This is a genomic window from Streptomyces sp. NPDC031064, from assembly GCF_055570965.1.
On the sequence record NZ_JBVIGF010000011.1, the window covers coordinates 114689 to 172359 of the forward strand.

35 protein-coding genes and 1 pseudogene (2 of these 36 running past the window's edge) are annotated in these 57671 nt (G+C 74.1%); 17 read left to right on the plus strand and 19 right to left on the minus strand.

All coding sequences use genetic code 11. From position 1 onward, the window contains the following. The 4 genes and pseudogenes from ACZ46W_RS32450 to ACZ46W_RS32465 form a co-directional block, all read right to left on the minus strand. Positions 1–1733, minus strand: the beginning of a protein-coding gene (locus ACZ46W_RS32450) for an SDR family NAD(P)-dependent oxidoreductase (protein WP_468345442.1). 9427 nt of this gene lie to the left of the window's left edge; only the first 1733 of its 11160 coding nucleotides appear in the window; it begins with the start codon at positions 1731–1733; its stop codon lies beyond the left edge, outside the window. Between the two features lie 37 nt (positions 1734–1770). Then, positions 1771–7167 (minus strand): annotated as a pseudogene (locus ACZ46W_RS32455) (type I polyketide synthase); the annotation flags it as partial. Between the two features lie 17 nt (positions 7168–7184). Beyond that, positions 7185–19949, minus strand: coding sequence for an SDR family NAD(P)-dependent oxidoreductase (locus ACZ46W_RS32460; RefSeq protein ID WP_468345444.1), 12765 nt, complete (start codon positions 19947–19949; stop codon positions 7185–7187). Positions 19950–20018: 69 nt separating this feature from the next. Then, on the minus strand, positions 20019–21224 hold the full coding sequence (locus ACZ46W_RS32465) for a cytochrome P450 (protein ID WP_468345446.1): 1206 nt from the start codon (positions 21222–21224) through the stop codon (positions 20019–20021). A gap of 220 nt (positions 21225–21444) precedes the next feature. Between ACZ46W_RS32465 and ACZ46W_RS32470 the strand changes: the two genes are divergently transcribed. The 10 genes from ACZ46W_RS32470 to ACZ46W_RS32515 all read left to right on the plus strand — a co-directional run bounded on the left by ACZ46W_RS32470 (position 21445) and on the right by ACZ46W_RS32515 (position 31549). Then, positions 21445–22665, plus strand: a complete 1221-nt coding sequence (locus ACZ46W_RS32470; protein WP_468345448.1) for a macrolide family glycosyltransferase — start codon at positions 21445–21447, stop codon at positions 22663–22665. Between the two features lie 253 nt (positions 22666–22918). Next, positions 22919–24178 carry a cytochrome P450 gene (locus tag ACZ46W_RS32475; protein WP_468345450.1) on the plus strand — a complete coding sequence of 420 codons (1260 nt, stop codon included), beginning with the start codon at positions 22919–22921 and terminating at the stop codon, positions 24176–24178. A gap of 9 nt (positions 24179–24187) precedes the next feature. Then, the gene (locus tag ACZ46W_RS32480; RefSeq protein ID WP_468345452.1) at positions 24188–24643 is read left to right on the plus strand and encodes a sugar 3,4-ketoisomerase; all 456 of its coding nucleotides are present in this window, start codon (positions 24188–24190) and stop codon (positions 24641–24643) included. Then, entirely contained in the window at positions 24640–25791 is a 1152-nt protein-coding gene (locus ACZ46W_RS32485) for a DegT/DnrJ/EryC1/StrS family aminotransferase (RefSeq protein ID WP_468345454.1), read from the plus strand. Before ACZ46W_RS32480 ends, ACZ46W_RS32485 begins: the two co-directional genes overlap by 4 nt. A gap of 44 nt (positions 25792–25835) precedes the next feature. Next, positions 25836–26729, plus strand: a complete 894-nt coding sequence (gene rfbA, locus ACZ46W_RS32490; protein WP_468345611.1) for a glucose-1-phosphate thymidylyltransferase RfbA — start codon at positions 25836–25838, stop codon at positions 26727–26729. Between the two features lie 33 nt (positions 26730–26762). Next, entirely contained in the window at positions 26763–27755 is a 993-nt protein-coding gene (gene rfbB, locus ACZ46W_RS32495; RefSeq protein WP_468345456.1) for a dTDP-glucose 4,6-dehydratase, read from the plus strand. Beyond that, the gene (locus ACZ46W_RS32500) at positions 27742–28341 is read left to right on the plus strand and encodes a dTDP-4-dehydrorhamnose 3,5-epimerase family protein (protein WP_468345458.1); all 600 of its coding nucleotides are present in this window, start codon (positions 27742–27744) and stop codon (positions 28339–28341) included. Before rfbB ends, ACZ46W_RS32500 begins: the two co-directional genes overlap by 14 nt. 7 nt (positions 28342–28348) lie before the next feature. Next, a complete protein-coding gene (locus ACZ46W_RS32505) occupies positions 28349–29134 on the plus strand; it encodes a thioesterase II family protein (protein ID WP_468345460.1) in 786 nt (261 codons plus the stop codon). After that, positions 29124–30578, plus strand: a complete 1455-nt coding sequence (locus tag ACZ46W_RS32510; protein ID WP_468345462.1) for an NDP-hexose 2,3-dehydratase family protein — start codon at positions 29124–29126, stop codon at positions 30576–30578. The genes ACZ46W_RS32505 and ACZ46W_RS32510 overlap by 11 nt, the downstream gene beginning before the upstream one ends. Beyond that, positions 30578–31549 (plus strand): Gfo/Idh/MocA family protein, encoded by a 972-nt coding sequence (locus tag ACZ46W_RS32515; RefSeq protein ID WP_468345464.1) that lies wholly within the window; start codon positions 30578–30580, stop codon positions 31547–31549. Before ACZ46W_RS32510 ends, ACZ46W_RS32515 begins: the two co-directional genes overlap by 1 nt. On the opposite strand, the gene abc-f is transcribed toward ACZ46W_RS32515, so the two are convergent. From abc-f to ACZ46W_RS32530, 3 genes are all read right to left on the minus strand, one after another. After that, positions 31539–33173: a ribosomal protection-like ABC-F family protein gene (gene abc-f, locus ACZ46W_RS32520; protein ID WP_468345466.1), complete on the minus strand. Its 1635-nt coding sequence runs from the start codon at positions 33171–33173 to the stop codon at positions 31539–31541. The genes ACZ46W_RS32515 and abc-f overlap by 11 nt on opposite strands. A 145-nt stretch (positions 33174–33318) precedes the next feature. Beyond that, complete coding sequence (locus tag ACZ46W_RS32525) at positions 33319–33573, minus strand: acyl carrier protein (RefSeq protein WP_468345468.1); 255 nt, start codon at positions 33571–33573, stop codon at positions 33319–33321. Further along, complete coding sequence (locus ACZ46W_RS32530) at positions 33570–34742, minus strand: acyltransferase domain-containing protein (RefSeq protein WP_468345470.1); 1173 nt, start codon at positions 34740–34742, stop codon at positions 33570–33572. The genes ACZ46W_RS32525 and ACZ46W_RS32530 overlap by 4 nt, the downstream gene beginning before the upstream one ends. Before the next feature lie 193 nt (positions 34743–34935). Here ACZ46W_RS32530 and ACZ46W_RS32535 point away from each other — a divergent pair, with 193 nt between their 5' ends. Continuing rightward, the gene (locus ACZ46W_RS32535) at positions 34936–36135 is read left to right on the plus strand and encodes an NAD(P)/FAD-dependent oxidoreductase (protein ID WP_468345472.1); all 1200 of its coding nucleotides are present in this window, start codon (positions 34936–34938) and stop codon (positions 36133–36135) included. 18 nt (positions 36136–36153) lie between these two features. Then, positions 36154–37110 carry a sigma-70 family RNA polymerase sigma factor gene (locus ACZ46W_RS32540; RefSeq protein WP_468345474.1) on the plus strand — a complete coding sequence of 319 codons (957 nt, stop codon included), beginning with the start codon at positions 36154–36156 and terminating at the stop codon, positions 37108–37110. A 10-nt stretch (positions 37111–37120) separates the two neighbouring features. On the opposite strand, the gene ACZ46W_RS32545 is transcribed toward ACZ46W_RS32540, so the two are convergent. The 7 genes from ACZ46W_RS32545 to ACZ46W_RS32575 all read right to left on the minus strand — a co-directional run bounded on the left by ACZ46W_RS32545 (position 37121) and on the right by ACZ46W_RS32575 (position 44916). Then, positions 37121–38077, minus strand: coding sequence for an aromatase/cyclase (locus ACZ46W_RS32545; protein ID WP_468345476.1), 957 nt, complete (start codon positions 38075–38077; stop codon positions 37121–37123). 96 nt (positions 38078–38173) lie between these two features. Then, on the minus strand, positions 38174–39922 hold the full coding sequence (locus tag ACZ46W_RS32550) for an FAD-dependent oxidoreductase (RefSeq protein ID WP_468345478.1): 1749 nt from the start codon (positions 39920–39922) through the stop codon (positions 38174–38176). Then, on the minus strand, positions 39919–40206 hold the full coding sequence (locus ACZ46W_RS32555; RefSeq protein ID WP_366132369.1) for an antibiotic biosynthesis monooxygenase family protein: 288 nt from the start codon (positions 40204–40206) through the stop codon (positions 39919–39921). The genes ACZ46W_RS32550 and ACZ46W_RS32555 overlap by 4 nt, the downstream gene beginning before the upstream one ends. A 35-nt stretch (positions 40207–40241) precedes the next feature. Next, on the minus strand, positions 40242–41855 hold the full coding sequence (locus ACZ46W_RS32560) for a class I adenylate-forming enzyme family protein (RefSeq protein ID WP_468345481.1): 1614 nt from the start codon (positions 41853–41855) through the stop codon (positions 40242–40244). Positions 41856–41975: 120 nt separating this feature from the next. After that, positions 41976–43280 carry an FAD-dependent monooxygenase gene (locus ACZ46W_RS32565; protein WP_468345483.1) on the minus strand — a complete coding sequence of 435 codons (1305 nt, stop codon included), beginning with the start codon at positions 43278–43280 and terminating at the stop codon, positions 41976–41978. Then, positions 43277–44062, minus strand: a complete 786-nt coding sequence (locus ACZ46W_RS32570; protein WP_468345485.1) for a thioesterase II family protein — start codon at positions 44060–44062, stop codon at positions 43277–43279. Before ACZ46W_RS32570 ends, ACZ46W_RS32565 begins: the two co-directional genes overlap by 4 nt. Before the next feature lie 32 nt (positions 44063–44094). Then, a complete protein-coding gene (locus tag ACZ46W_RS32575) occupies positions 44095–44916 on the minus strand; it encodes an AfsR/SARP family transcriptional regulator (RefSeq protein WP_366132373.1) in 822 nt (273 codons plus the stop codon). A 312-nt stretch (positions 44917–45228) separates the two neighbouring features. Between ACZ46W_RS32575 and ACZ46W_RS32580 the strand changes: the two genes are divergently transcribed. The 3 genes from ACZ46W_RS32580 to ACZ46W_RS32590 all read left to right on the plus strand — a co-directional run bounded on the left by ACZ46W_RS32580 (position 45229) and on the right by ACZ46W_RS32590 (position 47507). Further along, positions 45229–45639, plus strand: coding sequence for a VOC family protein (locus ACZ46W_RS32580; RefSeq protein WP_468345488.1), 411 nt, complete (start codon positions 45229–45231; stop codon positions 45637–45639). Between the two features lie 108 nt (positions 45640–45747). Next, positions 45748–46515, plus strand: a complete 768-nt coding sequence (locus ACZ46W_RS32585; RefSeq protein ID WP_468345490.1) for a thioesterase II family protein — start codon at positions 45748–45750, stop codon at positions 46513–46515. Continuing rightward, positions 46512–47507 (plus strand): AfsR/SARP family transcriptional regulator, encoded by a 996-nt coding sequence (locus ACZ46W_RS32590; protein WP_468345492.1) that lies wholly within the window; start codon positions 46512–46514, stop codon positions 47505–47507. The genes ACZ46W_RS32585 and ACZ46W_RS32590 overlap by 4 nt, the downstream gene beginning before the upstream one ends. A gap of 27 nt (positions 47508–47534) precedes the next feature. Here ACZ46W_RS32590 and ACZ46W_RS32595 read toward each other — a convergent pair whose 3' ends face one another. Further along, the gene (locus ACZ46W_RS32595; RefSeq protein WP_468345494.1) at positions 47535–48554 is read right to left on the minus strand and encodes a 3-oxoacyl-ACP synthase III family protein; all 1020 of its coding nucleotides are present in this window, start codon (positions 48552–48554) and stop codon (positions 47535–47537) included. Positions 48555–48935: 381 nt separating this feature from the next. Here ACZ46W_RS32595 and ccrA point away from each other — a divergent pair, with 381 nt between their 5' ends. Beyond that, positions 48936–50288: a crotonyl-CoA carboxylase/reductase gene (gene ccrA / locus ACZ46W_RS32600; RefSeq protein ID WP_468345496.1), complete on the plus strand. Its 1353-nt coding sequence runs from the start codon at positions 48936–48938 to the stop codon at positions 50286–50288. Next, positions 50285–52042, plus strand: coding sequence for a 3-hydroxyacyl-CoA dehydrogenase family protein (locus ACZ46W_RS32605; RefSeq protein ID WP_468345498.1), 1758 nt, complete (start codon positions 50285–50287; stop codon positions 52040–52042). The genes ccrA and ACZ46W_RS32605 overlap by 4 nt, the downstream gene beginning before the upstream one ends. Positions 52043–52095: 53 nt before the next feature. Here the strand turns inward: ACZ46W_RS32605 and ACZ46W_RS32610 are convergent, their stop codons facing one another. From ACZ46W_RS32610 to ACZ46W_RS32625, 4 genes are all read right to left on the minus strand, one after another. Further along, positions 52096–54426, minus strand: a complete 2331-nt coding sequence (locus tag ACZ46W_RS32610; protein ID WP_468345500.1) for a helix-turn-helix transcriptional regulator — start codon at positions 54424–54426, stop codon at positions 52096–52098. A gap of 111 nt (positions 54427–54537) precedes the next feature. After that, positions 54538–55407 carry a 4'-phosphopantetheinyl transferase family protein gene (locus ACZ46W_RS32615; protein WP_468345502.1) on the minus strand — a complete coding sequence of 290 codons (870 nt, stop codon included), beginning with the start codon at positions 55405–55407 and terminating at the stop codon, positions 54538–54540. Next, on the minus strand, positions 55404–57266 hold the full coding sequence (locus ACZ46W_RS32620; RefSeq protein WP_468345504.1) for a beta-ketoacyl synthase N-terminal-like domain-containing protein: 1863 nt from the start codon (positions 57264–57266) through the stop codon (positions 55404–55406). The genes ACZ46W_RS32615 and ACZ46W_RS32620 overlap by 4 nt, the downstream gene beginning before the upstream one ends. Before the next feature lie 14 nt (positions 57267–57280). Next, positions 57281–57671, minus strand: the 3' portion of a protein-coding gene (locus ACZ46W_RS32625; RefSeq protein WP_468345506.1) for a phosphopantetheine-binding protein. The gene runs 341 nt beyond the window's last position; only the last 391 of its 732 coding nucleotides appear in the window; the start codon falls outside the window, past its right edge; its stop codon occupies positions 57281–57283.

The following is a 57671-nucleotide window of genomic DNA, read 5'->3' on the forward strand; positions in this document are numbered from 1 at the left end:
CACTGCGTCCCCTGGCCCGGGAACACCAGCACCGTCCGGCCCGTGTCGTCGGAGGCGACGCCCTCGACGACTCCGGCCACGGCCTCGCCGCCGAGCCGGTGCAGCAGTTCATCACGCCCGCCGGCCAGGACGACGGACCGGTGCTCGTGCGCCGAGCGCCCCGTCGCGAGCGTCCACGCCACATCGTGGGTGTCCAGCTCGGGAGCCGCCTCCAGCCGGGCCCGCAGCCGGGCCGTCTGGGCGCGCAGAGCCTCGTCGGAACGCGCGGAGACCACCACCGGCACCACCGGGAGCACCGCGTCACCGGCCGGGGCGTCCTCCACCGCCGGTGCCTGCTCCAGGACCACGTGCGCGTTGGTACCGCTCACGCCGAACGCGGACACCGCCGCCCGCCTCGGCCGACCCACCTCGGGCCAGTCCCGGCGCTCGCTCAGCAGCGAGACCTTGCCCGACTCCCAGTCGACCTCGCTCGACGGGGCGTCGACGTGCAGGGTTTGCGGGAGCACCCCGTGCTCCATGGCCTTGACCATCTTGATGACACCGCCGACACCGGCCGCCGCCTGCGCGTGCCCGATGTTCGACTTCAGCGAGCCCAGCCACAGAGGTTCCGCCGCACCCGTGCGCTGCCCGTAGGTGGCGAGCAGCGCCTGCGCCTCGATGGGGTCGCCGAGCCGGGTGCCGGTGCCGTGGCCCTCGACCGCGTCGACGTCGGTGACGCCCAGGCCCGCGGCGGCGAGCGCGTCGCGGATGACCCGCTGCTGGGAAGGGCCGTTGGGGGCGGTCAGGCCGTTGCTCGCGCCGTCCTGGTTGACGGCCGAGCCGCGCAGAACGGCGAGGACGCGGTGTCCGTTGCGTACGGCGTCCGAGAGCCGCTCCACCAGGAGCATGCCCGCGCCCTCGGCCCAGCCCGTGCCGTCGGCACCGTCCGCGTAGGCCTTGCAACGGCCGTCGGTGGCGAGGCCGCGCTGGCGGGAGAACTCCACGAAGGCCGTCGGGTTCGCCATGACGGTGACACCGCCGGCGAGCGCGAGGTCGCACTCGCCCGCGCGCAGCGACTGGGCGGCCAGGTGCAGGGCGACCAGCGACGAAGAGCAGGCCGTGTCGATGGTGACCGCCGGGCCCTCCAGGCCGAGGGCGAAGGAGACGCGGCCGGAGACGACGCTGCCGGAGGTGCCGGTGCCGAGGTAGCCGCCGGCCTCGTCGTCGCCGCCGGAGCGGCCGGTGCCGTAGTCGTGGTACATGACGCCCGCGAAGACGCCGGTGCGGCTGCCGCGCAGGGCGGACGGCGCTATGCCGGCCCGCTCCAGGGCCTCCCAGCCGGTCTCCAGCAGCAGCCGCTGCTGCGGGTCCATGGCGACGGCCTCGCGCGGCGAGATGCCGAAGAACCCGGCGTCGAACTCGGCCGCGTCGTGCAGGAAGCCGCCCTCGCGGACGTACGAGTGGCCGACCGCGTCCGGGTCGGGGTCGTACAGCCGCTCCAGGTCCCAGCCCCGGTCGGTGGGGAACGGGGACACCGCGTCCGTGCCGGAGGACACCAGCTCCCACAGCGCCTCCGGCGAGTCGACCCCGCCGGGGAAGCGGCACGCCATGCCGACGATCGCCACGGGCTCGTGCGCCCGCGACGTGGCCGCGCTGAGCTGTTCGCGGGTCTCCTGGAGCTCCGCCATCGCGCGGCGGAGGTAGTCGCGGAGTTTCTCCTCGTTGCTGGTGACGGTGGCGTCGTTGGCGGGCACGGCTTTTCCCCCTGGCGGTGTCGGTACTGAAGGTGCCTCAGGCGGTGCGGAACCCGCTGTCGAGCAGCTCGAAGAGCTCCTCGTCGGAGGCTGACTGAAGGCGGTCGTTGACGGTGCCGCCGGCGTTCTGTGTCTCTGTCTGTGTCTCTGTCTCTGTGTCCCGGCCGGTGAGTTCGGCGAGCAGCTCGCGGATCGTGTCGACGACGGTGTCGCGCAGCTCGTCCGCCCCGGCCGCCTCGCGCAGCCGGTCCACCAGGTCGTGCACGGCCTCCTCGGCTCCTGGCAGTTCGCGCTCCAGGTGCTCGGCGAGGGCGATCGGGGTCGGGTGGTCGAAGACGAGGGTGGCGGTCAGGCGCAGTCCCGTCTCGGCGGTGAGGCGGTTGCGCAGTTCGACGGCGGTGAGGGAGTCGAAGCCGGCTTCCTTGAAGCTGCGGCCCGGGGCGACGGCGGAGGGTGCGCCGTGGCCGAGGACGGCTGCCACTTCGGTGCGTACGGCTTCGAGGACCGCGGCGAACCGTTCGGTGCGGGGCAGGTCCCGCACCCGCTCGGCGAGTGTGGGGCGCGGCTCGGCGGACGCGTCGGCCATGGTGGTCACCGTCGCCCGAGGGGCATGGGTGGTGACCAGGGGACGCAGCACGCCGGGCACGGTGCCGGGTTCGGTGGCGGGCACCGTGCGCATCAGGGCGACGGCGGGGCGGTCGCCGGCCACTGCCCTGTCGAGGAGGTCGAGGGCCTCCTCGGGGCGCAGGGCGGCGATGCCGGTGCGGCTGAGCCGGGCGGCGTCGGCCCCGTCGAGGTGGGCGGCCATGCCGCCGCCGGCCCAGGGGCCGAAGGCGAGCGCGTGGGCGGGCAGGCCCTGGGCGCGGCGCCAGGCGGCGAACGCGTCGAGGTGGGCGTTGGCAGCCGCGTAGGCGGACTGTCCGGCGCTGCCGAGGATCCCGGCGGCGGAGGAGAACAGCACGAACGCGTCGAGTGCGAGGTGGCGGGTGGCCTCGTGCAGTACGAGCGCGGCGTCCGTCTTGGGGCGCAGCACGGCGTCGAGGCGGGCGGGGTCCTGGGCGGTGAGGACACCGTCGTCGACGATCCCGGCGGTGTGCACGACGGCGTCGACGGGGTGTTCGGCGACGAGGGCGGTGATCGCGGCCCGGTCGGCGGCGTCGCAGGCGGCGACGACCACCTCGGTGCCCGCGCCTTGCAGTTCGGCGACGAGCCCGGCGGCCTCGGGGGCCTGGTTGCCCCGCCTGCTGACCAGGACGAGTTTGCGCACCTGGTGGTGGTGGGCGAGGTGACGGGCGACGGCGGCGCCCAGGCTTCCGGTGCCGCCGGTGACGAGCACGCGGGAGGCGGGCGTCCACGGGGTGGTGGCGCCCTGTCCGGTCTCCGGTGCCGTCCGGGTGAGGGCGGGCGCGAGGATACGCCCGTCGCGGAGGGCCAACTGGCCGCCCATGCGCACCGCGGTGGCGAGGGCGGCGGCCGATGCGTGCGTGTCGTCGGTGTCGATGAGGGCGAAGCGGCCGGGGTGCTCGGTGGCCGCGCTGCGCAGCAGGCCCCAGGCGACGGCGGCGGCCGGGTCGGTGACGCCGGTTCCGGTGTCCTGTGCGCCGTGGGTGACGACCGTCAGGCGCCGGTCGCCGCCGGTGCCGCCGGTGCCGCCGGACAGCAGGTCCTGGGCGAGGCCGAGGACTCGGTGGCCGACCGCGTGCGGATCGTCCTCGCCCCGTACGTCGATGACGATGGCGTCGTCGTCCGGCCCGCCCTGGTGGCCGGTGACCGGCGCCCAGGCCAGGTGGAGCAGCGGGAGCGCGGCCGTGCCGACGGGTGCGGCGGCGGGCCGCAGGGCGAGCGCGCCGGCGGTGAGGACGGGGTGTCCTTCGGTGTCCGTGACGGTGACGGTGACGGCGTCGCCGTCGGTGCGGCCGATCCGCACCCGCAGGGTGCCGGCCGCGCGCCGCCCGTGCGGCACGGTGTCGGTCCACGAGAAGGGCAGCAGGCCGTGGGAGCCGTCGCGGCCGACGGCGATGACGTGCAGGGCGGCGTCCAGCAGCGCGGGGTGCGCGGCGAAGCCGTGGGCGGTGAGGCCCTCGGGCAGTGCCACCTCGGCGTACAGGTCGTCGCCGTGGCGCCAGGCGGCCCGCAGGCCGCGGAAGGCGGGCCCGTACCCGACACCGGCCGCCGCGAACCGCTCGTACTGGCCGTCCAGGGAGAGGGGTTCGGCGCCCGCCGGGGGCCAGACCTCCATGGGCAGCCCGGTGTCACGGCCGTCGGTGGGGGCGACGCTGCCGGTGGCGTGCGTGGTCCAGCGTCCCCCGGCACCGGAGTCGGTGCCCGAGTCGGACAGGATCTCCAGGCCGCGGGTGCCGTCCGTGGCGTCGGCGGCACCGAGCCGTACGCACAGCCGGACCGGCCGGTCGCCGTCGAGCACCAGGGGGGCGGAGAAGGTCAGTTCGGCGATCCGGTCGCCACCGGCGGCGGCGAGCGCGGCGTCGAGCAGCACGGTGCCGGGCACCACCACGGCGCCGCCGATGGTGTGGTCGGCGAGCCAGGGGGCGGTGGCGGTGGACAGGGTGACCGTGTGGACGGTGCCGTCGCCGGCGGAGCCGGGGAGGTCGTCGCCCGGGTGTCCGGGACCGGGTGCGTCGAGCCAGTAGCGGGAGCGCTGGAAGGGGTAGGTCGGCAGGTCGGCGGCGAGGGCCGTGTCGTCGGCGCGCGGCGCGGCCGGTGCGACCGCCGCGCCGCCCGCGTGGAGCGTGGCCATGGCGTGGGTGAGTGCCGTCACCTCGCTCCTGCCCCGGCGCAGCACGGGCACGGTGAGGACGTCGCGTTCCCGTACGTCCGGCCGCTCCTCGGCGTCCAGGCAGGTGCGCGTCATGGCGGTGAGGACGCCGTCGGGGCCGACCTCCAGGAAGGTGTCGAAACCCTCGGCGCGCAGGGCGCCTATCCCGTCGGCGAACCGCACCGTGCCGCGCGCGTGCCCGACCCAGTGCTCTGGGGTGCACAGGACGCCGCCCGTGGCGAACTCTCCGGTCAGGTTCGACATGACAGGAATCCTGGGCTCGCGGACGTCCAGGCCGCGAGCAACCTGCGCGAACTGTGTCAACATGCCGTCCATGCGGTGCGAGTGGAAGGCGTGGCTCACCTTCAGCCGCTTGGTGACCCGGCCCTCCTTCCGCAGCGCGGCCACCAGGTCCATGACGGCGTCCTCGTCGCCCGCCACGACGACGGACTGCGGCCCGTTGACGGCGGCGATGGCCACCTCGTGCTCGCAGCCCGCGAGCCGCACGCGCACCTCTTCCTCGCTCGCCTGGACGGCCGCCATCGCACCGCCCTCGGGGAGCAGCGCCATGAGGCGGCCGCGTTCGGCGACCAGGCGTGCCGCGTCGTCGAGGCGGAGGGCTCCGGAGACGTGCGCGGCGACGAGTTCGCCCACGGAGTGCCCCATGAGGGCCTCGGGTTCGACGCCCCAGCCGGTCACCAGCCGGTACAGCGCCGTCTCCAGGGCGAACAGGGCGGGCTGGGTCCAGCGGGTGTCGTCCAGCAGGGCGGCGTCGTCGGTGCCCGCGTCGGCGAACATGACGCTCTTCAGCGGCTTGGGCAGGTACGGCCCGAAGGCGTCGCACACCTCGTCGAGGGCGGCGGCGAACGCGGGGTAGGACGCGTACAGTTCCCTGCCCGTGCCGGGGCGCTGGCTGCCCTGGCCGGTGAAGAGGACCGCGACGCGGCGGTCGGCGGAGGCACGGCCGGTGACCGGGCCGGGCTCGCCCGCGGCCAGGGCGCGCAGCCCGGCCAGCAGCGTGTCGGTGTCGGTGCCGGTGACGACGGCACGCTCGGCGAAGGCGGTACGCCGGTGGGCGAGGGCGGCGGCGACGGCGGCGGGGTCCGTGCCGGGCCGGGCGGCCAGGTGGTCGTGCAACTGCCGGGCCCGGTCGGCGAGCGCGCCCCGGTCGCGGGCGGTCACGCTCCACAGGACGGGTCCGCCGGCCCGGACGTCGCGGGCGGGGGCGGTCGTGTCGTCGTGCTCGACGTCGGCGTCGTACGCCTTCGGGCCGTACGCCTCCGGGTCGTACACCTCCGGGTCGTACTCCAGCACGACGTGGGCGTTGGTGCCGCTCGCGCCGAACGCGGAGACGCCGGCGCGGCGCGGCTCGCCGTCCCGCTCGGGCCACGGTGTCGCCTCGGTGAGCAGGCGGACCGCGCCCGCCGACCAGTCGATCCGGCTGGAGGGGGCGTCCACGTGCAGCGTCCTGGGCAGCAGGCCGTTGCGCATGGCCTGGACGGTCTTGATGACGCCGGCGACCCCGGCGGCGGCCTGGGCGTGGCCGATGTTCGACTTCAGCGAACCCAGCCACAGGGGCCGGTCGGCTGGCCGGTCCTTGCCGTAGACGGCGAGGAGGGCCTCCGCCTCGATGGGGTCGCCGAGCCGGGTGCCGGTGCCGTGCGCCTCGACGGCGTCGACCTGGCCCGGGGTGAGCCCCGCGGCGGTGAGGGCCGCCCGGATGACGCGCTGCTGGGCGGGCCCGTTGGGCGCGGTGAGCCCCGCTCCGGTGCCGTCCTGGTTGACGGCCGAGCCGCGGATGACCGCCAGGACGCGGCGGCCGTCGCGCTTGGCGTCGGACAGCCGCTGGAGCAGCAGCATTCCGACGCCCTCGCCGAAGCCGGTGCCGTCGGCGCCGTCCGCGAACGCCTTGCAGCGGCCGTCGGGTGCGAGGCCGCGCTGGCGGGAGAAGTCGATGAACATGGTGGGCGTCGCGAGGACGGTGGCGCCCCCGGCGACGGCCAGGTCGCACTCACCGGCGCGCAGCGCCTGGACCGCGAGGTGGACGGCCACGAGCGAGGAGGAGCACGCGGTGTCGACGGTGATGGCGGGTCCGCGCAGGCCGAAGGTGTACGAGATGCGGCCGGAGGCGACGCTGCCCGCGCTGCCGTTGACGAGGTAGCCCTCCAGGCCCTCGGGCACCGGATGGCCGGGGGTGTGCGGGACACGGGCGCCGTAGTCCCCGTACATGACGCCGGTGTAGACGCCGGTGCGGCTGTCGCGGAGTTCCGACGGGTCCAGTCCGGCCCGCTCGAACGCCTCCCACGTGGTCTCCAGCAGCAGCCGCTGCTGCGGGTCCATGGCGAGCGCCTCGCGCGGCGAGATGCCGAAGAACTCGGGGTCGAAGTCGGCGGCGTCGTAGAGGAACCCGCCTTCGCGGGCGTAGCTGGTGCCCGGCGCGTCGGGGTCCGGGTCGTAGAGGGCGTCCAGGTCCCATCCCCGGTCCTCGGGCAGGGCCGAGACGGCGTCGGTGCCGGACGCCACCAGGTCCCACAGGGCCTCGGGGCCGGTGACGCCGCCGGGCAGCCGGCAGCTCATGGCGACGATGGCGATGGGTTCGTTCAGCCTGCCGCGCAGGGCGACGAGCTCGGCGGTGACCCGCTTGAGGTAGTCCCGGAGCTTCCCGGTGTCCGCGTCCGTCACAACTGCTCCTCGATGAAGGCGAAAAGGTCGTCGTCGTCTGCCGAGTCGAACCGCTCGTCGAACCGCTCGTCGAGCCCGGCCGGGATGCGTTCCGCCGGGCCCACGGCGGCGAGCAGCGCCGTCAGCCTGCGGTGCACGGCGTCGCGGCGGGCGTCGTCGGCCAGCGCGGCGAGCGCGTCCTCCAGGGCGTCGATGCCGTCGAGCACGGCCTGTACGGCGGCCTCGGGGTCCGCCGTCCCGGCGCCCAGTTCGGCGCCCACGTGGTCGGCGAGGGCCTGCGGCGTGGGGTGGTCGAAGACGACGGCGGCGGACAGGCGCAGTCCGGTGGCCGCGTTGAGCCGGTTGCGCAGCTCGACCGCGGTGAGCGAGTCGAAGCCGGCCTCCCGGAAGGGGCGGGTGGCCTCGACCGCGTCGGGTCCGCTGTGGCCGAGGACGTGGGCGACCTCGGTCCGTACGAGCGTGAGCAGTTCACGGCCACGGGCCGGGCCCTCCAGCGCGGCCAGCCGGTCGCGCAGGCCCGTGCCCGTGTCCTGGGGCGGCGTGGTCTCGGCGGCGGCGCGCGGGGCCGCGGCCGGTGCGGCCGGCGCCAGCGGGCGGAGCAGGGCGGGTACCGCCTCGACGCCGCGTGCGGAGCGCTCACGGCCGAGCGCGGCCGTGTCGAGCCGCAGCGGTACGAGCAGAGGGTCGGTGCCCTGTCCGGCGACGGCCCGGTCGAACAGCGCCAGGCCCTGCTCGTTGCTCATGGGGGCGATGCCGGAGCGCCGCATCCGGCGCAGGTCCGTCTCGGAGAGGTGGCCGGTCATGCCGGTCGCCTCGCCCCACAGGCCCCAGGCCAGCGACAGCGCGGGCAGGCCGAGGGCGCGGCGGTGCGCGGCGAGCGCGTCCACGTAGGTGTTGGCGGCGGCGTAGTTGGCCTGGCCGGGGCGGCCGAGCAGCCCGGCGGCGCCGGAGAACAGCACGAACGCGGACAGGTCCGCCTCGCGGGTCAGCTCGTGCAGGTTCCAGGCCGCGTCGGCCTTGGGCCGCAGCACGGCGGCCAGGCGCTCGGCGTCCAGGGCGGTCAGCGCCCCGTCGTCGAGTACGCCGGCCGCGTGGACGACGGCCGACAGCCGGTGCCCGGCGAGCAGTTCGGCGAGCGCGTCGCGGTCGGCGGTGTCGCAGGCGGCCAGCACCACGTGGGCGCCCGCCTCCTCCAGGTCGCGTACGAGTGTGCCGGCGCCGGGCGCGGCGGGGCCGCTGCGGCTGACGAGCAGCAGGTCGCGGACCCCGTGCGCGGCGACCAGGTGGCGGGCGACCAGCCCGCCGAGGGTGCCGGTGGCCCCGGTGACCAGGACGGTGCCGTCGCCGAAGTGGCCGCCGCGGTCGGTGCGGGCGCCGTCGGTGCGGGCGCCACCGTCGGTGCGGGCGCCACCGTCGGTGCGGGCGCCACCGTCGGTGCGGCGGGCGAGCGCGGGGGTGCGCAGTTCGCCGTGGCGCACCGCCAACTGCGGCTCGCCCGTGTCGAGGGCGGCGGGCAGGGCGGCGAAGGAGACCGCGTCGGCGTCGGCGTCGACCAGGACGAAGCGGCCGGGGTGCTCGCTCTGGGCGGACCGCACCAGGCCCCACACGGCGGCGCCGTCGAGACCCTCGACGCCCTCGCCCGGCCCGGCGTCGACGGCGGCCTCGGTCACCAGCGCCAGCCGCGCACCGGCGAACCGCTCGTCGGCAAGCCACTCTCGCATCAGGGTCAGCACCCGTGCGGTGGTCCGGCGGACCCGCTCGGGCGCCGGTGCGGTGGACGGCGCCCGCGCCGGTTCCCCCGTTCCCGGCGCCGGTTCCTGGACGAGGGCGATGACGACGTCCGGTACGGGAGCACCGGCGTCGACGGCGTCGCCCAGGGCGGCGAGGTCGGGGTGACGGTCCCAGTCGGTGCCGGGTACGGGACGGCCGATGACGGCGATGCGCTCGGTCGGGGCGCAGTCCTCGGAGTCGTGGCGCGTCCACTCGACCCGGTACAGCGGCAGGGCGGTGTTCGGCGCGCCGAGCAGGGTGTCGAGCCCGGTGCGGGACAGGGGCCGCATGAGGAGGGCGTCGAGGCTCAGCACCTCGTTGCCGGCCGGGTCGGCGGCCCGGAGGGAGAACGCGTCGTCGCCCGTGCGGGCGAGCCGGACGCGCAGTGTCGTCGCGCCGGAGGCGTGGAGCGTGATGCCCTGCCAGGCGAACGGCAGCAGCACCGACTCGTCGGGCACGTCGAGCAGGCCACCGGCCAGCCACGGCTGGAGTGCCGCGTCCAGGAGCGCCGGGTGGATGCCGTAGGAGGCGGCACCGGGCCGGGCCGCCGCGGGCAGCCGTACGTCGGCGAACACCTCGCCGTCGCGCCGCCACACCGCCTCGACGCCGGCGAACGTGTGCCCGTACTCGTAGCCGAGTTCGGCGAACCTCGCGTACACCTCGTCCGCCGCGACGCGCTCCGCCTCGGCGGGCGGCCAGGCCGCGCCCGTGGCCCAGGGCGCCGGGGCGGCCGGGCGGCCCGAGCCGGCGGGTGCCAGCACGGCCGTGCAGTGGCGGACCCACTCGGCGGTCCCGGCGCGGTCCTCCCGGGCGTACAGGTCCAGGGTGCGCCGCCCGTCGGCGTCCGGTTCCCCTACGCGGACCTGGATCTGCACCCAGCCGCGCTCGGGCAGGGTGAGGGGCGCTTCGATGCCGAGTTCGTCGATTCCGGCGCACCCGGTGATCGATGCCGCGTGCAGGGCGAGTTCGACGAACGCGGTGCCGGGCAGCAGCGTACGGCCGGACAGGGCGTGGTCGGCGATCCACGGATGGGCGGAGAGCGAGACGCGCCCGGCCAGCACCGTCTCACCCGACGCGGCGAGCGGCAGCGCCCCGCCGAGCAGCGGGTGGTCCTCCCACACCATGCCGAAGCGGGCCGCCGCGGCGTCGCCGATCCCGGCGGGTGAGGTGGGCGCCCAGTAGTGGGAGCGCTGGAAGGCGTACGTGGGCAGATCGACGTGCCGGGCACCGGTACCGGTGAACAGCGCGGCCCAGTCGACGTCCACCCCGGCCACGAACAGCTCGGCCGCAGACGTCAGGAACCGCTCCAAGCTGCCGTCGTCGCGCTTGAGCGAGCCCACGGCAACGACATCGGCGGTCTCCTGGATGCCGATGGTGAGCACCGGGTGGGCGCTGGACTCCACGAAGGTGGTGAAGCCCTGGTCGAGAAGGGCACGGACGGTGTCCTCGAAACGGACGGTCTGACGGAGATTGCGGTACCAGTACGAGGCGCCGACAGCGGACGTGTCGATCAGGCCGCCGTCAACCGTCGAGAAGAACGGAATGGCGGCGCTTCGAGGCGTGATCGGGTCAAGGACGTCCAGCAGCTCCGCCTCGATCCGCTCCACATGCGCCGAGTGCGAGGCGTAGTCGACCGGCACCTGACGCGCCCGGATGTCCTCCGCCTGGCACAACGTGACGAACTCGACGATGGCGTCCGCGTCACCGGAAATGACCGTGGAGTTGGGGCCATTGACCGCCGCGATGTCCAGGCGGCCGGCCCACTCCGTGAGCCGGGACGCCACCTCGACGAGAGGAAGCGGGATCGACGCCATGCCCCCGAGCCCGGCCAGCTCACGCCCGATGACCTGCGCCCGCAGGGCCACGACCCTCGCCGCGTCCTCCAGCGAAAGGGCACCCGCCACAGCCGCCGCGGCGATCTCACCCTGCGAATGACCGATCACCGCATCGGGAACGACCCCCAACGACCGCCACAGTTCGGCAAGGGACACCATCACGGCCCAGGTCACCGGCTGGATCACATCCACCCGGTCCAGGGCGCCACCCTCACGGACCAGCTCCACCAGGTCGAAGTCCACGAACGGCGCCAACGCCCGCCCGCACTCCTCCAGCTTCGCCGCGAACACCGGGGACTCCACCAGCAACCGGGCACCCATACCCACCCACTGCGTCCCCTGGCCCGGGAACACCAGCACCGTCCGGCCCGCATCACCGGACGCGACACCGTGCACGGCGGACCGCTCCAGCCTGGCGAGCATCTCCTCCGTCCCGGAGGCCAGGACGACGGCACGGTGGTCGAACACCGAGCGCGACGCGGCGAGGGTGAAGCCGATGTCGAGCAGGTCGAGCCCGGGGGTGTGCTCGACGTGGGCGCTGAGCCTTTCGGCCTGCTTGTGCAGGGCGGCTCCGGACTTGCCGGACACGATGACCGGCACCACGGGCAGCCGCCGTTCGGGGGCGTCCGGTGCGGGCGTCGCCGGGGGCTCCTCCAGGATCACGTGCGCGTTGGTGCCGCTCACGCCGAAGGCCGAGACACCCGCGCGGCGCACACGGCCCACCTCGGGCCAGTCGCGGCGCTCGGTGAGCAGTTCCACCGAACCCGTCGACCAGTCGACACGGGACGACGGGGCATCGACGTGCAGTGTCTTGGGGAGCACCCCGTGCTCCATGGCCTTGACCATCTTGATGACACCGCCGACACCGGCCGCCGCCTGCGGGTGGCCGATGTTCGACTTCAGCGAGCCCAGCCACAACGGCTCCCCGGCCGTGCGCTGCCCGTAGGTGGCGAGCAGCGCCTGCGCCTCGATCGGATCGCCGAGCGTGGTGCCGGTGCCGTGCGCCTCGACCACGTCCACGTCGTCGACGCCGAGCCCGGCGTTGGCGAGGGCCTGGGCGATGACGCGTTCCTGCGAGGGCCCGTTCGGCGCCGTCAGGCCGTTGCTCGCACCGTCCTGGTTGACCGCGTCGCCACGGATGACGGCGAGGACCTTGTGGCCCCGGCGCCGTGCGTCGGAGAGCCGCTCCACCAGCACCATGCCCGCGCCCTCGGCCCAGCTCGTGCCGTCGGCGGAGTCGGCGAAGGCCTTGCTGCGGCCGTCGGCCGCCAGCCCGCGCTGCCGGGAGAACTCCACGAACAGCCCGGGCGCCGCCATGACCGTGACCCCGCCGGCGAGCGCCAGGTCGCACTCCCCCGCACGTACCGCCTGTGCGGCCAGGTGCAGGGCGACCAGCGACGACGAACACGCCGTGTCGACGGAGACGGAGGGGCCTTCCAGGCCCAGTACGTAGGAGATACGGCCGGAGACGACGCTCGCGGACTTGCCGGTGAGCAGGTAACCCTCGTGCTCCTCGGGGGCCTCGTGCAGCCGGGAGGCGTACTCCTGGTGGGTCAGCCCGGCGTAGACGCCGGTGCGGCTGCCCCGCAGGGTGAGGGGGTCGATGCCCGCCCGTTCCAGCGCCTCCCAGCTCGTCTCCAGCAGCAGCCGCTGCTGCGGGTCCATGACGACGGCCTCGCGCGGCGAGATCCCGAAGAACTCCGCGTCGAACTCGGCCGCCTCGTGCAGGAAGCCGCCCTGCCGTACGTAGGTGGTGCCGCGCCGGCCGGACTCGGGGTCGTCGTCGTAGATCTCGTCGAAGTCCCAGCCCCGGTCGGTGGGCGGTTCGCCGATGACGTCGCGCTCGGCGACCAGCAGGTCCCACAGCGCCTCGGGGGTGTCGGCACCGCCGGGGAAGCGGCACGCCATGCCGACGATCACGACCGGGTCGTCGGCGTCGGCGGAGCCCGCCTCGGCCACGGCCCGGACGGTGGCGGGTGCGGCGCCGGTGAGGCCGTCGCGGAGGAGGCCGTCGCGGACGAAGGCGGCGAGCGCGGCGGGGTTCGGGTGGTCGAAGACGACGGTCGCGGGGAGCTTGAGCCCCGTCGCGGCGTTGAGGCGGTTGCGCAGTTCGAGCGAGGTCAGCGAGTCGAAGCCGGCGTCCTTGAAGGCACGTTCGGGCCGCAGGGCGTCGGTGGTGGGGTGCCGCAGGACGGCGGCCGCCTCCGAGCGGACCAGCTCCAGGAGCACCCGGGTGCGCTCGGCCTCGGGCAGCGACTCGACGCGGTCGCGCAGCTCGCTGCTCCCGGACGTCGACACCGCCCGCTGCCCGGCCTCCAGCGCCCGCCTGGCCTCCGGAACCGTGTCGAAGAGCGAGACGGTGCGCAGGGCGGCCGTGCGCGGCGCGAACTGCGCCCAGTCGACGTCCACCACCGTGACGCACGTGTCGTCCCGGTCCAGGGCCCGGCGTAGCGCCTCGATGCCGTCGTCGGGCTCCATCGCGCCGATGCCGCGCCGGCCGAGGCTCTCCTCGCCCGCGCCCTCGGCCATGCCGCCGCCGCCCCACAGCCCCCAGGCCACGGAGGTGGCGGGCAGGCCCTCGGCACGGCGCTGTTCCGCGAGGACGTCCAGCGAGGCGTTCGCGGCCGCGTAGGCGGCCTGGCCGCCGTTGCCCCAGGTGCCGGTGACGGACGAGAAGAGCACGAACGCGTCCAGGTCCAGGCCACGGGTCAGCTCGTCGAGGTGCCGTGCGGCGTCGGCCTTGGGGGCGCGTACGGTGGCGAAGGAGCCGGCGTCCAGGGTGCCGAGGAGGCCGTCGGCGAGAACGCCGGCGGTGTGGAACACGGCGGTCGGCGGATGTGCCTCGACGAGGGCGGCCAGCGCGTCCCGGTCGGAGACGTCACAGGCCACGAGGGTGACCTCGGCGCCGGACCGGCGCAGTTCGTCGGCGAGTTCCCGCGCGCCGGGCGCCTGGGTACCTCGGCGGCTCGTCAGCACGACGTGCTCGGCCCCGTTGTCCACGAGCCAGCGGGCGACGTGGGCGCCGAGGGCGCCGGTGCCGCCGGTGACCAGGACGGTGCCGCGCGGGGTGTAGGTGCGCCGGGCCCGGCCGCCGTCGGCGCGCACGACCCTCCGGCCGTACGTCCCCGACGCCCGCACCGCGACCTGGTCCTCGGTACCCGCGAGGGTCGCCACGAGCCGGTCGAGGGCGGCGGCGTCGGCCTCGGCGGGCAGGTCGACCGACCCGCCCCACAGGGAGGGCAGTTCCAGCGCGGCGACCCGGCCGAACGCCCAGAGCTGGGCGCCGGTGTCCTCGGGCACCTCCCCCGGCGCGACGGCCACGGCACCTCGGGTGACGGACCACAGCCGCGCCTCGCCCCCGGCGTCGGCCACCGCCTGCACCAGGGCGAGCGAGGACGTGAGCGCCTGGGGCCCGGACGCCAGGCCGAGGAGCGACAGGATGCCCTCCCACGTCCCGCCCGTGAGGTGCGCGGCGAACTCCTCGCGCCGTACGGAGGCGGGGTCGACGGTCAGGACGTCCGCCCCGGCGCCGTGGCGGTCGAGGGCTGCCTCCACGTCGTGCGTGGCCACCCCCTCGGGGGCGACGACCAGCCAGCGGCCGGTGAGCACGAGCCCGTCGGCCCGGCCCAGGTTCTTCCACGTGACGCGGTAACGCCAGGAGTCGACGGACGCGGCGTCACCGGGAGCGGAGGCGGGTGCGGGGGCGGAGGGCTCCAGCCAGTAGTGGGAGCGCTGGAAGGCGTACGTGGGCAGATCGACGTGCCGGGCACCGGTACCGGTGAACAGCGCGGCCCAGTCGACGTCCACCCCGGCCACGAACAGCTCGGCCGCAGACGTCAGGAACCGCTCCAGGCCCCCGTCGTCGCGCTTGAGCGAGCCCACGGCAACCACATCGGCGGTCTCCTGGATGCCGATGGTCAGCACCGGATGGGCGCTGGACTCCACGAACGTGGTGAAGCCCTGGTCGAGAAGGGCACGGACGGTGTCCTCGAAACGGACGGTCTGACGGAGGTTGCGGTACCAGTACGAGGCGCCGACAGTCGACGTGTCGATCAGGCAACCGTCGACCGTCGAGTAGAACGGAATGGCGGCACTTCGGGGAGCGATGGGAGCCAGGACCTCAAGCAGCTCCGCCTCGATCCGCTCCACATGCGCGGAGTGGGAGGCGTAGTCGACGGGCACCTGACGGGCCCGGATGTCCTCCGCCTGGCACGCGGCGACGAACTCCACGATCGCCTCCGCGTCACCGGAGATGACCGTGGACTTCGGGCCGTTGACGGCAGCGATGTCCAAGCGGCCGGCCCACTGCGTGAGACGCGCTTCCACCTCCGTACGCGGCAGGGGGATCGACGCCATACCGCCCAGCCCGGCCAGCTCACGCCCGATGACCTGAGCACGCAGGGCGACGACCCGGGCCGCGTCCTCCAGCGAAAGGGCACCCGCCACAGCCGCCGCGGCGATCTCACCCTGCGAGTGACCGATCACCGCATCGGGAACGACACCCAACGACCGCCACAACTCCGCGAGCGACACCATCACCGCCCACGTCACCGGCTGGATCACGTCCACCCGGTCCAGCGCCCCGCCCTCGCGCACGAGCTCGACCAGGTCGAAGTCGACGAACGGCGCCAAAGCCCGCCCGCACTCCTCCAACCGAGCCGCGAACACCGGAGACTCCCCCAGCAACCGGGCACCCATGCCCACCCACTGCGTCCCCTGACCCGGGAACACCAGCACCGTCCGACCAGCACCACCGGACGCGACGCCATCCACCTCGACGTCCCCCACGAACACCTTCCGGTGCTCGAACACCGAACGCCCGGCCACCAGGCTGAACCCCACGTCCAGCGTCCGCAGACCCGGAGCCGCCTCCATGTGCGTCCGCAGCCGGGCCGTCTGTGCCCGCAGAGCGGCATCGGAACGACCGGAAACGACCAACGGAACGACCGGAAGCACCAGATCCCCGGCCGGGGCGTCCTCGACCGCCGGCGCCTGTTCCAGGATCACGTGCGCGTTGGTGCCGCTCACGCCGAACGACGACACCGCCGCCCGCCTGGGCCGGCCCGTTTCGGGCCAGTCCCGGCGCTCCGTGAGCAGCGACACGGCACCCGCGTCCCAGTCGACACGGGACGACGGGGCGTCGACGTGCAGGGTCTGCGGGAGCACGCCGTGCTCCATGGCCTTGACCATCTTGATGACACCGCCGACACCGGCCGCCGCCTGCGCGTGCCCGATGTTCGACTTCAGGGAACCCAGCCACAGCGGCCGCTCGGCGTCGCGCCCCTTGCCGTACGTGGCGAGCAGCGCCTGCGCCTCGATCGGGTCACCGAGCCGGGTGCCGGTGCCGTGCGCCTCGACCGCGTCCACGTCTGCCGGGGCGAGCCCGGCGCTGCTGAGCGCGGATCGGATGACCCGCTGCTGGGAGGGGCCGTTGGGGGCGGTCAGGCCGTTGCTCGCGCCGTCCTGGTTGACGGCCGAGCCGCGCAGCACGGCGAGGACCTTGTGGCCCCGGCGACGTGCGTCGGACAGCCGCTCCACCAGGAGCACGCCGACGCCCTCCGCCCAACTGGTGCCGTCGGCACCGTCCGCGAACGCCTTGCTGCGGCCGTCGGTCGCCAGTCCGCGCTGCCGCGAGAACTCCACGAACATGCCGGGGCTCGCCATCACGGCCGCCCCGCCGGCGAGCGCGAGGTCGCACTCGCCCGCGCGCAGCGACTGGGCGGCCAGGTGCAGGGCGACCAGCGACGAAGAGCAGGCCGTGTCGATCGTGACCGCCGGGCCCTCGATGCCCAGGGTGTAGGCGATGCGCCCGGACATGACGCTGGCGGTCTGGCCGGTGAGCAGGTAGCCCTCGGAACCCTGGGCGTGCTCGTACAGGCGCGGGCCGTACTCCTGGGTCATCGCGCCGACGAAGACACCGGCCTGTGCGCCGTGCAGGGTACGCGGGTCGATGCCGGCCCGCTCCAGCGCCTCCCAACTGGTCTCCAGCAGCAGCCGCTGCTGCGGGTCCATGGCGAGCGCCTCGCGCGGCGAGATGCCGAAGAACTCGGCGTCGAACTCGGCCGCGTCGTGCAGGAAGCCGCCTTCGCGGACGTAGGTGCGGCCCGGGGCGTCCGGGTCCTCGTCGTACAGCCCGTCGATGTCCCAGCCCCGGTCTGCCGGGAACGGCGAGACCGCGTCCGTGCCGGACGACACCAGCTCCCACAGCGCCTCGGGCGAGTCCACCCCGCCGGGGAAGCGGCACGCCATGCCGACGATCGCCACGGCGTCGTCCTCGTCGGCCGCCGAGGCGACGGGAGCGGCGGCCGGAGCGGCGGCAGGCTGCGCCAGGGCGCCCGTGTCCTCCTGGGCGAGGTCGAGGACGAGGCGCACGACGGCGCGCGGCGTCGGGCAGTCGTAGATGAGCGTGGTCGGCACCGGGAGCCCGGTGGCCGCCCGCAGCCGGTTGCGCAGCTCGACGCCCGTGACCGACTCGTATCCCAGGGACTTGAAGGTGGCGTCCACGTCCACGCTGGCGGCCGTCAGGCCCACGAGCGCGGCGGTGTGCTGCCGTACGAGATCGAGGACGTGGCCCTCGTCGCGCAGCTCGGCGCTCACGGTCGGCGCCGTGGCCGCGCTCGGCGTGTCCGTGACGGTGTCGAGCCAGTAGTGGGAGCGCTGGAAGGCGTACGTGGGCAGGTCCACGTGCCGGGCACCGGTGCCCTCGAACAGCGCGGCCCAGTCGACGTTCACCCCGGCCACGAACAGCTCGGCCGCCGAGGTCAGGAACCGCTCCAGGCCCCCGTCGTCGCGCTTGAGCGAGCCCACGGCAACGACATCGGCGGTCTCCTGGATGCCGATGGTCAGCACCGGGTGGGCGCTGGACTCCACGAAGGTGGTGAAGCCCTGGTCGAGCAGGGCACGGACGGTGTCCTCGAAACGGACGGTCTGACGCAGGTTCCGGTACCAGTACGAGGCGCCGACAGTCGACGTGTCGATCAGGCAACCGTCGACCGTCGAGTAGAACGGAACCTCCGAAGCCCGGGGGGTGATCGGGGCGAGAACTTCGAGCAGCTCCGCCTCGATCCGCTCCACGTGCGCGGAGTGCGAGGCGTAGTCGACGGGGACCTGGCGGGCCCGGATGTCCTCCGCCTGGCACGCGGCGACGAACTCCACGATCGCCTCCGCGTCACCGGAGATGACCGTGGACTTCGGGCCGTTGACGGCAGCGATGTCCAAGCGCCCGGCCCACTCCGTGAGCCGCGCCTCCACCTCCGTACGCGGCAGCGGAATCGACGCCATACCGCCCAGCCCGGCCAGCTCACGCCCAATGACCTGAGCACGCAGGGCGACGACCCGGGCCGCGTCCTCCAGCGAAAGGGCACCCGCCACAGCCGCCGCGGCGATCTCACCCTGCGAATGACCGATCACCGCATCGGGAACGACACCCAACGACCGCCACAACTCCGCGAGCGACACCATCACCGCCCACGTCACCGGCTGAATCACATCCACCCGATCCAGCGCACCGCCCTCGCGCACCAGCTCCACCAGGTCGAAGTCCACGAACGGCGCCAACGCCCGCCCGCACTCCTTCAACCGAGCCGCGAACACCGGCGACTCCGCCAGCAACCGGGCACCCATACCCACCCACTGCGTCCCCTGACCCGGGAACACCAGCACCGTCCGACCAGCACCACCGGACGCGACGCCATCCACCTCGACGTCCCCCACGAACACCTTCCGGTGCTCGAACACCGAACGCCCCGCCGCCAGACTGAACCCCACATCCAGCAACCCCGGCCCACGCAGCGCACGCACCCGCTCAGCCTGCTCACGCAACGCCGCCGACGACTTCGCCGACACCACCAACGGAACCACCGGCAGCACCACGTCCCCCGCCGGGACGTCCTCCACCGCCGGCGCCTGCTCGACCACCACGTGTGCGTTCGTGCCGCCCATGCCGAACGACGAGACGCCGGCGGCGCGCCGGCGGCCCTCGGGTTCGGTCCACGGGGTGAGCTGCGTCTGGACCTTCAGGTTCAGCTCGTCGAGCGGTATGCCGGGGTGGGCCGAGCGGTGGTTCAGGGTCGGCGGCAGTTCCCCTTCCCGTACGGAGAGCACGGTCTTCAGCAGGCCGACGATGCCCGCCGCCGCTTCGAGGTGACCGACGTTGGTCTTGGCGGAGCCCACGCTGAGGGGCGGGGTGCCGGGGGTGCGGCGGGTGGCGAGGGCGGCGCCGAGGGCGGCGGCTTCGACGGGGTCGCCGGCGCGCGTGCCGGTGCCGTGGAGTTCGACGTACCCGATGTGGTCGGGCGTCAGGCCGGCGGCTTCGTGCGCCTGGCGCAGCACGGCTTCCTGGGCGTCGCGGTCCGGGGTGGTGAGGCTGGGGCCGCCGCCGTCGTTGTTGACGGCGGAGCCCTTGATGACGGCGTGCACGCGGTCGCCGTCGGCGAGGGCGCGGCGCAGTGGTTTGAGGACGACGACGGCGCCGCCCTCGCCGCGGACGTATCCGTTGGCGCGGGCGTCGAAGGTGTAGCAGCGGCCGTCGGGCGAGAGGGCGCCCATGCGGTCCATGACGATGGTGCTGTCGTCGCTGAGGATCAGGTTGACGCCGGCGGCGAGGGCCAGGTCGCTCTCGCCGCGCCGCAGGCTTTCGCAGGCGAGGTGGACGGCGACGAGGGAGGACGACTGGGCGCTGTCGACGGCGATGCTGGGGCCGCGCAGCCCGAGGTGGTGGGAGAGCCGGTTGGCGGTCATGGCCCGGTGGCGGCCGGCGGCGGTGTGGCCGTCGGGCTCGGTGGAGGTGGCGCCGGTGAGGGCGGCCCAGTCGTCGGAGGCGACGCCGACGAAGACACCGGTGCGGGTGCCGGCCAGCCGGGCGGGGACGATGGCGGCGTGTTCGAGGGCCTCCCAGCCGAGTTCGAGGACGAGGCGCTGCTGGGGGTCGGTGGCGGCGGCCTGCCGGCCGGTCATGCCGAAGAATTCGGCGTCGAACGAGCCGTGGTCGGTGAGGGCTGCCCTCCAGTGCCCGTTGTCCTGCCGGGAAACGGTGTTCCGGCCCTGGCGCAGGAGTTGCCAGAATTCCTCGACCGTGGCGGCTCCGGGGAGTCGGCACGACATTCCGACGACGGCGATGTCATTGTCGGAACCGATGCCATTGCCGTTGTCGATCATGGAATCTCCATTACCAAGAGAACGAGCGGGAAGACAGAAGGGAAAGCGCGCCGGCGGCGGCTCAGTGATTCACCACTCCACGGGGAGTTCGACGAGTCCGCGGACGAGCATCTCGCCGTGCCAGGTGAGTTTCTCCTCCGGTACGGCGAGGCGCAGTCCGGGCAGTCTGCTCGTCAGTGCCTCGAGCGAGCACTGGAGTTCCGCTCGAGCGAGTGGTGCGCCGAGGCAGAAATGCGGTCCCTGGCCGAAGGCCATGTGCGGGTTGCTGGGACGGTCGAGCACGACCTCGTCCGCGCGCTCGAATACGGTCTCGTCGCGGTTGGCGGAGGCGAGTGAATAGACCACCGCCTCTCCGGCGCGGATGGTGACGCCGCCGATTTCGATGTCCTCGGTGGCGACCCGGCTGGGCCCGGTGCTGGCCCACAGGGGCACGAACCGCAGGAGTTCCTCCACCGCGGCGGGTATGAGCTCGGGCCGGGCGACGAGCAGTTCGTAGCGGCTGCGGTCCGACAGGAGGATGGCGACATGGCCGGCGAGCTGGTGGGCGGTGGTCTCGTGGCCGCCCACGAGCAGGCCGCCGGTGAGCATCAGCAGTTCGTTCTCGGTGAGGGTCTCGCCGTCGTCGTGTGCCTGGACGAGGGCGCTGAGCAGGTCGTCCTCCGGGTGCTCGCGGCGCATGGCGACGTAGCCCCGCAGGTAGTCGGCGAACTCCTCGCAGGCCTGGGCGACCTGCTCCTCGGTGTAGCGGGTGGCGGACATCAGGGCTTCGGTGAAGTCCCGGAAGATGTGCTGGTCGGCCTGGGGGATGCCGAGCATTTCGCAGATGACGGCGGTCGGCAGGGGCAGGGCGAGCCGGTCGACGAGGTCGGCGGGACCGCCGTGGGCGACGAGTCCGTCGATCAGGCCGTGGGTGATCTCGGCGATGCGGGGGCGCAGGTCGGCGACGCGGCGGGCGGTGAAGGCGCGGGACACCATGCGGCGCAGCCGGGCGTGGGCCTCGGGCGGCATGCCCATGAGGCCGACGGAGTCGAGCGCCCGGGGGGCGGCGCGCGGCACGTCCCAGTCGGCGGCGGCGTGCATGCTCAGGCGGGGGTCGGTGGACGCCTTCTTCACGTCGGCGTGCCGGGTGAGGAGCCAGGCCTGGCCGCCGTAGGGCATGGTGACGCGCACGACGGGCTCGTGGGCGCGCAGGGCGGCGTATTCGGGGTCGAGCCCGAAGTCGATCCGGTCGCTGAACGGGAAGGTGCGCGGTTCCTCACCATGGGGGCAGGGCATGGCTGAATCTCCTCTGTGCGCGGACCTTGCCAGCCAACACGAGGAGCGGGGATGCCGCCCCGAAATTTCCGGTGAGTGTGTCAAGTCGCGGCAGTGCCTGGGAATTGGGTGCGCGACGCGGCCGCGGAGACTATGTCAGGTCGCCCCTTGCGCCGACCTGTGGATGGCTCGTAATTTCCGTTTGTCCGCCCCGAAAAGCTCGCCCCGAAAGGCTGCCTCGATGGCGCATATCGCCTTCTTCATTCTTCCCGCGGCAGGGCATGTGAATCCGACGCTGTCCGTGGCGCGGGAGCTCGTCGCGCGCGGGCACCGGGTGACCTACGCGCTGTCGGAGAATTATGCCGAGCGGGTGCTCGCGACGGGTGCGGAACTGCTTCCGTATCCGCTGGACGAGGACCGGTTCCTGGCCACCATGGTGCCGCAGCAGGATTCCGACGCGTACACGGACCAGGACGAGTTCGTGAACATGATGAAGTGGATGCTCGATCTCACCGAGCAGACGCTGCCGGCATTCGAGCGGCACTTCGACGAGCACCGCCCGGACGTGTTCGTGTGCGACCCGTCGTCGTTCTGGAGCGGGCACATCCTGGGGGCGAAGTGGGACATCCCGGTCATCCGTTCGACTCCGACGTACGTCGCCAACGAGCACTGGTCGCTGCACCCGCCGGTCGACCCGGCCGAGGAGCAGGCCGAGGACCCGGAGACGGGGGCGCTGTTCGGGCGCATCTCCGAGCTGATGGCGGCGCAGGGCGTGGACAAGAGCATCGGCGACTTCGCGGCCGAGGTGCACTCGGGCCCGGCGCTGGTGTACCTGCCGAAGGCGTTCCAGTACGCGGGGGACACGTTCGGCGAGGAGGTCAACTTCGTCGGGCCGTGCACGAGCGCGAACAGCTTCCACGGTGACTGGGAGGCGCCGGCGAGCGGCCGTCCCCTGGTGCTGATCACCCTGGGCACGCTCTACAACAAGCAGCCGGAGTTCTTCCGCGCCTGTGTCGAGGCGTTCGCGGACGTCGAGTGGGACGTGGTGATCGCACACGCGGGCGGTGTCGCCGAGGGCGAGCTCGGTGAGGTCCCGCCGCACATCCAGGTGCACAGGTTCGTCCCGCAGGGCGCGGTGCTGCCGCATGCCGCGCTGATGATCAACCACGGTGGTACGAGCACGGTCCTCCAGTGCGTCTCCGAGAACGTGCCGGTGATCTGCGTGCCGCAGATGGCGGAGCTGCACGCCACCGCCAACCGGGCGGTGGAGCTGGGCGTGGGCGCCAAGATCCTGCGCAAGGACATCTCGCCCGAGCTGATCCGCGAGACCGCCCTGTCGGTCGTCGCCGACGACGCGATCCGGGCCGGTGTGGCGCGACTGCGCCGCGAGATCGAGGCCGCGGGCGGCCCGGTGGCCGCCGCCGACGCGGTCGAAGCCCTCCTCACCCCCGTCGCCCCGTAACACGGCAGGCCCCCCGCGCCCGTCACACTCCAGGGCCACGGGGCCTCTGGACCACTGGGCCACCCAGGCCCCCAGCCCCCCGGGCCCCCGGGCCCCCGGGCCCCCGGGGCGGTGACGGGGCTCGCGTACCGGGGCGTTGCGGCTCTGGTGTCGTGACGCCCCGTGGACCTCGCGCTGCTCGGCCCCGGCCGGCGAGGCAACACCCCGGCCCCACGCATCAGCCACCAGCCCTCCTGTCCCGAAGGAAGCCGAGATGACGACACAGACCGCCGAAGCCGCCGAGGCCGCCGCCGAGGCCGTCCAGGACGAGACGCCACCGCCGCACCCGCTGGCGCAGCCCGACGGCGCCGGTGCCCGGGAGCTGCTGGAGTGGTTCGCCCGGGCGCGCGCGGAGGCTCCGGTGTTCTACGACTCGACGCGGTTCGCCTGGCAGGTGTTCCGCTACGAGGACTACCTCACCGTCTCCACCAACCCCCAGCTCTTCTCCTCCGACTTCTCGCCGGTCTTCCCGGTGCCGGAGGAGCTGAAGCTGCTGATGGGGCCGGGCACCTTCGGCGGGATCGACCCGCCCCGGCACGGCCCGCTGCGCAAGCTGGTCAGCCAGGCGTTCACGCCGCGCCGGATGCAGAAGCTGGAGCCGCGCATCGAGGAGATCACCCGCGACCTGCTGGACGCCCTGGGCGACCGGACCGAGATCGACGTCGTCAAGGACCTGGCGTACCCGCTGCCGGTGACGATGATCGCCGAGCTGCTCGGGGTGCCGGCCGAGGACCAGGACCTGTTCCGCGAGTGGGTCGACGTGATCCTCAACAACGAGGGCATGGAGTACCCGAACCTCCCCGACGACTTCGCGGAGACGATGGGCCCGGCCATCAAGGAGTGGGCGGCCTACCTGTACGCGAAGATCGCCGAGAAGCGTGAGAAGCCGGCCGACGACCTGATGAGCGGCCTGATCGAGTCGGAGGTGGAGGGCCGCAGGCTCACCGACGAGGAGATCGTCAACATCGTCGCGCTGCTGCTGACGGCGGGCCACATCTCCAGCGCCACCCTGCTGAGCAACCTCTTCCTCGTGCTGGACGAGAACCCGCAGGCCCTCGCGGACCTGCGGGCGGACCGTTCGCTCATCCCCGGCGCGATCGAGGAGACGCTGCGCTACCGCAGCCCGTTCAACAACATCTTCCGGCTGGTCAAGGAGGACACGGAGATCCTCGGCCACCCCATGAAGGCCGGCCAGATGGTCATCGCCTGGAGCCAGTCGGCCAACCGCGACGCCGAGCAGTTCCCCGACCCGGACGTCTTCGACATCCGGCGCGAGGCGAACAAGCACATGGCGTTCGGCCACGGCATCCACCACTGCCTCGGCGCGTTCCTGGCCCGGATGGAGGCGAAGGTCTTCCTGAACCTGGCCCTGGACCGTTTCGCGTCGTACGAGATCCACCACGACAAGGTGGAGTTCTACGAGGCCGACCAGCTCACGGCCCGCCACCTGCCCGTGCGCGTCGTGCGTAGCTGAAGGACTGTCATGTCAACAGCGACTACCGCCGGGACGACCGCGACGGCCGTGGGCCGGATCAAGCCCTGCCGCCTGATCGATCTGGAACAGCACAAGGACGAGCGGGGCAGCCTGTCCGTCGTCGAGTCGGAGTGGACCGCCGGGTTCAAGATCGAGCGCGTCTACTACCTGCACGACCTCGACGTCGGCTCCTCGCGCGGCGCGCACGCCCACCGCGAGCTGGAGCAGCTCATCATCGCCGTGCACGGCAGCTTCACGCTGACGATCGACGACGGCCGGACGCGTCAGGCGATCCGGCTGGACCGTCCGGGCACCGGGCTGTACGTGGGGCCGATGGTCTGGCGGAACCTGAGCGACTTCTCGGCCGGCGCGGTCGGGCTCGTCCTGGCGTCCTGCCACTACGACGAGAGCGACTACTACCGGGACTACGACTCGTTCCTGCGTGACGCGGAGGGCCTGCTGTGAGCACCGCCACGGCCCCCCACGCCGCCCCCCACGCCGCCCGCCGCGTCGCGTTCCACGACCTGCGCGACCTGCACGCGGCGGACGAGGTGCGCCACGACGTCGAGGCCGCGCTGCTGCGGGTCGCCGCCTCCGGCCGCTACCTGCTGGGGCCCGAACTCGAAGCGTTCGAGGCGGCGTTCGCCGCCTACTGCGGCGCCTCGCACTGCGTGGGCACCGGCACCGGGCTGGCCGCCCTGGAGCTGACGCTGCGGGCGCTCGGGGTCGGCCCGGGCGACGAGGTCGTGGTGCCCGGCCACACGTTCATCGCGACGTGGCTGGCCGTATCCGCGGTCGGCGCCCGGCCCGTGCCGGTGGAACCGGCCCCCGGGACGTTCCTGATCGACCCGGACCGGATCGACGCGGCCTGCACTCCGCGCACCAAGGCGATCATGCCGGTGCACACCTACGGCCACCCGGTCGACCTGGACGCCGTCACGGAGGTCGCCGCCCGGCGGGGCCTGTACGTCGTGGAGGACGCGGCGCAGGCGCACGGCGCCCGCTACCGGGGCCGGAGGATCGGCTCGGGGTACGCGGCGGCGTTCAGCTTCTACCCGGGCAAGAACCTCGGGGCGCTCGGCGACGGCGGCGCCGTCGTCACCAACGACCCCGAACTCGCCGCCCGGATCAGGCTGCTGGGCAACTACGGCTCCCGCCGCAAGTACGAGCACGAGGAGCTGGGCACCAACTCCCGGCTCGCCGAGATGCAGGCCGCGGTCCTCGCCGTCAAGCTGCCGCTGCTCGACGCCTGGAACGCCCGCCGCGCGGCCATCGCCCGCCGCTACACCGAGGAGCTGGCCGGGCTGCCCGGCCTGACCCCGCCGGCCGTCGAGACGTGGGCGCGGCCGGTGTGGCACCAGTACGTGATCCGGACCGGCGAGCGGGACGCGCTCCAGCGGGCCCTCGCCGCCGCCGGGGTCGAGACCCTGGTGCACTACCCGGTCCCCGTGCACCGCTCCCCCGCGTACGCGGGCGCCCACGACGGGGCCCTGCCGCTGTGCGAGCGGCTGGCGGCGGAGGTCCTGAGCCTGCCGATGGGGCCGCAGTTGTCCGACGACGACGTGGCGAGTGTCATCGCCGCGGTCCGTGACGCTTTGGAGGCCACCCGATGAACCAGCCCACGCCCCTCGCGCCGGCCAGGCCCCCGGGGCGGCCGATGAAGGGCATCGTCCTGGCGGGCGGCAGCGGCACCCGGCTGCGTCCGCTGACGGGCACGCTGTCCAAGCAGATCCTGCCCGTCTACGACAAGCCCATGATCTACTACCCGCTGTCGGTGCTGATGCTGGCGGGCATCCGGGACATCCAGCTCATCGCCGCCAAGGACCACCTGGAGATGTTCCGTTCCCTGCTGGGCGACGGTTCACGGCTCGGCATCAGCCTGGACTACGCCGAGCAGGAGGAGCCCCGCGGCATCGCGGAGGCGTTCCTGATCGGCGAGGAGCACATCGGCGACGGCCCGGTGACGCTGATCCTCGGCGACAACGTCTTCCACGGCCCCGGCTTCTCCACCCTCCTCGCCACGGCCATGGACCGGCTGGACGGCTGCGAGCTGTTCGGCTACCCGGTGCAGGACCCGCAGCGGTACGGGGTGGCCGAGATCGACGCGTCCGGCCGCCTGGTGTCGCTGGCGGAGAAGCCCCGCCGGCCCCGTTCCAACCTCGCCGTCACGGGCCTGTACATGTACGACAGCGACGTGGTGGAGATCGCCCGCGGCCTGAGCCCGTCGGCGCGCGGCGAGCTGGAGATCACCGACATCAACAACGCCTACCTGGCCCAGGGCCGGGCCAGGCTCAACGAGCTGGGCCGCGGCTTCGCCTGGCTGGACATGGGCACCCACGACTCGCTCCTCCAGGCCGGGCAGTACGTCCAGCTCCTGGAGCAGCGCCAGGGCGAGCGGATCGCGTGCGTGGAGGAGATCGCGCTGCGCATGGGGTTCATCACGCCCGACCAGGCGTACGCGCTCGGTGCCGAGCTCGGCTCGTCCAGCTACGGCCAGTACGTGATGGACATGGCCCGGCGCGCCCCGGCCCTCGCCTCCCCCGCAGCCTGACCACCTCCACTCTCGAAGAAGGGCCTCGTCACAATGCGCGTGCTGGTGACCGGAGGTGCGGGCTTCATCGGCTCCCACTTCGTCCGACAGTTGCTGACCGGTGCGTACCCCGACCTGGCCGGTGCCCGCACGGTGGTGCTGGACCAGCTCACCTACGCGGGCAACCGGGCCAACCTGGCGCCCGTGGCGCACGATCCACGGCTGGAGTTCGTGCACGGCGACATCTGCGACGCGCCGCTGGTGGCGCGCCTGAGCCGGGGCACGGACCTGGTCGTCCACTTCGCCGCCGAGTCGCACGTCGACCGTTCCATCGAGGACGCCTCCGCGTTCGTACGCACCAATGTGCTCGGTACGCAGACGCTGCTGCACGCGGCGGCGGCGGCCGGCGTGGACCGCTTCGTGCACGTGTCGACGGACGAGGTGTACGGGTCGATCGAGGAGGGTTCCTGGCCGGAGGACCACCCGCTGGAGCCGAACTCCCCGTACTCGGCGTCCAAGGCGTCCTCCGACCTGCTGGCGCTGGCCTTCCACCGCACCCACGGCCTGGACGTGCGGGTGACGCGCTGCTCCAACAACTACGGCCCCTACCAGTACCCGGAGAAGGTGATCCCGCTCTTCACCACGAACCTGATCGACGGGATACCGGTACCCCTGTACGGGGACGGCGGCAACAGCCGCGACTGGCTGCACGTGGACGACCACTGCCGGGGCATCGCGCTGGTCGCCGTCAAGGGCCGGGCCGGCGAGGTGTACAACATCGGCGGCGGGACCGAGCTGACCAACCGGGAGCTGACCGGGAAACTGCTGGAGCTGACCGGCCGGGACGCCGGCTGGGTACGGCCGGCGGCCGACCGTGCCGCCCACGACCGGCGCTACTCGGTGGACATCGGCAAGATCCGTGCCGAACTCGGCTACGAGCCGCTGGTCCCCTTCGAGGAGGGGCTCGCCGAGACCGTGCGGTGGTACCGCGACAACCGCGCGTGGTGGGAGCCGCTGAAGGCGGTGGGCGCCGATGCGCGTCGATGAGACGAACCTGCCCGGCACCTTCCGCGTGGTGCCCGACAAACTGGCCGACGAGCGGGGCCACTTCTACGAGGCCGCCAAGCACTCCGAGCTGACCGCGGCCACCGGCCTGGAGTTCACCGTCCGCCAGGTCAACAACTCCGTCTCCCGGCGGGGCACCCTGCGCGGCGTGCACTGCAACGACGTCCCCGGCGACGGCAGCAAGCTGGTGACGTGCGTGCGCGGCTCGATCCTGGACTTCATGGTCGACCTGCGGGTGGGCTCGCCGACGTTCGGCCGGTACGCCATGACCCGGCTGGACGCCTCCTCGGGCATCGCGCTGTACATGCCGGGCGGCGTCGGCCACGCGTTCCTGGCCCTGGAGGACGGGACCTGCGTCAACTACCTGCTGTCCGCCGAGTACGTACCCGGCGCGATGGTCGACGTCGACGCGTTCGACCCGGACCTGGCGCTGCCGTGGGAGCCGGCCGGGCCGGTGCTGCGCTCCCCGAAGGACGAGGCCGCACCGTCCCTCGCCGAGGCCCTCGCCTCGGGCCGTCTGCCCCGTTACGCCGCGGTGCCCGCCGATCCTCACCCCGCAAGGAGCTGAACCGACCGTGACCGCCTCCACCCAGACGCGCGCACCCGACACGGCCGAGGCCGAGGCAGCCGCCTGGCTGCGCCGGTACCGGCCCGACGACAGCGCCGCCGTCCGCCTGTTCTGCTTCCCGCACGCGGGTGGCTCGGCCACCGCGTACCTGCCCTTCGCCCGCCGGTTCGGCCCCTCGGTGGAGGTGGTGGCGGTGCAGTACCCGGGACGCCAGGACCGCCGCCACGAGCCGTTCCTGGAGTCCGTCGAGGAGCTGGTCGACGCGCTGGTGCCGGTGCTGCGCGAGTGGACCGGCCGGCCCTACGCGCTGTTCGGGCACAGCATGGGCGCCACCCTCGCCTACGAGACGGCCCGCCGGCTGGTCGCGGAGGGCACCGAGCCGCCGGCGCACCTGTTCGTCTCCGGCCGCCGCTCCCCGACCGTCCCGCGCCGCGACACGGTCCACCTCCTCGACGACGCCGGGCTGCTGGCCGAGGTCGCGCGGCTCCAGGGCACCGACGCCGGCCTGCTCCAGGACGAGGAGCTGCTGCGCATGGTCCTGCCGCCGCTGCGCAACGACTACCGGGTGGCCGGGCGCTACCGGCATCTGGCCGGGCCCGCGCTCACCGTCCCGCTGACCGTGATCACCGGCGACAGCGACCCGAACGTGCCGGTCGGCGACGCCCACGCCTGGCAGGCGGTCGCCCACGGCCCCACCGCGCTGCACGTCCTGCCCGGTGGCCACTTCTACCTCAACGACCAGCAGGACGCCGTGTGCCGCATCGTGGAGGAGGCGCTCGGCCATGCTCGTTGACACCGTCGCACCGGCCACCGGGACCGGGGCGCGGCCCGCGGCCGACCGCGTCGCGACCGCCCGCCGGCTGCTCGCCTCCGCCCGCACCCCCGACAGCACGGCGATGCCGCTGGACCGGGTCGTGCCCTGGCTCGCCGAACGCGCCCGCGTGGGACGCTTCCAGGTCCGTCCGGTGCCGTTCGCGGACCTGCGCGGCTGGTACTTCGACCGCGAGGACGGCAACCTGCGCCACGAGTCGGGCCGGTTCTTCTCCGTGGAGGGGCTGCACGTACGGACCGACCACACCGGCGGCGACGGCTGGCGCCAGCCGATCATCGTGCAGCCGGAGATCGGGCTGCTCGGCATCGTGGCCCGGGAGATCGACGGCGTACTGCACTTCCTGATGCAGGCCAAGATGGAGCCCGGCAACATCAACACGATGCAGCTCTCGCCCACCGTGCAGGCCACCCGCTCCAACTTCACCGGGGTGCACCGCGGGCGCCCGATACCGTACCTCGACCTGTTCCTGGACCGGGGCCGCTCCCGGGTGCTCGTGGACGTGCTTCAGTCCGAGCAGGCCGACTGGTTCCTGTCCAAGCGCAACCGCAACATGATCGTGGAGATCGACCCGGACGACGACATCGAGACCGGCGAGGACTTCCGGTGGCTCACCTTCGGCCAGCTCCGGGCCCTGCTGTCGCAGGACAACGTCGTGAACATGGACTCACGTTCGATCCTCGCCTGTCTGCCGACGGCGGGCGCGGAGCCCGGGCCGCTCGCCGGTGACGTGATGCGTTCCTTCTACGATCCGCACGCGCTGCCGCTGCACTCCCCCACCGAGTTCGGGAGCTGGTTCACCGGAGTGCGGGCGCTGCGCGAGCTGGTGCGGCGCAGGGTGCCGCTGGACGAGGTCGCCGCCGACGACTGGCGGCGCACGGACGAGGAGATCGCGCACGGCAGCGGCCGCCGCTTCCGGGTCATGGGCGCCGACATCACCGCCAGCAACCGGGAGGTCGCCTCCTGGTCCCAGCCGCTGATCCAGCCGCAGGTGCCCGGCCTGATGGCCCTGTTGGTCAAGCGGATCGGCGGCACCCTGCACGCCCTGGTCCAGGCGCGGGTCGACGTCGGGACGCTCAACGTCGCCGAGCTCGCGCCGACGGTGCACTGCCGTCCCGCCGACCACCTCGGGCCGGAGGCCGAGCCCGCACCTCCGTACTTCGCCGACGCGCTCGACGCGCCCGCCGGGCGGGTGCTGTACGACGCGATGCAGTCGGAGGAGGGAGGCCGCTTCTACCACGCGCAGAACCGGTACACCATCGTCCGCGTCCCCGACGGCTTCCCCGAGCAGACGCCCGAGGACTACATGTGGCTGACGCTGGCCCAGCTCACCGACCTCCTGGCGCACAGCAACTACGTCAACGTCGAGCTGCGCACGCTCCTGGTGTGCGCCCACACGCTGTACTGATGGACGTGCGCATCGGCGTCCTGGGCTGCGGTGACATCGCGGCGCGCCGCACCCTGCCCGCGCTGGCCCGCACTCCCGGACTGCGGCTCGCCTGCGTGGCCAGCCGCAGCCGGGAGCGGGCGGAGGACTTCGCGGCCCGCTTCGGCGGGGTGCCCCTCGGCTCGTACGAGGAGCTGCTGGCGCGCACCGACGTGGACGCGGTGTACGTGTGCCTGCCGACGCTGCTGCACGCCCACTGGGCCGAGAAGGCGCTGCGGGCGGGGCTGCACGTGCTGGTCGAGAAGCCGCTGGCGACGTGCGAGGACGACGCGCGGCGGCTGTTCGCGCTCGCCCGGGAACGGGGGCTGGTGCTGCGGGAGAACTTCATGTTCCTGCACCACGCCCGGCACCGGCGCGAGGCCCAACTGCTCGCGTCGGGCGTGCTGGGCCGGGTGCGGGCCCTTTCCGCCGCCTTCACCATCCCGCCCCGGCCCGACGGGGACAACCGCTACGACCCCGCCCTCGGCGGCGGGGCCCTGTTCGACAACGGCGTCTACCCGCTGCGCGCCGCCCTGCGGTTCCTCGGCACCGACCTGACCGTCGCCGGCGCCGTGCTGCGCACGGACGAGCGGTACGGCGTCGACGTGTCGGGAGCGGTCCTGCTCACGACGCCGGACGGGACGAGCGCGCAGCTCCGCTTCGGCATGGAGCACCACTACCGGTCGTGGTACGAGATCCAGGGCAGTGCGGGGACGCTCGCCACCGACCACGTCTTCACGACGGCTCCCGCGCACGAGCCGCTGCTGAGGCTGTCGGTGGGGCAGGACGGCTCGGAGATCCGTGTCGGGGCCGAGGACCACTTCGTCGCGGCCCTCGGCTCCTTCCGGGACGGTGTCCTGGGCGCCGATCTGCCCGTGCTGGAGCGGGAGTCCCTGGCCCAGGCGCGGCTCCTGGACGAGATCCGCGCCCGGGCCGTCACGGTCACGCGCTGACCGGGGCGCCTGCTTCCAGGTGCAGCCGGGAGCCCTCGAAGGCGCGGCGGATGCGGCGGTCGTGGGTGACGATCGCCACGGCGCCCGTGTACCCGTCGAGCGCCGCCTCCAGCTCCTCGACGAGCAGCGGCGAGAGGTGGTTCGTCGGTTCGTCGAGCAGCAGCAGGTCGGCGGGGCGGGTCACCAGGCGCGCCAGTTCGATGCGGCGGCGCTGCCCCACGGACAGCTCGCCCACGGGCAGGTGGAGCTGGTTCTCCCGGAACAGCCCGAGCGCCAGGAGCTGCTCGGCGTACTCGTCGGGGTGGCCGGGCCGCCCGGCGGCGAACTCGGCGAGTACGGTGCGCCGGGGGTGCTCCACGGTCTCGTCCTGGCGGAGGAACCCGATGCGCTCGGCGCGCCGGACGGTGCCCTCGTCGGGTGCCAGCTCGCCGGCGAGGACCCGCAGCAGGGTCGACTTCCCCGCCCCGTTGGGGCCGGTGACCAGCAGGCGCTCGCCGGGGGCGATGCGCAGCGCGTCCAGGTGCAGGCGGGTGCCGACGCGGACGCCGTGCAGTTCGGTGAGGGGCTCGCCCCCGGGTGCGGTGCCGGCCTCGATGGAGGCGGTGAAGCGCAGCGGCTCGGGGGGCCTCGGCACCGGGTTCTCGCGGAGCCTGCGCAGCCGTTCGTTGGCGTTGCGGGCCCGCCCGGAGGTGGCGGTGGACGAGGAGCGGGCCCGGTGGTGGCCGTTGCCGCTGAAGGCCCAGGGGCCCTTGCGGGAGATGGTGTCGAGCATGCGCCCGGCGTTCTCGGCGAGCTTCTCCTGGCGGGCGATCTCGGCGAGGTGGTCCTCGTACTCGCGCTCCCAGCGGGCCCGGGCGGCGGCCTTGGCGTCGAGGTAGCCCTGGTAGCCGTTGCCGTACCGGTTGACGGTGCGCCGGTCGGGGTCGACCTCCAGGATCGTCGAGGTCACCGCCTCCAGGAAGGCCCGGTCGTGGGTGATGACGACGACGGTGCCCCGGTGCTCGCGCAGCCGCTTCTCCAGCCAGTCCACGGCCGCGTCGTCCAGGTCGTTCGTCGGCTCGTCCAGCAGCAGCAGCTCCGGCGACGCGGCGAGGGTCGCGGCGAGCGCGAGCCGGGACAGTTCGCCGCCGGAGAGCGTGTCCAGCCGCCGGTCGCGGTCCAGGCCGGGCAGGCCCAGGCCGTGCAGCGAGGCGTCGGTGCGCGCGTCGGCCTGGTAGCCGCCGCGCTCCTCGAACTCGGCCAGCAGGTCACCGTACTCGCCGAGTTGCCCGGCGCCGGACGCGTCGGTGAGGGCGGCCTCCGCGGCCCGCATCCGCCGCTCCAGGTCCCGCAGGTCCGCGAACGCCCGGTCGAGCACGTCGCGCACGGTGCCGTCCGACGGCAGGTCGAGCCGCTGGGCGAGGTAGCCGGTGCCGCCGGGCGCGCGCACCGTCAGCTCGCCGTTGTCGGGCTTCTCCAGACCGGCGATGAGCCGCAGCAGTGTCGACTTGCCGGAGCCGTTGTCGCCGATCACCCCCGCCTTCTCCCCCGGCCGGACGGTGAAGGACACCCGTTCCAGGACCATGTGCTCGCCGTAGTGCTTGGTGACCTCGTCCAGGGCGAGCTGGGAGTGGGGGGTGGTCATGGAGCCTCCTGGATGTGGCACGGCACAGTCTGTGTACGCATCTGTGTACGCACCTTCACGTCGCCCGGCGGCGAAAGGCAAGTCCCGGCGGACGCCCGTGAGTTGTCCTCGACCGGTTTTCGAGCGTCCCTGGACCGGCGCGCCGCTACCGCGCGGCGGGCGCGGAGAGCTTGCGCGCGACGAAGGCGTCGATGGCCGCGATGGACTGGAAGTGATCGAGTTCCAGGTCCTCCTCCTCGACGGTGATGCCGAACTCGTGCTCCACGAAGGAGACGAGCTGCATCGCGAACATCGAGCTGACGAACCCGAGCGCGAACAGGTCGTCGTCGTCCTTCAGGTCCGTCACCGGGAAGAAGCGGGACAGGTACGCCGCGGTCCTCGCCCTGGTCCGCGGGTTCACCGGGGCGCTCCGCCCGCGGCCGCCCGGCGGGTGTCGATGGCCGCCGCCATGCGCGCGATGGTGGGCCACTCGTACACCTGGCGCAGTGTCATCCCGACGCCGAAGGTCTCCGCCACCCGCCGGATCAGCCGGGTGGCGAGCAGCGAGTCGCCGCCGGCCCCGAAGAAGCCCGCGTCGCGGGGCAGCCGCTCGACCCTCAGCAGCTCGGCCCACAGGCCGTGCAGCGCACGTTCGGTGGGGGTGGCGGGCTCGCCGGCGGCCGTGGCCCCGGCCACGGGGTCCGGTGCGGAGGCGGGGAAGCGGGCCCAGTCGATGCCGGCGCCCGCGAGCCACAGCCGGCCCAGCGCCTCCAGGGCCGCGGCCGAGTCGGAGCCGCTGTGGTGCGGCGGGCGCAAGGTGGCGACGACGGTGCCGGCCCCGCCGCCCGGGGCCCGGCCGGGGCCGGCCTCCAGCAGCAGGTGCGCCGGGTCGGGGACGGCGGGCGTGGCGCCGCCTCGCGGCGGGGCGCCGCGGGCGACCAGGGCCAGGGCGTCCGGCAGGGACAGCGCCCCGGCGAGGGTGGCCGCGACGTACTCGCCGGTGCCCTGTCCGGTCATGGTGGAGGGCCGGGCCCCCCACGACCGCCAGAGCCGGGCCAGGGCGTACTCGACGGCGAACAGCGCCGGGTGGGCGAGCCCGGTGGTGCCGAGCGGGCGCCCGCCGCTTCCGCGCCGCCCGGGCTCGGGGTCGGGGAAGACGACCTCCCTGATGTCCAGGCCCAGTTCGGGGGCGAGCAGCCGCGCGCACCGGTCGAGCGCGGCGCGGAAGACCGGGAAGTCGCGGTACAGGTCGCGGCCCATGTCGGCGTGGTGGCCGCCGGGGCCGGGGAAGAAGAAGGCGACCGGCACCGGCCCGCCGCCGGGCACGCGGGCGACACCAAGTCCTCTGGCACGGCCGCCCCCGGCCACCACGGCCCCCCGGTACCGGCCGCCCGCACCGGCGGCGCGGACGCGCACGGGAACGTCCTCCTGGCCGAAGGCGCCGGTCAGGTGCGTCGTCAGGGCGGCCATCCGGGCTTCGGCGGACGGGCGGTCGGCCGCCTCGAACAGGCTCAGGTGCCACAGGACCGGCCCACCGGCGCCGAGCCCCGCTGCCCCGCTGTCCCGGGCGGTAATGGTCGTCGCGCTCATGCCGCTCCTCGCAATCTCGGCCGGCCGCAAAGGGGCGTGGTCCGCCCAGGCTGACGGCCACCCCTGGAGCCCCGCCGGAGCGGTGCCGGAGCCAGCACCCTGTACGTGACCCACGTCACATGAGGTTCCTGTCAGGAATCGGGGTGCTGTTCCGCTCAGTCACCGGAAGCAACCCAACCGACAGGAGCTACCCATGAAGCACCGCATCGTCGTCCTCGGCGCCGGGTATGCCGGGGCGTACGCGGCCGGGAACCTGGCCCGCCGGCTGTCGCCGGCGGACACCGAGATCACCGTGGTCAACGCCGAGCCGGACTTCGTCGAGCGGCTGCGGCTGCACCAGGTGGCGGCCGGCCAGGAGATCGGGGCCCGGAAGCTCGCCGACGTCTTCGCGGGTACGGGAATACGGCTGCGCCTGGCCCGGGTCACCGACGTGGACCCCGAGCGCCGGGTCGTCGCCGTGGCCGACGGCGGCGGCGGTGGCGAGCTCGGCTACGACACGCTCGTTTACGCGCTCGGCAGCCACGTCGCCGACAGCGGCGTCCCGGGCGTGGCCGAGCACGCCTTCGACGTCGCCGGCCGGCCCTCGGCGCTGCGCCTGTGTGAACGGCTGGACAACCTGGGCGGGCGGGGCGAGGGCGGGAATGTGCTGGTCGTCGGCGACGGGCTGACCGGCATCGAGACCGCCACCGAGATCGCCGAATCCCGGCCCGGTCTGTCGGTGACGCTGGTCGCCCGAGGCGAGCTGGGCGCCCGGCTCTCCGCCGGGGCCCGCGGCCACCTGCGCGGCGCCTGCGACCGGCTGGGCATCACCGTTCTGGAGCACACCCGCGTCGAAGCCGTGGAAGCGACGCGGGTGTTGTGCGCCGACGGCACCGTCCTGGCGTCCGACGCGACCGTGTGGACGGCCGGGTTCGCGGTCCACCCCATCGCCGCCGCCAGCGGGCTGGAGGTCACCGAGACCGGCCGGATCGTCGTCGATCGCACCATGCGGTCCGTCTCGCACCCGAACGTCTACGCCGTCGGCGACAGCGCCTACGCCGTCGGCGACAACGGCCGGCCGCTGCCGATGTCCTGCGCCTCGGCCGGCTCCACCGGCCGGCAGGCCACGGCCGCGATCGTGGGACGCCTGACCGGCCGCGAGGTAGCGAACATCAAGCTGGACTACGTGGGCAACCACATCAGCCTCGGGCGGCGGGACGGGATCTTGCAGATGGTCGACGACGAAGGGCGGGCGAAGCCGAAGTTCGTCGGCGGCCGGAAGGCCGCGCGGGTCAAGGCGGGCGTCCTCAGGATGTCGCTGTGGGGCATCTCGCATCCGACCTTCGGCATGCCCACGCGCCGGCGCCGCCTGGCCCCGGCGCCGGAGGCCCTCGCCGTCGAGGCGGTCGCGTAGCGGTCTAGGGTGATCTTCGTGGACAGCACCGCTCCTGATCGCTTCGACACCAGTCGGTTCGAGGCCAGCCGGAACCGGCTGGCCTCGCTGGCGTACCGGCTGCTGGGCTCGGCCACCGACGCCGAAGACGCCGTGCAGGACGCGTTCCTGCACTGGCAGGCCGCCGACCGGCAGCGGATAAGGGTGCCGGAAGCATGGCTGACCAAGGTCGTCACCAACCTGTGCCTCGACCGGCTCCGCTCGGCACAGGCCCGCCGCGAGCGCACCGTCGGCGCCTGGCTGCCCGAACCGCTCCTCGACGGCGACCCGATGCTCGGCCCGGCCGACACCTTCGAGCAGCGCGAATCGGTCTCCCTGGCCGTGCTGACGCTCATGGAGCGTCTGTCGCCCCTGGAGCGGGCCGTCTACATCCTGCGTGAGGCGTTCTCCCACAGCCACGCCGAGATCGCCGAGATCCTCGACATCACCGAGTCCGCGAGCCAGCAGCACCTCCACCGGGCCCGGCGCCGCGTCACCGCCGCGCGCCGCCACGACGGCGGCGACGTCGACCCCGCGTCCGCCCGCAGGATCGTCCAGGAATTCCTCGCCGCCGCCACCTCGGGCCGCACCGACCGGCTGGTGGCGCTGCTCACCGAGGACGCGACCGCGATCTCCGACGGCGCGGGCCTGGCCGAGCGACTGCTGCGGTACGACACTCCGCAGCGCGTGGCCGCCATCGCACGGGCCGGCTTCAAGCCCACCGCCGCGAAGCGGCGCCTTGTGGGCGGCACGCCGGCCGTCCACTACGCGGTCGTCAACAACACCCCCGCCATCCTCACCGTGCTCGGTGACAAGGTCGTCGGCTCCGTGACGTTCGACATCGTCAACGGCAGGATCGCCACCGTGCGCGGCATCGCCGCCCCCGCCCGCCTCACCCGCCTCACCGAAGCCTGGCGGCAGCACGAACCGGACACGCCGCTCATCGCCCAGTGGTGACCCGAGGCCGTCACAGCACCCGGATCGCCGACTCCGCGTGGCGTTTGGCCAGTTCCAGCGTGGCGGTGGAGTTGCGGCCGAGTGCTTGGCGTATGTAGCGGCGGGCCTGTTCCAGGGTGGCGTCGTGGCCGAGGATGCGGGTGATGTTGTCTTCGCGGATGACGACGCTGTGCTGGCTGGTGACGGTGACGCCGGTTTCGTCGGGGGTGACGGTCCATTCGCCGGTGTGGGCGTCCATGAGTGCGGGGGTGGTGGTCTGTTTGTAGACGATGCGGCCGGCGTGGGGGAAGCAGACGCGGATGGATTCGGTGGTGTGGGTGCTGCCGTCGGCGGTGGTGGTGTCCATGGCCATGATCTGCACGCCCGGGGTGTCCTCGGTGAGGTCCAGACGCGAGACGTGGGGGACGAGTTCGGGCCAGTCGCCGACGCGGTAGAGGAAGTCGTACACCAGCTCGGCGGGGCCGTTGACGCGTACGGAGTCCTCGAAGGACAGCACCAGCTCATCCAACCGACCCCACCGCTCCGCGAGCCGCTTCAGGTTCTCCAGCTCCGCGCCCGTGTTGCCGGCGAGCGTCCGCTCCACCCAGGCGACGTCCTCCGGCCGGTCGCCGGTCACGGTGAAGTCGCTGTGCAGGCTCAACAGGCTGGTCCCGCCCGGGCGCTCCTCCACCGTCCAGGTGCCGTTCATCGTCTCGACCGGCGCCTCGGGGTTGAGCTGGCGGAAGTCGATGCGCCGCTCCTGCGGGTCCTGCACCCGTCGCGAGAGCCACGACCGGATGCGGCCGCCGGCGGTCGCCCACATCCGCAGCCGCTCGTGCCTCCCGTCGAACTCCAGCCGCTCCACGTGCACGGTCGGCGGGAAGAACAGCGGCCACTGCACCGCGTTGGAGATCAGCCCGTAGACGACCCCCGCCGGTGCGGCCACCTCGACCGACTGCGTCCTGCGGTGCACACGCTCACCCGACACCACACACCACCTTCTTCTTCGTTCCTCGGTGAATCGATGAATCGACGATCTGAGTCGGCGATCGCCCGGGGCCCAAGGCCCGCCCATGGGCCGCCGTCACGCCCCGTGTTCCTCCACCCGCCGGGCGCGGGCGGTCACGACGAGCCCCGGCTCCGGCCGGGCCGCGTCGGCGAGCGGGACGGCCGGCCGCAGCGGGGCCAGCGCCCGGCCCAGCGCGACCCGCGTCAGGGCGGTGCCGCGCGCGGCGACGTACCCGTCGGGGCGCACCAGCAGCCAGCCGCCCGGCGCCAGGCCGAGCGCCACGCGAAGCCGCCCGTCCGGGTCGGCGAGCGGGGCGGGGCCGTCGGGGCCCGAGCCGCCGACGGTCCGTACCGACAGCCACTCGCCGTACTGGGCCGCCGCCGTGATGGCCACGCCCACCGGCACGTCACCGGGCCCGCTGCCGCCCGCCGCGAGCAGCAGCGACCAGCGCGGGTCGCGCAGTTCGGCGCGCAGCCCCGCGCAGCCGGGGTCGTCGGTGTCGTGGACGTGGGCCTGGGTGACGCGTTCGCCCGGCGCGGGCGCCGGGGCCGGTTCGACGCCCGCCATGACGGCGGAGCCGGACCGGGCGACGAGCCGGTAGCCGTCGACGGTGGTCAGCGAGGAGTTGCCGTAGCCGATGCGCAGCCCGGACATGCCGCCGAGGACCTTGCGCTGGATGGCCCGGCGCAGCGGCGCCACGTTGCGTACGACGGTGAAGACGACGGGCAGCGCCACCGAGGCGAGCAGGTTCTTGAGCTGCACCAGGAAGGTGGCGGTACGGGTGGAGCCGAGCAGCGCCCGCCCGATGGGCACCCGTTCCTCGTCGTAGGTGTCGAGGAGTTCCCGCCCGGCGTGGCCCCCTTCGGCCATGGCGAGCTTCCAGGCGAGGTTGTACGCCTCCTGGATGCCGGTGTTCATGCCCTGCCCGGAGGCCGGGCTGTGCACATGGGCGGCGTCCCCGGCGACGAAGACGCGGCCGTCGTGCATCCGCTCCACCATCCGCTGCTGGAAGGTGAAGGTGGAGGTCCACTCGGGCTCGCCGACCCGTACGTCCCGGCCGAGCCCGGCCGACAGCTTCCGCGACAGCCGCTCCTCGGCGGGGCGCGGATCGGCGGCGCGCGAGGCGGGCGCGGTGTCCAGCAGCCGCCAGTGGCCCTCGCGGGCGTAGGGCACCATCATCAGCGCCTGTCCCCCCGTGTGGGCCCAGTAGATGGTGTCGGGCGGCAGGTCGGTGGCGACCGGAGCGTCGGCGAGCATCCACGTCTCGCTGGTCTCGCCGGTCAGTTCGAGGCCGAGCAGTTTGCGCACCGTGCTGTGGCCGCCGTCGCAGCCCACCAGCCAGGACGTCCGGACGCTCTCTGCGGTGCCGTCCGCCCGCGTCAGCTCCACCCGTACGCCGTCCGCGTCCTGCTCGAACCCGGTGAGCCGCACGCCCCACTCGACCTCCACACCGAGCCTGGCCACGGCGTCGCGCAGCACGGCCTCCGTCTCGGTCTGCCCGATGACGAGGGTGTACGGGTACGAGGTCGGCATCGTGGAGTAGTCGGCGTCCAGCCGCACGAGCCGGCGCCCCTTGGCGTACATGGTGAACGCCCGGTTTCGCCGGCCGCGGCCGAGGATGTCGCCGACGACGCCCATCTGGTCGTACGTCTCCAGGGTGCGCGGGTGCGCGGCCACGGCGCGGCTGGTGCGGGCGGGCCCGGAGGCCGCGTCGACGAGGCGTACCCGCAGCCCCCTGCGGGCCAGTTCGTGGGCGGCGGTCAGGCCGACCGGTCCGGCGCCCGCGACGAGGACCTGGGGCCGGTCGCCGGAGCCGGGCGTCACGCGCTCTCCTCGACCGTCTCGTACAGCCCCGGCTCGGGCGTGGCCAGCGGGCCCAGGCCCTTGACGATCGCCTGGAACTCCTCGCTGCGCACGGCGCGCTGGTGGGCCTCGGCGTCCTGCCACACGGCCAGCTCCAGGAAGACGTTGGGGGCCTTGGCGTGGCGCAGCGTCTGGTGGCTGACGTAGCCGGGCTGGGCCGACATGTAGGAGGTGAGGCGTCCCTTGACGGCGAGGAAGGTGTCGATGTCGCCGTGCACGGTCAGCTTGTTGACGAAGGTCACCATGGTCTGCTCCTTGAGGTTCGGTGCGGATGCGTGGGTCAGGCGGCGGCGCGGGCCCTGAGCTGCTGCCGCAGGCCGCGCCGTTCGGGCTTTCCGGTGGGCGTGCGGGGTACGGCGTCGATCGCCTCGGCCATGCGGATGCGCTCGAAGGGCGCGAGCCGCTCGTTGGCCCGCGTGGTGATCGAGTCGAGGACGTCGAGGACGTCGATGCCCTCCACCGTGCCCTGCCCGTAGCCGGGGTAAGGCCCCGGGTCCGGGTCGTCGTTGAGGACGATCCCGGCCCAGACGAGTCCGCCGTGCACGTCGTCGGGCCAGTCGGCGACGATGCAGTCGGCGACCCTGGGGTCCTGGCTGAGGACGTGCTCGATCTGGCTCGGGGAGACGATCTCGTTGTCGTACTTGAAGATGTCGGCGAGCCGGTCCACCAGCCGCAGCGCCCCCTCGTCGTCGAGGTAGCCGACATCCCCGGTGGAGAACCAGCCGTCCTCGTCGATCCGGGACGGCTCGTCGTCCCCGAGGTAGCCGGCCATCAACTGCGGGCCGCGCACCTGCACCTCGCCGGTCGACCAGACGTCCACCGGCTCACGGGAGTCGACGTCGACGAGACGGCACTCGGTCCCGGGGACCACCTGGCCGACCTTGCCCGGCCGGTAGGCGCCGGGCTGCTGGCAGTGGGTGAGCGGGGACAGTTCGGCCATGCCGTAGCCCTGGATGACGGGCACACCGATCCGGTCGCGCAGGTTTCGCGCCGCCTCGGGCCGCAGCCCGGAGCCGCCGGAGAGCACGGCCGTCAGCCGGGTGCCGCCCGGTGCGTGGCCGGCGTCGGCCAGCCGTCCGTCGGCGGCGAGCCGGTGCAGCCGGGCGGGCAGGCCGTAGTAGTGGGTGGCCCCGGCCTCGGCGGCCGCGGCGAGCGAGGCGAGCGGGTCGGGGTCGGTGCACAGCACCTGGCAGGCACCCGCGTACACCGCCGAGTTGAGGTGCATGACGTGGTAGAGCGGCAGGTGGTTGAGGGTGACGGACGCGCAGTCCAGCCGGTGCGCGAGCGCGGTCTGCTTGGCGTTGGCGACCAGGTTGCGGTGGGTGAGCAGGACGCCCTTGGGGCGGCCGGTGGTTCCGGTGGTGAACTGCACGCAGGCGATCGACCCCGGGTCGGTCCGGCCCGCCCCCGGTGCGTCCGGCGCCGACGCGAGCGCCGTGTGCAGCGGGACGGCGTCGCCCGGGACCACGCCGTCCGGCGCGTCGGTCACCACGATGGTGCGCAGCCCGGGCAGCGCGCCGCGCAGCTTGGTCAGCACCTCGGCCGTGGCGGTGGGCACGAACGCCACCTCCACCTCGGCGGCGGTGAACACGTGCCGCAGCCCCGCCTCCCTGATCAGCGGGTTGACCAGGACCACGGTGGACCCGCCGCGGACGGTGCCGTAGTAGGTGGCGGCGAACACCGGGTCGAGGACGTTGGCCACGCCGACCCGCGCGCCGGGCCGGCCGCCGGTCTCCCGCTCCAGCCAGGCGGCGACGCGGTCGGCGAGGGTGTCGAGTTCGCCGAAGGTGAGCGCCGTGTCCGCGTTGCGTACGGCGACGCCGTCGGGGTCGCGTACCGCCGCCGTGCGCAGCAGGCCGTCCAGCGGGAAGTCCGGATACGTGAAGTTCGGCACGGGCTCGTTCTCCTCCGGCTGGTCGGTGCGCGGCCGCGGTTCACCGCTCGGCGGCTTACACGGTGTGCCGGAGCGCTTGAGGAACCGTCGAAGAGCGCTGGAGGAGGAGGCGGGCGCGGGTCAGCCGCGCGTGGGAGCCGTATCGGTCGGCGTCGGGGGCGTGGCGGTGGACGTCGCGTCCGTGGCGGTGAACAGGTCGGTGCGCACCGACACGGGGTCGGTGCCGTACGCGACCGTGCGGGTGATCCGCTCGCCGAGCGGGGTGCGGGTGACCAGCGCGGCGGCGCGGGAGCGCAGCCGTGTGGTGACCGGTCCGCCGCGTCCGAGCAGCACCTTGGCCTGCATCCGCTGCATACGGTGAACGGCCGCCGCGACGGGGCGGCGCCGCCGCTCGTACGGCAGGAGCCGCTCCCGGCGGGCGTCGCCGGCGCGCACGGCGCCGACGAGCACGGGGTGGGCGGCGGCCGCGTCCTGGAGGGCGAGGTTGATGCCCTGGGCGCCGATCGGGCCGTGGGTGTGGGCGCTGTCGCCGACGAGGACGAGGCCGCCCCGCACCCACTCCCCGGCCTGCGTGGCGAACACGTCGAGCAGGGTCAGGTCGGCGAGGCCGCGCAGCCCGCCGTGGATGAGGTCGGCGATCTGCGGGAGGGCGTCGGCCAGGTCGCGGCGGATCGCGTCGATGCCACGGGCCGCCGCCCGGTTCCAGGTGCGGTGCGGCAGCGTCCAGCCGATCCGCAGCCGGTCGGGGTGGGTGTCGTGCACGAGGAGCGCGCCGCCCTCGGTGCGGTGGACGCGTACGTGACCGGTCGCACGGCCGGCGGCGGGCAGCGCGAACCACACCACGTCCTGGTCGAACGCCTCCGAGCGCCCCGCGTCGATCCCGGCGAGCCGCCGCGTGCGGGAGAACCGGCCGTCGGCGCCGACCACCACCAGGGCCCGCACGGTCACGGCCGCGCCGTCCCGGCCGTTGGCCACGGCCCCGGTGACCGGCCCGTCGCCGTCCCGGAGCAGCGCCCCGATCCGGTGGCCCTCCAGCAGGGTGAAGCCGGGCAGTCGCCGGCAGGTGTCGAGGAGTTCGGCCAGCAGGTGCCGCTGGGGCAGGGCGAGCAGCCGGTCGTACGGGGCGGCCAGCCGCCGGTAGTCGATGTCGAGCAGCAGCCGGTCGTCCTGGAGCACCTGGAAGCCCGCCAGGTCGCACGCGCCCCGGGCCCGGGCGCCGGCCAGCACGCCCAGGTCGTCGAGGACGCGCTGCCCGCCCGGCTGGAGGATCTCGCCGTGGAAGTCGCGGCGCAGCCCGGTGGAGCGTTCCAGCAGCGTGACGCGCACCCCCGAGCGCAACAGCATCAGGGTCAGGGCGAGCCCGGCGGGCCCGGCGCCGACCACGCACACGTCGGTGCGCAGCTCCCGCGTACCGCCGCCGCTCATCGGGCGCCGGCCTGCGCGGTCGCGGCCGGTACGGGTGCGGGTGCGGTGCGCCGGACGACGCGGCAGGCGCGCCCGAGGAGCCGGGGCAGTTCATGGCCGCGCACGAAGAAGTGGTCTCCGGGCACGGTCCGGGTCACCACCGGGCCCGTACTCCAGCGCCGCCAGCCGTCCATCACGGCGGGCCGGGCCAGCGGGTCGTCCTGGCCGGAGACGACCAGCAGGGGCACGGTCAGCGGCCCGGCCGCGACCGGCTGGCGGGCGGCGACCCGCAGGTCGTGGGCGAGGGTCAGGTCGTCGCGGAGCACGGGCATCACGGCCCGGTGCCAGAACCCGCCGGGCGCCGCGCCCTCCGGGAGGGCGCCCACCTCGTCGAGCAGGCCCAGCAGTTGCTCGTCGGAGGCGCCCCAGGCGTCCGACAGGTCGGACCCCGCGTCGGGCGGCGGGCAGGCGCCGACGGCGAGCAGCGCCGGCCCGGGCAGCCCCGCCTCGTGCAGGGCGCGGGTGACGGTGTAGGCGACCATCGCGCCCAGGCTGTGCCCGTACAGCACGTACGGGACGGACGGCGCCCGGGACACGAACGCGCCCATCAGGTCGGCCAGCAGCGCCTCGCGGCCGGTGACGCGGGGCTCGCGCCGCCGGCTCTCCCGGCCCGGCAGCAGGTGCGGCACCGTCTCGACGCCCCGCCCCAGGTCGGCGGGCCAGCCGTAGAAGGACGAGACGCCGGCCCCGGCGTGCGCGAAGCAGTGGAGCCGTACCGGCTGTGCGTCCTGTACGTCGGACATCTGCCGTCCCCTCTCTCGTCTCTCTCGTCGCCCTACGCCGCGTACAGGTCGAAGGTGGAGCTGCGGCGCGGTCCGCTGACCACGTCCAGCGCCGGGTCGACGGTGAGCATCGCCTGGTGCAGCCGCTGGAGCTGCGGCGAGGGCTCCACACCGAGGTCCTCGACCAGCCGCATCCGCAGCCTGCGGTACACGTCCAGCGCGGTGGCCTGCCGCCCGGAGCGGTACAGCGCCACCATCGCCTGCGAGTGCAGCCCCTCGTGCTGCGGGTGGCGGGCGATCAGGTCGGTGAGCTCGGCGAGGAGTTCGCTGTGCCGGCCGAGCCGCAGATCGGCGTCGATCCGCCGCTCCACGGTGACCAGGCGGCTCTCCTCCAGCCGCATGACCTCGATCTCCAGGATCGGCCCCACGCGCACGTCCACCAGGGCGGGCCCCTGCCACATCGCCAGCGCGTCACGCAGCAGGCTCGCCGCCCGCTCGTCCTCGCCCTCCTCGAAGGCGCCCTGCCCCGCGGAGACCAACTGCTCGTAACGGTGCACGTCCACGCACTCCGGCGGGATCTGGAGCAGGTAACCGCCGTGCCGGGTGGCCAGCACCTCCTTGGCGGAGCCGGGCGCGTCCGGCCCCATCGCGGTGCCCAGCCGCCGGCGCAACTGGAGTATGTACGTCTGGAGGGTCGTCATGGCGCTCTGCGGCAGGTTGGTGCCCCAGATCTCCTCCATGAGCGTCGGCACCGGCATGACCCGGCCGGGGTAGAAGGCGAGCAGAGCCAGAATCTGGCGCGGCTTGCCCGCGGTCGGGACGATCGATCCCCCGTTGACTTCGGCGTTCAGTGGACCCAGAACCTGAATCTCCACGGTTTCCTCCCCGTTGGCCGTCGGCGCCCAGCACGCTAGCCCCGATTCCGCCACCCGCCCCGGGACCTCGACCCGCGCTTGAGCAGCCCTCCAAGCGAGACACGCCCGGACCCGCGCGGGAACGCCCCCTTCGTGACGAAACCCCGGGCGGCGACCGCCGTCACGCTCAATAGGACATTCCCTGACCTAATGGGGCCTTACGGTCGATCCGAGCGCACACGGCCCGTGGCCATCCGGACGGCTCCGGCCGGCGTGCGGCCCGATACCGAACATGACACAACGGGCGTACGTCCCGTGACCCAGGAGTTTCCCGTGCCCTTCGCCCCTTGCATCAGCGTGTCCGACACCGCCGCCAGCCTCGCCTTCTACAAGAAGCTGGGCTTCGATACCGACTCCAGCACCTCGCGCCCGGGCGACGACATCCACATGCTGCTCCACAAGGGCGAGTTCTGCGCGATGATCTACAGCAATGCCGACCTCAAGAACTGGCTCCCCGTTCTCAGGGACCAGCCGCTCGGATTCGCCGGCATGTTCTACTTCTCCATCGACGACCTGGACGCCTTCTACGAGCACGCCTCCCGGCACGCCGAAGTCGTCAAGGAGATGACCACCGACGAGAGCGGCCAGCGCATGTTCTACATCCGCGACCTCGACGGCTACGTCATCGGCTTCAACGACAAGGCCGCGCTTCAGGCCAGCGACCTCGGCAAGTACGCCGAGTAGGCCACACGGTCCTGGCGTGCGCCCTAGAGAAGGTCCGCACGGATGCTCGAACCGGGCTCGTACGCCCGACCGCCGGTCCCGCGCAGCGGCTATCGTCCAGGTTTCGGAATGGAGACCGTCGACGGAGTCAGCATGGAACTGCGCCTGTTCGTGTTCCACCACGCCGGTGGTTCCCATCTGCCGTACCGCGACTGGCGCGGCCGCTTCCCGGCCGGGTGGGACGTGCGGACGGTGGACGCCCCGGGGCGGGGGCTGAAGGGGAACCGGCCGCCCATCGGGGATGCCGAGGGGCTGGTGGAGCACTTCCTCGGCGAGCTGGGCCCGGACATGGAGGGGCGTTACGCGCTGTTCGGGCACAGCATGGGCGGCCTGGTCGCCTACGAGCTGACCCGGCGCCTCCTCGCCGAGGGCCGCACGCCGCCCGTCTGGCTGGGCCTGTCGGCGCGCGGCACGCCCCGGCCCGGCGGCGAGGGCACCCGGCGGCACCTGCTCCCCGACGACCTGCTGCGACGCGAGCTGGCCGCGATGGGCGGGACGCCCGCCGCCGTGCTGGAGGAGCCCGAGCTGTGGGAGATCTTCGCCCCCGCGATCCGCGGTGACCTGCGGCTCGTGGAGACCTGGCGTCCCGCGCCCGACCCGGCGCCCCTGCCCGTGCCGCTGTCGGTGTTCGGCGGCACCCGGGACGCGGTGGCGCCGCCGGAGCGGCTGGAGGGCTGGGCCGGGCGGGCGGAGCACTTCCTCGGCCTGCACCTGTTCGAGGGCGGGCACTTCTACTTCCTGCCCGACCCCACCGAGCTGACCGGCCGGATCACCGAGGACGTCCGGCGTGCCCTGGCGCTCGCCGAGGCGCGGCGGGCGCGCGTGGTGCCGCGATGACGGTGCTGGACCTCGGCCGCGCGAGCGCCGGCACCGACGGCGGGACGGGGACCGAGGGGACCGAGTTCCGGCTGCTGGGGCCGGTGGAGATACGCGACGGGCGGACCGGGGAGGACATCGTCCCGCCGGGTTCCAAGCAGCGCGCCCTGCTGTCCGCGCTCGTCATCCACGCCGGCCAACTGCTGTCCGTCGACCGGCTGACCGAGGAACTGTGGGGCGACCGTCCGCCGTCCAACGCCGCGAACGCCCTCCAGGCCCACGTCGCCCGGCTGCGGCGGCTGCTGCCCGCCCCCGACGGCGGCCACGAGTGGATCAGCACCCTGCCGGCCGGCTACCTGCTGACCCTGGGTCCGGCCACCACCGACGTCCAGCGCTTCCACCGGCTGTCCGCCAAGGGCCGCGCGGCGCTCGCCTCCGACCCCGGCTACGCCGCCGGACTGCTGCGCAGCGCCCTGTCCCTGTGGCGCGGCCCCGCGCTCCAGGACAGCGGCAAGGGCCCGATCTGCACCACGGAGGCCGACCGCCTGGAGGAGAACCGGCTCACCACCCTGGAGACCCTGTACGAGGCGAGCCTCCGCTGCGCCCAGCACGGCGAGATCACCGGCGAGCTGGAGAAGCTGACGGCCGATCACCCCTTGCGGGAGCGGTTCTACGACCTGCTGATGCTCGCCCTGTACCGGGGCGGCCGGCAGGCCGAGGCCCTCGGCGTGTACGAGCGGGCGCGCCGGCGGCTGATGGACGCGCTCGGCATCGAACCGGGCCCGGCGCTGCGCGGCCGGATGGAGGCCATCCTCAACCACGCCCCCGACCTGTCCGCCCCGGCCCCACCCCACTCCCACGCCCCGGCACGTACCGTCGCCCTGGCGGAGGCGCTCGACCTGGGCGGCGAGATCGCCCGCCTCCGGCGCCGCATCGACGAACTGGGCCTGGAGCAGGAGGCACTGGTGCGGCGCTTCGACGCCATGATCGCGAGGCTGCCGGGCACGACGTAGGGCCGCCGGCGTACGCGGCGCGCCCGCTCAGCGGCCCCAGCGCAGCAGCGTCGTGCCGAGCGTCATGCCGCCGCCGAACCCGGCCAGCAGGACCAGGTCGCCGTCGCGGGGTTCACCGCCCCGGCGGGCGTGGTCCAGTGCCAGGGGGATCGACGCGGCGCCGGTGTTCCCGTGCCGGTCCACCGGGAGGTGGGTGCGCGCCGCGTCCAGTCCGAGGCGCGCGGCCACGCTGCGCAGCATCTCGCCGTTGGCCTGGTGCGGTACGAAGTGGTCGACGTCCCCGGCCGTCATGCCGAACGCGGACAGCGTGCCCGCGACCGCGCCGGGCAGTTCGCGCTCCACGAAGTCGCGGACGTCACGGCCCCGCATCTTGAAGAAGTGGTCGCCGCGGGGGACGGACTTCTCCGACGCTGGCTGTCTGCTGCCGCCGGCCGTGACCCCGATCAGGTCGTGCAGGTGGCCGTCGGTCCGCATGCCGCTGCCCACGAAGCCGCGCCCCTCCGCCACCGGCCCGAGCACCACGGCGCCCGCACCGTCCCCGAACAGGGGGGCGGTCCGGCGGTCCGACGGGTCGATGATGCGCGAGTACACCTCGGTGCCGATGACCAGCGCCAGGCGCCGTTCCCCGGCGGGCCCGGGGGCGGCCAGCAACTGGGCGCCGGTGTGCAGGGCGGCGACGAAACCCGCGCACACGGCGTTCACGTCGAAGGCCGCCGCGCGGCGCGCGCCGATCCGGTGCTGTACGAACGCGGCCGTGGCGGGCTGCGGATGGTCGGGCGTGGAGGTGGCGACGACGATCCAGGCGAGGTCGTCCGGCTGCGCCCCGGCGTCGGCCAGGGCGCGCACGGCGGCCTCGGTCGCGAGGTCGGACGCGGCCTCGTGGTCGGCGGCGTAACGCCGCTCGCGGATGCCGGTCTTGCGCTCGATCCACTCGGCGGTCACCCCGGCCCGGGCGGCGACCGTGTCGTTGGAGACGACCTGCTCGGGCAGGTAGGACCCGGTGCCCAGGATGCCGGTCCCGCCGCTGGCCCACGAGTAGACGGTCACCGCGACGCCGCCGAGGAGCGCTGGTTCCTGGGCCGGGGGCGGCGGCTGCCGTCCGGGATTCCCGTCATGAGTTCTCCTAGCCGATCGCGAGTGGAGTCCAGGCCCAGGATGGGCGCGGACTCCCCTCCCGCGCCTCCCCTGACCGACCCCTGACCGACCCCTGTCCGCCCCCTGAACCACCCTGACCCACCCGTACGACACCCCAGGACGGCCCCCGGGACGACGGGCGACAACCCCAGGACGCCCCCCTGCCCCGGTGCGCACATGGATTGAGGGGGCGGACAGGGGTGCCGCGGCCGCCCGCGCTGTCCGACGCTGGTGCGCAGCGGCCCGCTTCGCTCTCCTCGGCTGTCAAGAGCATCAGAGAATCAGGGAATTCACGTGGACGAGATCATCAGTGCCCTTCTCTCCGAGGACGCGACGCCGCAGGACTTCGCGAGTGTGCGCCTCCCGGAGAGCTACCGCGGTGCCGTTGTCCGCAAGGAGGACACCGGCATGTTCGAGGGAATGGCCTCCGCCGACAAGGACCCCCGCAAGTCGCTGCACCTCCAGGACGTTCCGGTGCCGCTGCCGTCCGCGGGCGAGGCCCTGATCGCCGTCATGGCCAGCTCGGTGAACTACAACACCGTGTGGTCCTCCATCTTCGAGCCGCTGCCGACGTTCGGCTTCCTGGAGCGGTACGCGAGGCTCTCCCCCGCCGCGGCGCGCCACGACCTGCCGTACCACGTCCTCGGCTCCGACCTGGCGGGCGTGGTGCTGCGCACCGGCCCGGGCGTGAACCGCTGGAAGCCCGGTGACCGGGTGGTCGCCCACTGCCTGTCGGTGGAGCTGGAGTCGGCGGAGGGCCACGACGACACGATGCTCGACCCCGAGCAGCGGATCTGGGGCTTCGAGACCAACTTCGGCGGCCTGGCGCAGCTCGCGCTGGTCAAGTCCAACCAGCTCATGCCGAAGCCCGAGCACCTGAGCTGGGAGGAGGCGGCGGCGCCGGGGCTGGTGAACTCCACCGCGTACCGCCAGTTGGTCTCGCGCAACGGCGCCGGGATGAAGCAGGGCGACAACGTCCTTGTCTGGGGTGCGAGCGGCGGCCTCGGTTCGTACGCCACCCAACTGGCGCTGGCCGGCGGCGCCAACCCGATCTGTGTCGTCTCCTCCCCCCAGAAGGCGGACATCTGCCGTTCGATGGGCGCCGAGGCGATCATCGACCGCAACGCCGAGGGGTACAAGTTCTGGAAGGACGAGCGGACCCAGGACCCCAAGGAGTGGAAGCGGTTCGGCAAGCGCATCCGCGAGCTGACCGGCGGCGAGGACGTCGACATCGTCTTCGAGCACCCCGGCCGCGAGACCTTCGGCGCGAGCGTGTACGTCACGCGCAAGGGCGGCACGGTCGTCACCTGCGCCTCCACCTCGGGCTTCAAGCACGAGTACGACAACCGCTACCTGTGGATGTCGCTCAAGCGGATCGTCGGCTCCCACTTCGCCAACTACCGCGAGGCGTGGGAGGCCAACCGCCTGATCGCCAAGGGCAGGATCCACCCCACCCTGTCGAAGGTGTACAGCCTGGAGGACACCGGCCAGGCCGCGTACGAGGTCCACCGCAACCTCCACCAGGGCAAGGTCGGCGTGCTGTGCCTCGCCCCCCGCGAGGGTCTCGGCGTACGCGACGAGGCCATGCGCGCCAAGCACATCGACGCCATCAACCGCTTCCGGGAAGGGTCGGCGCAGACCTCATGACAGAGCGACAGAACACCACACCGCCGCCGGGAACGGTGACGGCCGTCGTCGGCCTGGGCTCGGTCGGCGAGGCCCTCGTGCACCTGCTGCACGGCGCGGGTCACACCGTCGTCGCCGTCGACACCGACCTCGACGCCCTGGCCCGCGTGGCGGGGCGGCTGAAGGCCACGGCCTTCCGTGGCGGCGCGGACCCCGACGTCACCTTCACCGCCGACCACACGGCGCTGCGCACCGCGGGCCTGGTCATCGAGGCCGTACCGGACGACCCCGCCGTCAAGACGGACGTCCTGCGCACGATCACCTCGCTCTGCCCGCCCGGCACGCCGATCGTGACCACCACGTCCACGCTGTCCGTCGCCCGCCTGGCCATCGCCACCGGCCGCCCGGCGGACCTCGCGGGGCTGCGCCTGTTCACCCCGCCCGCCCCCGGCGGCCCCGCCGGGCCGGTGCGGACGGCCCTGACCTCCCCGGAGGCGGCCGCCGCACTGGACGCCCTGGTGGAAACCGCCGGGCTCACCCCGGTCGCGGTCGGCGCCCGCCCGGCGGCCGACGCGACCGCCCTGGTCCTCGCCTTCCTCAACCGCGCCGTCGTCCTCCTCGACGAGGGGTACGCCACCGGGCACGACATCGACACCGCCATGCGGCTCGGCTGCGCGCTGCCCGCCGGCCCGCTGGAGACGCTCGACCGCATGGGCCTCGACACGGTCCACGCCCGCCTGACCGACCTGTGGCTGCGCACCGGCGACACCGCCTTCGAACCCGCGCCGCTGCTGAGCCGGATGGTCGCCGCCGGGCGCCTGGGCCGCAAGACGGGCGAGGGTTTCCACTCGTACGACGAGACCGGGGCCGTGCGCGGCGACGGGCAGGCGGCCGGCCGGGGCGAGCCGGCGGCCCGCGCCGTGCGCCGCGTGGGCGTGCTCGGCTCCGGCGCGATGGCGCGCGGCATCGCCGAGGTCACCGCCACGGCCGGCTACCCCACGGTCCTGGTGGCCCGCAGCGCCGGCAAGGCCGAGCAGGCGCTGGAGGCCATCGGCGGCTCCCTCACCCGCGCGGTACGCCGGGGCAAGGTCACCGCCGAGGCCAAGGCGGCGGCCCTGGACGTCCTCACCGGTGCCGACGACATGGCGGCGCTGGCCGGCTGCGGCCTGGTGATCGAGGCGGTCGCCGAGGACCTCGACGTCAAGCGCGCGCGGTTCGCGGCGCTCGGCGAGGTGTGCGCGCCCGGCACCGTCCTGGCCACCACCACCTCCAGCCTCTCCGTATCCGCGTGCGCCGAGGCGTCCGGCCGCCCGGCCGACGTCGTGGGCATCCACTTCTTCAACCCGGCGCCGGTGATGCGACTGGTGGAGCTGGTACGCACCGACACCGTGGACCACGAGGTCCTGGCCACGGCCCGCGCCTTCTGCCGCGCGCTTGGCAAGACGGCGGTGGAGTGCCCCGACCGCACCGGCTTCATCGTCAACAGCCTGCTGTTCCCCTACCTCGGCGCCGCCCTCGCCCTGCTGGAACGGCACGACGTGGACATCGAGGAGACGGACGACGCCATCCGGCACGGATTCGGCTTCCCCATGGGCCCGTTCGCGCTCCTGGACACCATCGGCCTGGACGTCTCACTCGCCATCCAGCACCGGCTGTACGAACGCTTCCGCACGCCCGAGTACGAACCGTCACCGGCCCTGGAGGAGCTGGTGGCCGCCGGGCTGCTGGGCCGCAAGAACGGCCACGGGCTGCGCACGGCGGCCGCCCGCCGCTGACCGTCGCACGGGTGCGCCCGCCGCTGACCGTCTGCACGGGTGCGCCCCGCCCGTCAGCGCGGGTGCGCCGCCACCAAGGTCGTCAGGTCCGTACGGGACGTGACGCGCAGCTTGCGGTAGATCCGTGTCAGGTGCTGCTCGACCGTGCTGGTGGTGACGTACAGCCGGGCCGCGATGGCCCGGTTGGTGCACCCCTCGGCGGCCAGGGCCGCGACCCGCCGCTCGGCCGCGGTCAGTTCGGCGATCGGGTCCGCGCCCGCCTCCTCCGCGCCGCGCAGCGCACGCAGCGCGGCGGTGGCGGGCGTACGCCAGTCCAGGGCGCCGCGCGGCTCCAGCCGCCACCGCGCCAGCAGGTCCCGGCAGGCGTGGACGTCGCGGAGGGCGGCCCTCGGCCGGTCGACGGCCAGGTGGTAGTGCCCCCTGGCCAGCAGGTAGTGCAGCCCGGCGCGGCTGCGGAACATCGCGGCGGGCACCGGGACGCGCAGCCGCGCGGCCGCCTCCTCGTACGCGCCCCCGCGGGTCGCCGCCAGCACGGCGGCCGACAGCGGCATGCCGATGGCCACGCCCCAGGCGCCCGGCGACAGCAGGGACAGCGCCCGCCCCGCGTACCGGGCGGCGCTGTCGTACGCGCCGGTGCGGGCGTGCACCACGGCGGCCGCCGCGACGGCCACCGCCCGGCGCGCCGGGGTCGCCGCCCGGGCCTCCTCCGCACCGGCCGTCAGCGCGCACCAGCGGGCGGCCCGCGCGGTCTCGCCCGCGTGCATGAGGGCGGACAGGACGGCGGCGACGGGCACCGGCGGGGCGTGGCCGAAGACGATGGACTCCAGTACCGACTCGGCGTGCTCGTCCATGTCCTCGGGGCCGTGCCCGTGCGGCTCCTCCCCGGCTCGCAGGTACGGATAGACGTAACGGGCCGCCGCCGTGTCCGCCCCGGCCGGGCGCCCGTGCCACAGCAGCAGCCCTTCCGCGCCCTCGAGTTCCCCCACTCCGTCCAGGTCCACCGCGCCCGCCGGTTGCGCCCCGCCCGCCGTTTCCTCGCCGTCCGCCCCGGCCCCGGTGACCGGCCACCGGGCGTCCGGTTCCCGTTCGAGGGCCGGCAGGTGCCGGACGACGGCGGCGGGGTCGGCCTCCCACTCGGCGCGGGCCAGCATCGTGAGCAGGCCGGGCCGCTGGTCGCCGCCCTGGTCGCCGCGCTCGCCGGCGCCGGACCGGTGGGCGGTGCGCAGGAACTCGGCGGCCTGCCGCGCACCGCCGGTGACCAGCGCCTGCCGGGCCGCCTCGGCGAGCAGCGGGACGGCCCACGCCGGACCGGGCGGCCGGCCACCGGTGCCGGCTGCGACCAGGTGACGGGCGACCGCCGCCGGTTCCGCGCCGTTCTCGTACAGCACCTGGGCGGCGGCGGTGTGCAGCCCGGTGGCCTCCTCGGCGGACAGCTCCTCCAGCACGGCCGCCCGCACCCCCTCGTTGCGCAGCCGCCCCCCGTCGAGCAGCCCGGTCGCGTCCAGCTCCTCCAGGCAGGTGGCGACGGTGCGTTCGGGGGTCTCCAGCAGCCGGGCGACCAGGGTGAGCGTGGCCGCGTCGGCGAGCACGGCCAGGGCGCGGGCGGCCGAGGCGACCGGGGCGGCGGCGCCGCGCAGGCAGGCGGTGACCGCCCGCCGGAACGCCGTGCCCGCCAGCGGCCGGGAGGGCCGCACCGGTTCGCACGCCCGGTGGTCGTCGAGCAGCCCGTGCAGGAGTCGCGGGTTCCCGCCGGTGAACCGGTGCCAGCCGGGGGCGAGCCGCCGCGCCGTCGCCCCATCCATCGCGCCGCCCTCGGGCGCGGCCAGGAAGCCGGCGACCTCCTCCTCGTCCAGGACGGTGAGCGGTACGGGCGTACAGCGCGGGTGCCGGAGCAACTCGGCCAGCGGCAGCGGCATGGGCCCACCCGGGGACGGGGCCGCCGGCCGGCCGCTCAGCACCAGCAGGACCGTGGCGCCGGCCAGCCGCCCGCACACGTACAGCAGGCACCGCGCGGACGGCTCGTCCATGTGGTGGGCGTCGTCGACGAGGACCACCACGGGACCGCTCGCGGCACGTCCACGCAGGAACTCGTGGAGCACGTGGGGCGCCGTGGAAGCGGGCGGTGGGGCATCGGGGCCGGCGCCGCTGAGCAGTTGCCCCACGACGCCGAGCGGTACGTCCGTCTCGGCCGGGGACGCGGAGGCACCCAGCACCAGCGCGCCGAGGCCCCCCGCCCGCTCGGCGAAGCCCCGCAACAGGGCGCTCCTGCCGGTGCCGGGAGCTCCCGTGACGAGTGCCGCCCGCCCCTCGCCGCGCCGGGCAGCCGCGAAGAGCTCCTCTAGCTGGGCCAGTTGCGCGCCCCGCCACGCCGGCTGCACCGGCATCCCCCCTGTTCCCTCGGGCCACCCGGACGGGCGCCGTCCCTTTCGCTCGGCAGTCTGCACAGGGCCCTGGAAGCCCCGCTGGTGCCTCACCGGAGCCCCGCTCGAACGGCTTTACGCAGGTACCGATGCCGGTACCGATGCCGGTACCGGAGCCTGTGCCGGTACCGACGCCGGTACCGGAGCGGGCATCGGCACCGGATCGGGCATCGCCAGCAGCCGGGGCGAACCCCTGTCCCAGGGGAAGCCGTGGTGCAGTTGGAGCACGGGCGGCACGTCGGTGTCGCCCACCACGGCCACGGCCGCCAGCACGTCGGGCACCGGCTCCAGTTCCACGAACCGCCACGGCAGCGCGGCCTCCCCCTCGGGCGGCCGGAAGGCCAGGACGCCCCGGTCCTCGGCCAGCGTGAAGGAGAAGCTGTCGAAGGGCAGGCCGAGCCCCAGCCCGCGCGCCTTGGAGTACGCCTCCTTCAGCGTCCACAGCCGCAGGATCCGGCGGTCCTGCGGGCGGCCGGGCGCGGCCTGGGCCACCCACTGCCGCTCCTCCGGCGCGAAGGTGTCGACGATCGCGTCGAACCCCTGGTCTCCCCGGTCGAGCCGCTCCACGTCGACCCCGATCCGGTGGCGCCGCACCACACCGAGCAGGTTGTGGCCGTGGGCGTGGGAGAGGTTGAAGTCCAGTTCCCGCCCGCCGCGCGGCAGCCCTTCGGCCGGTTTCTGGAGGAACGGCCGTCCCCGTGAGGAGCGCCAGATCACGGCCTCCGCCTCGGGCACACCGCTCTCCAGCGCCAGTACGCGCCGTACCAGGGTGTGGGCGACGAGGTACTGACGCCGGTCGCGTTCGAAGAGGAACCGGCCCGCGATCTCCTGCTCGTGCTCGTCCAGCCAGTGGGTGGCCAGGGTGGCGGCGATCCCGGGGGCGAGTTCGTCGTTGGGGCAGAACCACAGTTTGACGGGCTGCTCCACCGCTGCGGTGCTCGTCATCCGGCCGTCTCCGTCCCCTCCGCGCCGTCCCGGTGACCCAGCCACAGGGGGCGGCGCAGGAACGCCGAGGGCGGCAGCGGCACCAGGGGCGGCACGGTGCCGTCCGCACCCGGCCGGTGCTCCAGCGCGGCCCAGTCGACGTCGAGCCCGGACAGCCACAGGCGCGTGAGCTGCTCGACACGGCCGGCGCGCCACAGGGCGGCCAGGTAGTCGCGGGTCTCGGGCGCGTCGCCCAGGCCGAGCGGATCGGCGCCGCCCGCTCGCAGGTCCACGAACCGCACACCGGCGCCTTCGGCGAGGCCGTCGGCGGGGCCGGCCGGGCCACGGCGTACGAAGTCCCGCAGGGCTCCGACCAGGTGGGGCACGTCGCGGGCGACGAGGGCCAGCCGGCACGGCCGGGCGGCGCGGCCCGCGCGGAGGGCGCGCGCCACGTCCGCGAGCGCCGCCCGGCCGCCGTCCGTCACCGTGTCGTCGCCACTCCCGCCGCGCCCGCCGCGCCCGCCGTTGTCCGCGGCCAGCCAGTCGGCCAGCCGGGCGGCGGTGGCGGCGAGGTGGGCGGGGGTGGGCGCGGACAGCAGAACCAGCTCGTCGCGCTCGTCACGTCCGGCACCGTGTCCGGCTTCCGGCCGGCGGGCCGGTACGTACTCCTCCAGGACGGCCCGGGCGCCGAGCGGCCCGCCCTCGGGACCGGCCACCTCGACGGCGGCCACCCGGGGCAGTTCACATCCCCGCTCGTCGTGGGGGCGCGGCCAGGGCGCGGCGGAGGCGCCGTCCCGTACGGGCGCGAGTGTCCCGTGGCGCAGTTGGAGTACGGCGGCGGTCAGGGCCGCGAGTCCGGTGGCGGCCCCGGCGTCGCCCACCCGGCGGGCGGTCGTCTCCCGCGTCTCGCGCAGACCGGCTCCGGACATGGCGCCTCCGCCGGTACCGGCGGAGGTGGAACGCACGACGGCGTGTACGTGGTCGCCGTCCGCGAGCGCCCGGGCCAGCGGCTTGAGCACCACGGCGCCCACTCCCTCCCCCGCGCCCCGCCGGCCGCGCGAGGGGTGCAGCAGCAGCTCGACCCCACCGGCCACGGCCGCCGCACACTCACCGCGCCACAGCGCACCGACGGCGAGGTGCACCGCGACGAGGGCGGAGGCCTCGGCGGCGTCGACGGCCTGCGCCGGGCCGCTCAGGCCCAGCAGCGAAGCCAGCCGGCCGGCCAGCCGCCAGTGGCCGGCCGGGGGCATCTCCCGCTCGCCGCGCGCCCAGCCCTCGGCGGCCACCAGCGCGTAGTCGGCGGCGGACACCCCGACGAACACGCCGACCCCGCGCGGCTCCCCGGCCGGACCGGTCAGGGCGTCGAGCCGGGCGCCGGTGCAGCCCGCGTCCTCCAGCGCCTCCCAGGCGGTCTCCAGGAACAGCCGCTCCTGCGGATCGATCAGGCGGGCGCTGTCGGCGGTCAGCCCGAAGAAGTCGGCGTCGAACTCAGCCGCGCCGTCCAGGAAGTGCCCGCGCTCCCCCGCCTTCAAAGGGGTTCCGCCGGGGCGCCCGAGCGGCGCGTCCGACGAGGTGTCCCGTCCTTCGCGCAGGTTCTGCCAGTAGGCGCGCAGGTCCGGGGCGAGCGGATAGCGCCCGGCGATACCGACGACGGCGATCCGGTCGGCGTCGTTCTCCGATACGCGTACGGGAGCGGATACGGGTCCGGGTCCCGGTCCGGGTTCAGGCGCGGCTCCGGGTACGGCTTCGGATACGGCTTCGGATACGGCTTCGGGCGCGGGTTCTTCGGGTACCGCCTCCAGCTCCGCGAGCAGTTGCACGGCCAGCCCGCGCTCCAGCGTTCCGGCCTTGAACCGGGTGAGTATTTCTCGTTCGTCCATTGCTCCGTGCCCGTTCAGGTCCGCCGTGGCAGCAGGGTGAGTGCCTCGTCGACGGACAGCCGGTCGTCGCGTACCGCGTCGAGCAGCGCTTCGAGGGTCATCGGAGCCGGAGCCGGGGCCGGCGCGTCGGTGAGGAGGGCGATGTGCGCGGCCATCGCGGCGAGGTTCGGGTGGTCGTACAGCGTGACGGCCCGCTCGTCGAGCCCGTACGTCTGGTTGATGACCGCCACGAACTGCGCGCCGAGGATCGAGTCGACGCCGAGGAGGTTGAAGGTGGCGGTGGTGTCGATGTCCCAGGGGTCGCAGCACAGGATGCGGGCGAGTTCCTCACGCAGCACGTCGAGCACCCCGCCCGCCGTGGGCGCGGAAACGGGCGCGGAAACGGGCGCGGAAACGGGCACGGCA

Excerpts from the sequence above, each read along its gene's own strand:
- ACZ46W_RS32475 (WP_468345450.1), top strand. The coding sequence starts at position 22,919 with ATGACGACACAGACCGCCGAAGCCGCCGAGGCCGCCGCCGAGGCCGTC.
- ACZ46W_RS32610 (WP_468345500.1), bottom strand. The coding sequence starts at position 54,426 with ATGCCGGTGCAGCCGGCGTGGCGGGGCGCGCAACTGGCCCAGCTAGAG.
- ACZ46W_RS32590 (WP_468345492.1), top strand. The coding sequence starts at position 46,512 with ATGACGGTGCTGGACCTCGGCCGCGCGAGCGCCGGCACCGACGGCGGG.
- ACZ46W_RS32530 (WP_468345470.1), bottom strand. The coding sequence starts at position 34,742 with ATGAGCGCGACGACCATTACCGCCCGGGACAGCGGGGCAGCGGGGCTC.
- ACZ46W_RS32460 (WP_468345444.1), bottom strand. The coding sequence starts at position 19,949 with ATGATCGACAACGGCAATGGCATCGGTTCCGACAATGACATCGCCGTC.
- ACZ46W_RS32605 (WP_468345498.1), top strand. The coding sequence starts at position 50,285 with ATGACAGAGCGACAGAACACCACACCGCCGCCGGGAACGGTGACGGCC.
- ACZ46W_RS32620 (WP_468345504.1), bottom strand. The coding sequence starts at position 57,266 with ATGGACGAACGAGAAATACTCACCCGGTTCAAGGCCGGAACGCTGGAG.
- ACZ46W_RS32500 (WP_468345458.1), top strand. The coding sequence starts at position 27,742 with ATGCGCGTCGATGAGACGAACCTGCCCGGCACCTTCCGCGTGGTGCCC.
- rfbA (WP_468345611.1), top strand. The coding sequence starts at position 25,836 with ATGAAGGGCATCGTCCTGGCGGGCGGCAGCGGCACCCGGCTGCGTCCG.
- ACZ46W_RS32465 (WP_468345446.1), bottom strand. The coding sequence starts at position 21,224 with ATGCCCTGCCCCCATGGTGAGGAACCGCGCACCTTCCCGTTCAGCGAC.
- rfbB (WP_468345456.1), top strand. The coding sequence starts at position 26,763 with ATGCGCGTGCTGGTGACCGGAGGTGCGGGCTTCATCGGCTCCCACTTC.
- ACZ46W_RS32570 (WP_468345485.1), bottom strand. The coding sequence starts at position 44,062 with ATGTCCGACGTACAGGACGCACAGCCGGTACGGCTCCACTGCTTCGCG.
- abc-f (WP_468345466.1), bottom strand. The coding sequence starts at position 33,173 with ATGACCACCCCCCACTCCCAGCTCGCCCTGGACGAGGTCACCAAGCAC.
- ACZ46W_RS32470 (WP_468345448.1), top strand. The coding sequence starts at position 21,445 with ATGGCGCATATCGCCTTCTTCATTCTTCCCGCGGCAGGGCATGTGAAT.
- ACZ46W_RS32515 (WP_468345464.1), top strand. The coding sequence starts at position 30,578 with ATGGACGTGCGCATCGGCGTCCTGGGCTGCGGTGACATCGCGGCGCGC.
- ACZ46W_RS32535 (WP_468345472.1), top strand. The coding sequence starts at position 34,936 with ATGAAGCACCGCATCGTCGTCCTCGGCGCCGGGTATGCCGGGGCGTAC.
- ACZ46W_RS32510 (WP_468345462.1), top strand. The coding sequence starts at position 29,124 with ATGCTCGTTGACACCGTCGCACCGGCCACCGGGACCGGGGCGCGGCCC.
- ACZ46W_RS32585 (WP_468345490.1), top strand. The coding sequence starts at position 45,748 with ATGGAGACCGTCGACGGAGTCAGCATGGAACTGCGCCTGTTCGTGTTC.
- ACZ46W_RS32555 (WP_366132369.1), bottom strand. The coding sequence starts at position 40,206 with ATGGTGACCTTCGTCAACAAGCTGACCGTGCACGGCGACATCGACACC.
- ACZ46W_RS32480 (WP_468345452.1), top strand. The coding sequence starts at position 24,188 with ATGTCAACAGCGACTACCGCCGGGACGACCGCGACGGCCGTGGGCCGG.
- ACZ46W_RS32565 (WP_468345483.1), bottom strand. The coding sequence starts at position 43,280 with ATGAGCGGCGGCGGTACGCGGGAGCTGCGCACCGACGTGTGCGTGGTC.
- ACZ46W_RS32615 (WP_468345502.1), bottom strand. The coding sequence starts at position 55,407 with ATGACGAGCACCGCAGCGGTGGAGCAGCCCGTCAAACTGTGGTTCTGC.